The sequence below is a fragment of the Veillonella ratti genome, from assembly GCF_003992115.1.
GTDB lineage: Bacteria > Bacillota > Negativicutes > Veillonellales > Veillonellaceae > Veillonella_A > Veillonella_A ratti.
This window is the reverse complement of the sequence record NZ_RQUX01000011.1, coordinates 1-57,671: the sequence shown is the minus strand read 5'-3', so window position 1 is coordinate 57,671 and position 57,671 is coordinate 1. Positions and strand designations below refer to the sequence as shown.

53 protein-coding genes and 1 other RNA gene (1 of these 54 running past the window's edge) are annotated in these 57,671 nt (G+C 44.4%); 1 reads left to right on the top strand and 53 read right to left on the bottom strand.

Going from position 1 to position 57,671, the window contains the following annotated elements; genetic code table 11:
* From EO124_RS06165 to EO124_RS05995, 36 genes are all read right to left on the bottom strand, one after another.
* Positions 1 to 720: the 5' portion of a competence/damage-inducible protein A gene (locus EO124_RS06165; RefSeq protein WP_127058799.1), read on the bottom strand. The gene continues 525 nt to the left of window position 1, outside the view; only the first 720 of its 1,245 coding nucleotides appear in the window; the start codon lies at positions 718 to 720; its stop codon lies beyond the left edge, outside the window.
* Between the two features lie 96 nt (positions 721 to 816).
* On the bottom strand, positions 817 to 2,163 hold the full coding sequence (gene rimO / locus EO124_RS06160) for a 30S ribosomal protein S12 methylthiotransferase RimO (RefSeq protein ID WP_021841656.1): 1,347 nt from the start codon (positions 2,161 to 2,163) through the stop codon (positions 817 to 819).
* Positions 2,160 to 3,203, bottom strand: coding sequence for an extracellular solute-binding protein (locus EO124_RS06155; protein WP_164726565.1), 1,044 nt, complete (start codon positions 3,201 to 3,203; stop codon positions 2,160 to 2,162). Before EO124_RS06155 ends, rimO begins: the two co-directional genes overlap by 4 nt.
* Before the next feature lie 27 nt (positions 3,204 to 3,230).
* On the bottom strand, positions 3,231 to 5,204 hold the full coding sequence (locus tag EO124_RS06150; RefSeq protein WP_127058784.1) for a YgiQ family radical SAM protein: 1,974 nt from the start codon (positions 5,202 to 5,204) through the stop codon (positions 3,231 to 3,233).
* Positions 5,205 to 5,233: 29 nt separating this feature from the next.
* A complete protein-coding gene (locus EO124_RS06145) occupies positions 5,234 to 5,683 on the bottom strand; it encodes a helix-turn-helix domain-containing protein (protein ID WP_021841659.1) in 450 nt (149 codons plus the stop codon).
* Positions 5,684 to 5,761: 78 nt separating this feature from the next.
* Positions 5,762 to 8,581 carry an FtsK/SpoIIIE family DNA translocase gene (locus tag EO124_RS06140; protein ID WP_127058783.1) on the bottom strand — a complete coding sequence of 940 codons (2,820 nt, stop codon included), beginning with the start codon at positions 8,579 to 8,581 and terminating at the stop codon, positions 5,762 to 5,764.
* A 78-nt stretch (positions 8,582 to 8,659) separates the two neighbouring features.
* Positions 8,660 to 9,976 (bottom strand): replication-associated recombination protein A, encoded by a 1,317-nt coding sequence (locus EO124_RS06135; RefSeq protein ID WP_127058782.1) that lies wholly within the window; start codon positions 9,974 to 9,976, stop codon positions 8,660 to 8,662.
* A 272-nt stretch (positions 9,977 to 10,248) separates the two neighbouring features.
* Positions 10,249 to 10,422: non-coding RNA, 6S RNA (gene ssrS, locus EO124_RS06130), on the bottom strand.
* A 139-nt stretch (positions 10,423 to 10,561) separates the two neighbouring features.
* Positions 10,562 to 12,358 carry an aspartate--tRNA ligase gene (aspS, locus tag EO124_RS06125; RefSeq protein ID WP_127058781.1) on the bottom strand — a complete coding sequence of 599 codons (1,797 nt, stop codon included), beginning with the start codon at positions 12,356 to 12,358 and terminating at the stop codon, positions 10,562 to 10,564.
* Positions 12,359 to 12,363: 5 nt separating this feature from the next.
* A complete protein-coding gene (gene hisS, locus EO124_RS06120; protein WP_127058780.1) occupies positions 12,364 to 13,635 on the bottom strand; it encodes a histidine--tRNA ligase in 1,272 nt (423 codons plus the stop codon).
* Positions 13,636 to 13,638: 3 nt separating this feature from the next.
* On the bottom strand, positions 13,639 to 15,138 hold the full coding sequence (hemZ, locus tag EO124_RS06115) for a coproporphyrinogen dehydrogenase HemZ (RefSeq protein ID WP_127058779.1): 1,500 nt from the start codon (positions 15,136 to 15,138) through the stop codon (positions 13,639 to 13,641).
* Positions 15,131 to 15,613, bottom strand: a complete 483-nt coding sequence (locus EO124_RS06110) for a Fur family transcriptional regulator (RefSeq protein ID WP_021841666.1) — start codon at positions 15,611 to 15,613, stop codon at positions 15,131 to 15,133. The genes hemZ and EO124_RS06110 overlap by 8 nt, the downstream gene beginning before the upstream one ends.
* A complete protein-coding gene (locus tag EO124_RS06105) occupies positions 15,610 to 16,674 on the bottom strand; it encodes an AI-2E family transporter (RefSeq protein ID WP_127058778.1) in 1,065 nt (354 codons plus the stop codon). Before EO124_RS06105 ends, EO124_RS06110 begins: the two co-directional genes overlap by 4 nt.
* Before the next feature lie 13 nt (positions 16,675 to 16,687).
* Positions 16,688 to 17,308: an MBL fold metallo-hydrolase gene (locus tag EO124_RS06100; protein WP_127058777.1), complete on the bottom strand. Its 621-nt coding sequence runs from the start codon at positions 17,306 to 17,308 to the stop codon at positions 16,688 to 16,690.
* 57 nt (positions 17,309 to 17,365) lie between these two features.
* Positions 17,366 to 17,815, bottom strand: coding sequence for a D-aminoacyl-tRNA deacylase (gene dtd, locus EO124_RS06095; RefSeq protein WP_127058776.1), 450 nt, complete (start codon positions 17,813 to 17,815; stop codon positions 17,366 to 17,368).
* On the bottom strand, positions 17,815 to 20,049 hold the full coding sequence (locus tag EO124_RS06090; protein WP_127058775.1) for a RelA/SpoT family protein: 2,235 nt from the start codon (positions 20,047 to 20,049) through the stop codon (positions 17,815 to 17,817). The genes dtd and EO124_RS06090 overlap by 1 nt, the downstream gene beginning before the upstream one ends.
* A gap of 13 nt (positions 20,050 to 20,062) precedes the next feature.
* The gene (gene recJ / locus EO124_RS06085) at positions 20,063 to 22,054 is read right to left on the bottom strand and encodes a single-stranded-DNA-specific exonuclease RecJ (RefSeq protein WP_127058774.1); all 1,992 of its coding nucleotides are present in this window, start codon (positions 22,052 to 22,054) and stop codon (positions 20,063 to 20,065) included.
* A 392-nt stretch (positions 22,055 to 22,446) separates the two neighbouring features.
* Positions 22,447 to 23,862: a [FeFe] hydrogenase H-cluster radical SAM maturase HydG gene (hydG, locus tag EO124_RS06080; RefSeq protein ID WP_127058773.1), complete on the bottom strand. Its 1,416-nt coding sequence runs from the start codon at positions 23,860 to 23,862 to the stop codon at positions 22,447 to 22,449.
* 396 nt (positions 23,863 to 24,258) lie between these two features.
* Positions 24,259 to 24,543, bottom strand: coding sequence for a 50S ribosomal protein L27 (gene rpmA / locus EO124_RS06075; RefSeq protein WP_006555123.1), 285 nt, complete (start codon positions 24,541 to 24,543; stop codon positions 24,259 to 24,261).
* Between the two features lie 12 nt (positions 24,544 to 24,555).
* Positions 24,556 to 24,870 (bottom strand): ribosomal-processing cysteine protease Prp, encoded by a 315-nt coding sequence (locus EO124_RS06070; RefSeq protein ID WP_006555124.1) that lies wholly within the window; start codon positions 24,868 to 24,870, stop codon positions 24,556 to 24,558.
* Between the two features lie 3 nt (positions 24,871 to 24,873).
* Positions 24,874 to 25,185 (bottom strand): 50S ribosomal protein L21, encoded by a 312-nt coding sequence (gene rplU, locus EO124_RS06065; protein WP_006555125.1) that lies wholly within the window; start codon positions 25,183 to 25,185, stop codon positions 24,874 to 24,876.
* 254 nt (positions 25,186 to 25,439) lie between these two features.
* Positions 25,440 to 25,829 carry a manganese efflux pump gene (locus EO124_RS06060; RefSeq protein ID WP_338142096.1) on the bottom strand — a complete coding sequence of 130 codons (390 nt, stop codon included), beginning with the start codon at positions 25,827 to 25,829 and terminating at the stop codon, positions 25,440 to 25,442.
* Positions 25,830 to 26,009 carry an MntP/YtaF family protein gene (locus EO124_RS10410; RefSeq protein WP_338142095.1) on the bottom strand — a complete coding sequence of 60 codons (180 nt, stop codon included), beginning with the start codon at positions 26,007 to 26,009 and terminating at the stop codon, positions 25,830 to 25,832.
* Between the two features lie 151 nt (positions 26,010 to 26,160).
* Entirely contained in the window at positions 26,161 to 27,591 is a 1,431-nt protein-coding gene (locus EO124_RS06055) for an Rne/Rng family ribonuclease (protein WP_127058772.1), read from the bottom strand.
* A 21-nt stretch (positions 27,592 to 27,612) separates the two neighbouring features.
* Positions 27,613 to 28,308, bottom strand: coding sequence for a TIGR03936 family radical SAM-associated protein (locus EO124_RS06050; RefSeq protein ID WP_127058771.1), 696 nt, complete (start codon positions 28,306 to 28,308; stop codon positions 27,613 to 27,615).
* Positions 28,280 to 30,163, bottom strand: coding sequence for a TIGR03960 family B12-binding radical SAM protein (locus EO124_RS06045; protein WP_021841677.1), 1,884 nt, complete (start codon positions 30,161 to 30,163; stop codon positions 28,280 to 28,282). Before EO124_RS06045 ends, EO124_RS06050 begins: the two co-directional genes overlap by 29 nt.
* Positions 30,164 to 30,311: 148 nt before the next feature.
* Positions 30,312 to 31,415, bottom strand: coding sequence for a rod shape-determining protein RodA (gene rodA, locus EO124_RS06040; protein ID WP_127058770.1), 1,104 nt, complete (start codon positions 31,413 to 31,415; stop codon positions 30,312 to 30,314).
* Positions 31,416 to 31,437: 22 nt separating this feature from the next.
* Positions 31,438 to 32,925: an AAA family ATPase gene (locus tag EO124_RS06035; RefSeq protein WP_127058769.1), complete on the bottom strand. Its 1,488-nt coding sequence runs from the start codon at positions 32,923 to 32,925 to the stop codon at positions 31,438 to 31,440.
* Positions 32,926 to 33,098: 173 nt separating this feature from the next.
* A complete protein-coding gene (mrdA, locus tag EO124_RS06030) occupies positions 33,099 to 35,090 on the bottom strand; it encodes a penicillin-binding protein 2 (RefSeq protein WP_127058768.1) in 1,992 nt (663 codons plus the stop codon).
* A gap of 20 nt (positions 35,091 to 35,110) precedes the next feature.
* Positions 35,111 to 35,602 (bottom strand): rod shape-determining protein MreD, encoded by a 492-nt coding sequence (gene mreD / locus EO124_RS06025; protein ID WP_127058767.1) that lies wholly within the window; start codon positions 35,600 to 35,602, stop codon positions 35,111 to 35,113.
* Positions 35,599 to 36,516: a rod shape-determining protein MreC gene (gene mreC, locus EO124_RS06020; RefSeq protein WP_127058766.1), complete on the bottom strand. Its 918-nt coding sequence runs from the start codon at positions 36,514 to 36,516 to the stop codon at positions 35,599 to 35,601. Before mreC ends, mreD begins: the two co-directional genes overlap by 4 nt.
* Positions 36,516 to 37,553 carry a rod shape-determining protein gene (locus tag EO124_RS06015; protein WP_021841684.1) on the bottom strand — a complete coding sequence of 346 codons (1,038 nt, stop codon included), beginning with the start codon at positions 37,551 to 37,553 and terminating at the stop codon, positions 36,516 to 36,518. The genes mreC and EO124_RS06015 overlap by 1 nt, the downstream gene beginning before the upstream one ends.
* A gap of 275 nt (positions 37,554 to 37,828) precedes the next feature.
* Complete coding sequence (radC, locus tag EO124_RS06010; protein ID WP_127058765.1) at positions 37,829 to 38,527, bottom strand: RadC family protein; 699 nt, start codon at positions 38,525 to 38,527, stop codon at positions 37,829 to 37,831.
* Positions 38,528 to 38,587: 60 nt separating this feature from the next.
* The gene (locus EO124_RS06005) at positions 38,588 to 39,193 is read right to left on the bottom strand and encodes a Maf family protein (RefSeq protein WP_277600404.1); all 606 of its coding nucleotides are present in this window, start codon (positions 39,191 to 39,193) and stop codon (positions 38,588 to 38,590) included.
* A 110-nt stretch (positions 39,194 to 39,303) separates the two neighbouring features.
* A complete protein-coding gene (locus tag EO124_RS06000; RefSeq protein ID WP_127058763.1) occupies positions 39,304 to 40,518 on the bottom strand; it encodes an acetate/propionate family kinase in 1,215 nt (404 codons plus the stop codon).
* A gap of 3 nt (positions 40,519 to 40,521) precedes the next feature.
* Positions 40,522 to 41,055, bottom strand: a complete 534-nt coding sequence (locus EO124_RS05995; RefSeq protein ID WP_127058762.1) for a hypothetical protein — start codon at positions 41,053 to 41,055, stop codon at positions 40,522 to 40,524.
* 276 nt (positions 41,056 to 41,331) lie between these two features.
* On the opposite strand from EO124_RS05995, the gene EO124_RS05990 reads away from it, so the two are divergent.
* Positions 41,332 to 42,558, top strand: coding sequence for a tRNA(Met) cytidine acetate ligase (locus EO124_RS05990; RefSeq protein WP_127058761.1), 1,227 nt, complete (start codon positions 41,332 to 41,334; stop codon positions 42,556 to 42,558).
* Positions 42,559 to 42,716: 158 nt separating this feature from the next.
* Here the strand turns inward: EO124_RS05990 and pyrR are convergent, their stop codons facing one another.
* The 17 genes from pyrR to scpC form a co-directional block, all read right to left on the bottom strand.
* Positions 42,717 to 43,235 (bottom strand): bifunctional pyr operon transcriptional regulator/uracil phosphoribosyltransferase PyrR, encoded by a 519-nt coding sequence (gene pyrR / locus EO124_RS05985; protein WP_127058760.1) that lies wholly within the window; start codon positions 43,233 to 43,235, stop codon positions 42,717 to 42,719.
* 10 nt (positions 43,236 to 43,245) lie between these two features.
* Positions 43,246 to 44,193, bottom strand: coding sequence for an RluA family pseudouridine synthase (locus EO124_RS05980; RefSeq protein WP_127058798.1), 948 nt, complete (start codon positions 44,191 to 44,193; stop codon positions 43,246 to 43,248).
* A 65-nt stretch (positions 44,194 to 44,258) separates the two neighbouring features.
* Positions 44,259 to 44,702, bottom strand: a complete 444-nt coding sequence (lspA, locus tag EO124_RS05975; protein ID WP_127058759.1) for a signal peptidase II — start codon at positions 44,700 to 44,702, stop codon at positions 44,259 to 44,261.
* 179 nt (positions 44,703 to 44,881) lie between these two features.
* Entirely contained in the window at positions 44,882 to 45,049 is a 168-nt protein-coding gene (gene fdxA / locus EO124_RS05970; protein ID WP_021841692.1) for a 4Fe-4S ferredoxin, read from the bottom strand.
* Between the two features lie 305 nt (positions 45,050 to 45,354).
* Positions 45,355 to 45,756, bottom strand: coding sequence for a hypothetical protein (locus EO124_RS05965; RefSeq protein WP_127058758.1), 402 nt, complete (start codon positions 45,754 to 45,756; stop codon positions 45,355 to 45,357).
* 1 nt (position 45,757) lies between these two features.
* The gene (locus EO124_RS05960) at positions 45,758 to 46,402 is read right to left on the bottom strand and encodes a PH domain-containing protein (RefSeq protein WP_241230677.1); all 645 of its coding nucleotides are present in this window, start codon (positions 46,400 to 46,402) and stop codon (positions 45,758 to 45,760) included.
* A gap of 135 nt (positions 46,403 to 46,537) precedes the next feature.
* Positions 46,538 to 47,836 carry an SLC13 family permease gene (locus EO124_RS05955; protein ID WP_127058757.1) on the bottom strand — a complete coding sequence of 433 codons (1,299 nt, stop codon included), beginning with the start codon at positions 47,834 to 47,836 and terminating at the stop codon, positions 46,538 to 46,540.
* Positions 47,837 to 48,422: 586 nt separating this feature from the next.
* Positions 48,423 to 49,544, bottom strand: coding sequence for a methylmalonyl-CoA decarboxylase subunit beta (gene mmdB / locus EO124_RS05945; RefSeq protein ID WP_127058755.1), 1,122 nt, complete (start codon positions 49,542 to 49,544; stop codon positions 48,423 to 48,425).
* 65 nt (positions 49,545 to 49,609) lie between these two features.
* On the bottom strand, positions 49,610 to 50,005 hold the full coding sequence (gene mmdC, locus EO124_RS05940) for a methylmalonyl-CoA decarboxylase subunit gamma (RefSeq protein ID WP_127058754.1): 396 nt from the start codon (positions 50,003 to 50,005) through the stop codon (positions 49,610 to 49,612).
* 64 nt (positions 50,006 to 50,069) lie between these two features.
* Positions 50,070 to 50,243: a methylmalonyl-CoA decarboxylase subunit epsilon gene (gene mmdE / locus EO124_RS10180; RefSeq protein WP_164726564.1), complete on the bottom strand. Its 174-nt coding sequence runs from the start codon at positions 50,241 to 50,243 to the stop codon at positions 50,070 to 50,072.
* A 26-nt stretch (positions 50,244 to 50,269) separates the two neighbouring features.
* A complete protein-coding gene (gene mmdD, locus EO124_RS05935) occupies positions 50,270 to 50,608 on the bottom strand; it encodes a methylmalonyl-CoA decarboxylase subunit delta (RefSeq protein WP_127058753.1) in 339 nt (112 codons plus the stop codon).
* A gap of 81 nt (positions 50,609 to 50,689) precedes the next feature.
* A complete protein-coding gene (mmdA, locus tag EO124_RS05930) occupies positions 50,690 to 52,219 on the bottom strand; it encodes a methylmalonyl-CoA decarboxylase subunit alpha (RefSeq protein ID WP_021841701.1) in 1,530 nt (509 codons plus the stop codon).
* Between the two features lie 47 nt (positions 52,220 to 52,266).
* A complete protein-coding gene (gene mce / locus EO124_RS05925) occupies positions 52,267 to 52,689 on the bottom strand; it encodes a methylmalonyl-CoA epimerase (protein ID WP_021841702.1) in 423 nt (140 codons plus the stop codon).
* 47 nt (positions 52,690 to 52,736) lie between these two features.
* Positions 52,737 to 53,678: a methylmalonyl Co-A mutase-associated GTPase MeaB gene (gene meaB / locus EO124_RS05920; RefSeq protein ID WP_021841703.1), complete on the bottom strand. Its 942-nt coding sequence runs from the start codon at positions 53,676 to 53,678 to the stop codon at positions 52,737 to 52,739.
* 72 nt (positions 53,679 to 53,750) lie between these two features.
* On the bottom strand, positions 53,751 to 54,146 hold the full coding sequence (locus tag EO124_RS05915) for a cobalamin B12-binding domain-containing protein (RefSeq protein WP_021841704.1): 396 nt from the start codon (positions 54,144 to 54,146) through the stop codon (positions 53,751 to 53,753).
* Positions 54,147 to 54,192: 46 nt separating this feature from the next.
* The gene (locus EO124_RS05910) at positions 54,193 to 55,839 is read right to left on the bottom strand and encodes an acyl-CoA mutase large subunit family protein (RefSeq protein ID WP_127058752.1); all 1,647 of its coding nucleotides are present in this window, start codon (positions 55,837 to 55,839) and stop codon (positions 54,193 to 54,195) included.
* 28 nt (positions 55,840 to 55,867) lie between these two features.
* Positions 55,868 to 57,370, bottom strand: a complete 1,503-nt coding sequence (gene scpC, locus EO124_RS05905; RefSeq protein WP_021841706.1) for a succinyl-CoA:acetate CoA-transferase ScpC — start codon at positions 57,368 to 57,370, stop codon at positions 55,868 to 55,870.
* Positions 57,371 to 57,671 lie beyond the last annotated feature (301 nt).

Sequence of the window (57,671 nt, the reverse complement as noted above, 5' to 3'; positions counted from 1 at the left end):
ATCCCATGGGGCCAATAAAGCTTCCGCCTCTTCCGGCGTCATAGCTTTCGCCGTAATCCGTAATTCGATATAGCCGTTTTTAATTAAAAAAGCAATCGTCGGATTCTGCTGTGCTTTCACTAAATCCATGAGAGCTGATTCCAATTCCAGTTCGCGCATACCGTACACCGCATAGCGGTGAGATTGAACAACACCTTGACCACCAAAATGTTCCATCAAATAAGGGCGCACCGATTCATCAAACACGGCTTTCATTTCCGCCGGCGGTCCCGGCAAAAGTATATACGTCGTGCCTTCAGCTTGAACGGCTACGCCGGGCGCTACGCCGCAACTATTCATGAGTGCTTGGCTGCCAACGGGCAACATCATTTCCCGACGGCTCGGATCCGGCATTTCCCGCCCTTTATTGGCGAAAAAGGCTTTTACCATCCGTTCTGCATCAGCATTGAGTTCCAATTCAAGACCAATGGCTTTTGCCAAAGACGGACGGGTAATATCGCCCTGAGTCGGCCCCAAACCACCGGTACAAACCACTAAATCGGCACGGCTGCCGGCCAATTTAAAGCAGTCTTCCATTCGCGTCGGATTATCGCCAATTGTGCTTTGAAAGGCTACGGTATAACCGAGCTTATTAAGCTCACGCGCCAGCCACGCCACATTGGTATTAATGGTATCGCCTAATAACAATTCTGAACCTGTTGAAATCAATTCTACTATCATCATTTGCCTCAATTCTCCCATTCGGGATTACGGATACCGATTTCTTTTTAATTCAAATTCTGTCAGTTCGCCTGAAAATGCGTTACTTACTTAGAATTACTTAGTGCGTACTTCAGCTACCACGTCATAAGCAAAGCCCTGTGCCACTGTAACCGGCACGATTTGACCTACTTCAAGGCCTGCCACATCTTCAATGTACATATTGCCGTCTACATCAGGCGCCTGCGTTTCCAAGCGGCCTTTAGCCAATAAATGACCATGTTCGTCTTCGCTGATTTCTTCAATAATTGCTTCATGCTCCGTGCCTTCTAAGTCACGGTTATTTTCCTCTGAAATTGCTGCCTGAATGGCCATCAAGGCATGATAACGCTCTTCTTTGACCTCTTCCGGAACTTGGTCATTCATAGCGCCTGCCGGTGTACCGTCTTCCTGAGAATAAGTAAATACGCCCATATTATCGAAGCGAACGTCTTTGACAAATTCGCAAAGTTCTTCAAACTGTTCGTCCGTTTCACCGGGGAAGCCTACAATAAGGGATGTACGAAGCGTTACATGACTCGCCTTGCTGCGAACTTTTTGTAATAAATTCACAATATCCGCTTTGCGGTCTTTACGATTCATGCGACGCAAAATATCGTCATTAATATGTTGCAACGGCAAGTCGATATAATTACAAATCTTAGGTTCCGCTACAATAAGATCCAAAAGCTCATCGGTGAAATATTTAGGATATAAGTACAATAAACGGTACCACTCTATACCTTCCACTTTTACAAGGGCCTTTAAGAGTTCCGCCAACATCGGTTTACCATTGTTAAGATCGGACCCGTAACTTGTTGTATCCTGAGCAATGAGGTTAATTTCTTTAACGCCCATAGCGGCTAAACGCTCCACTTCTTCTACGATGGATTCAATTGTACGGCTGCGGTAAGCACCACGTACCTTTGGAATAATACAGAAAGTACAACCATTGTCGCAACCTTCGGCAATTTTTACATAGGCACTGTAAGTCGGGGTAGTCTGCATACGCGGCATGCGTTCATTATAGATATTAGTAATCGAGTCCATAATGCAAATACGTTTGCCATCATCAATCGCTTCGATAGCTTCCATAATACGGTTCCATGAACCGGTACCGATGAGGGCGTCGATTTCAGGAATTTCCGCAAATAGCTCTTCCTGATACTGCTGACTCAAACAACCGGCCACAATTAAGCCGCGACAAGCGCCAAATTGCTTATATTCACTCATTTCTAAAATCGTATTAATCGATTCTTGTTTAGCTTTTTCAATAAACGTACAGGTATTAACGATGATAATTTCTGCTTCATCCAAGGTTTCCGTGATTTCATAGCCGTTATCCTTGAGGGCCCCCAGCATAATCTCGGTATCCACCAGGTTTTTGGCACAGCCTAAACTCACATAGCCTAATTTCTTACTCATTGTATATCCTTTCTAAAGCGCACTTGGCTAATCCATTTATCCAACAATACTTTTTTGCCGTCTTCCGTGTAACCACCCTTGGTATCCCAAAGAACCAATTCACGGCCTAAAGAATCCACCGGATTTGGCAATTCCGGATTGGTGTACACATAATAAAATCCATTGTCTTGCAAAAATTGCGACACTTGTTTTGACAATAACCATTTAATAACTTGGGTCGCCTCTTCTTCATGGGTTGTGCCTTTTAACATACCCACACCGGTCAAGTAATACGGTGTACCGTCAGCGGGGAAAATAATTTTCACCGGATATTTGTGATTCACATATTGCTGACCGTCGGAATAGTTACCGATACCCAAATCAGTTTCACCCAAGGCGGCCAAGCGAATCGGCGTCGACAAAAATTTCGCGTATTGCACCACATGCGGTTTTAATTCCACAAAATAATGCAAGCCCTGTTCTTCCCCGTTCATTTCGACAAAGCTGTATAAAATATTCGCCGCACTGCGCGAGGCTACAAAGTCCGTCATAATGACGCGCCAATCGCCGGGAAGAATTAATGATTGCCAGGCCGTTACATAGCGGCCTATGCGATTATAAAAGGCATCGCTCTGGGCAAATACTACCGGGTCATACCAAATGCCCACCCAGAGGGCATCGTTATTTTTAAAACGGTCGGACACTTCGTCTACCCCTTCGGTAAGGACCGGTTTTAATTGATTATATTTAACACCGATGTCTAAATTATCTCGGGTCGTGATGACCAAATCGCCCTTTTGATCGGATGCGGGCAAGGTCATACGCGTTGCCATTTGTTCTTCCGTAATCGGCAACATGGTGAGGCGTACATGGTACTGCATTTCATACTGTTGCGCCAACAAAGTGGTCAAGTTGGAAGGCAGGTCCGTATAAATCGTTAACTCCGCTTTAACCGGAATGGCCGTACGCTCTTTTTCTTCATTTTTTTCAAAATATGTTCCCGCTGCAAACATGCCGAGAACAAAGGCTATTAATAATGCGATAGGCCAAAATCGTTTCATGCTCATGCCCGCCTCCATTATGACACACTAAGGTCGTCTATTGCCAGCCAAACCACCTCGTTTTGACTGTTTACTTATACTGATTTTGCCACGGTCGTTCGACTTTGGCCCCTGACTTCTGCCGGACCCGGACCGACCACCTTGAGTCCGTCGATTTGACGGTTGATTACCGGCCTGCTTTCTATGCTGATTACCGGCCTTATTACGTCCGATTGGACGAGGCGGAATTAAGCACAAAGGTCCGAAACCGATTAAATCGGTACGCCCGGCCTTTACCAAGGCTTCGCGTACTAAATCATAGTTATCGGGATTCTTATATTGCATAAGTGCCCGTTGCATCGCTTTGTCGCGCCCTTTTTTGGCCACATAGACCTCTTCGCCGGTGAGCGGATTAATCCCCGTATAATACATGGCTGTGGACAAACTGCCCGGCGTAGGAATAAAGTCCTGTACCTGTTCCGGCGTCATCTTCTGATCCCGTAAAAACTCCGCCAGTTCAACGGCGTCAGCCAAGGTACAGCCGGGATGAGAACTCATAAAGTAAGGAACTAAGAATTGTTTCTTACCTAATTGGCGATTAGCCGCTTCAAACCAATCTTTAAATTTAAGGAAAACGGTTTTGTCCGCTTTCCCCATGATTTCCGTAACCGCTTCCGACACATGTTCCGGTGCCACTTTCAGCTGGCCGCTTACATGATGCTCGCATAATTCTTTCACAAATTCGCGGTTATTATCTTCCAATACATAGTCATAGCGCAAACCGGAGCGCACAAAGACTTTCTTAACGCCTTTGAGCTTCCGCAATTTACGCAATATTGCTAAATAATCATCATGACTGGTGTCGAGATTTTCACAGGCATGAGGGGCCGCACAGTTCTTACCGGGGCACGCACCTTTAGTTCCCTGCTTCTGACAGGCCGTGTGGCGGAAATTCGCCGTCGGACCACCTACGTCATGAATATAGCCCTTAAAATCAGGCATGGCTATCATTCGTTCTGCTTCAGCGATGAGTGATTCATGACTACGGTTCTGGATAATGCGCCCCTGATGGCTCGTAATGGCACAGAAGGAGCAGCTGCCGAAACAGCCGCGATGACTTACCAGACTAAACTGTACTTCCCTAAGTGCCGGTACACCGCCCTTCGCATCATAACGAGGATGCCAGCGCCGCGTGAACGGCAAGCTGTAAACTTCGTCCATTTCAGCCTGGGTCAACGGCAAAGCGGGACTGTTTTGAATCACATAACGGTCCCCGTGAAGCTGGGCCACGGTTTTGCCGATAAACGGATCTTGTTCATAGTATTGAATGCGAAAAGCTTCGGCAAATTGCTTCTTATCTTCTTTCACTATTTCATAAAACGGACATTCCTTAATTTTTCCTTCCGGCAAGGTCTTTGACATGTAGCAAATACCTTTAATAGTTGGTAATTGTTCGGTCAGACGATTTTCATCCAAGGCTTTCGCCAACTCTAAAATCTGCTTTTCACCCATACCGTAGATGAGCACGTCCGCCTTACTATCCACCAATAAGGACCGGCGCACGGTATCAGACCAATAGTCATAATGGGCAAAACGGCGCAAACTCGCTTCAATCCCACCGATGATTACGGGCACATCACGGAATGCTTCACGCATGCGGTTCGCATATACCAGCGTCGCCCGATCCGGCCGATGACCGCTTTCACCGCCCGGTGAATAATCATCATTGTGACGGAATTTTTTAGCAGCCGTAAATTTATTAAGCATAGAATCAAGATTACCGGCTGTTACCAACGAAGCCAATCGAGGTTTGCCCAGCACTTTGAAGGCATTTACATCTTGCCAGTCGGGCTGTGCAATGAGCCCCACCCGATAACCGTGGTGCTCCAACAGTCGGCCAATCACACTACCGGCAAAAGAGGGGTGATCCACATAGGCATCACCGGTAATCAACACGAAATCGAGTTCAGCCCAACCGCGTGCTTCCATCTCCGCCCGTTCCGTAATTAAAAAGTCGCTCACTACACATATCTCCTTAATTTATACTGTATTTACACAAAAAATAACCAGCCTAAAAATACAACTATACAAATGACAATAACAGATACTGCTAATCGCTCCTGAGCCAACGTCTTCTGACGACGTTGCTGCCGTGACGTATAGCTCAAGCGCTTGGAATGAGGTACTACAATGTCCACTTCCCGTTCAACATCTTCATGATGAACAAGTTTACGCGGTTTAACTCGCCGCAAAGGTACACCCAAGGGCTCACCGATTAAACTTTTATAACGATCAATCATGCGATGCCGTTCAAGGCCCATTAAATCCGCATAATTGCCGATAAAGCCTTTTACATACACATCACCGGGGATAATCTTATAATTGTCCTCTTCAATCGCTTCCAAATACGCGGAGCGGATGTGTAAGGCCTGTTCAATATCTTTAATAGTCAGACCTCGCCGTGTACGTTCTCGACGTAATTCTTCGCCTATTGTTGACAAGTTCGGCCTCCTTTAAATTCTAACATCATTTTAACTTTCTAATTCTTCCAATGCTTCTAGCTTTTTAACTCATAAATCCTATGAGAAATAACGCGTTTTCACTTCTTCCGGTGTCATTAAAATATCGCGCGGTTTACTGCCGTTAGCAGGCCCGATGATTTTCATTTCTTCCATCGTATCCACTAAGCGGGCCGCCCTGGAATAACCGATTCGGAAGCGACGTTGCAACATGGACGTAGAAGCCTGACCTTCACTCATAACGCGCTCAATCGCCCGTTCTAAGAGTTCATCCCGCTCTTCCGCCGGTGCTGCCGCTTCTTCCGAAGTGCTTTGTTCCGCTTCTTCCGTTATGGATTCGTCATAATCAGGTCGACCCTGTTGTTTAACAAAGGCCACCAATTCTTCCACTTCTTCATCGGAAATGAAGGCCCCTTGAATACGAATCGGCTTGCTGGCGCCGATTGGATTAAAGAGCATATCCCCTTTACCGAGGAGTTTTTCAGCCCCTGCCATATCCAGAATAGTACGAGAGTCAATCTGCGTTGCCACGGCAAAGGAAATACGACTCGGTACATTGGCTTTAATGGTACCGGTAATAACGTTAACCGATGGACGTTGCGTTGCCAATACCATATGGATACCGGCGGCACGCGCTTTAGCGGCCAAACGGTTAATGGATTCTTCCACATCCGGCGCTACCAACATAAGGTCTGCCAATTCGTCGATAATAATCAAAATAAGCGGCATAGCCGATTCCGGATATTGTTCATTATAACCGCTGATATTACGCACCCCGGACGTAGCCATGGTGAGATAACGGGCTTCCATTTCACGAACAGCCCAGCGTAATACGGCAGCCGCTTTTTTCATATCCGTCACAACCGGCACTTTTAAATGTGGAATCCCGTTATAAACGGATAATTCTACCATCTTCGGATCCACTAAAATCAACTGTACTTCGCTCGGTTTTCGGCTGAATAAAATACTGGAAATCAGCGTATTTACACAGACGGATTTACCGGAACCGGTAGAACCGGCCACCAGTAAATGCGGCATCTTCGCAAGATCGGTAATAACCGCTTCGCCGGCAATATCTTTGCCGAGGCCTACCGGAATACCGCCCCGTGCTTTTTGGAATTTCTCAGATTCCAATACGTCACGCAAATGAACGGCCGAGGTGTTTTTATTCGGTACTTCGATACCCACTGCCGATTTCCCCGGAATTGGCGCTTCAATACGAATATCAATAGCCGCCAATGCCATCTTAAGGTCATCGGTAAGGTTCAAAATCTTGCTTACTTTAGTGCCCGGCGCCGGTTCCAATTCATAGCGGGTTACCGTCGGTCCCTGTGTAGCATTTACTACATGGGCTATTACGCCGAAGCTTTTTAATGTTTCTTCCAATACCGTTACATTATGAGTAACTTCTTGACTGGTCACCTGATTAGGCTGGCCTTTGGCAAGCATCGCCAATGGCGGGAAATGATACGGCAATTCAATGCGACGCGGTTTCGGTTTACCATCAACAGTAACGGCCACCGCCGCCGTATCTTCTTCCGTGCCTTTTAACGTCGGTACCGGTTGCATATTAGAGGTAGCCAAGGTGTCGGCAGCTACCGGAATTACATCCGTCTCAGCTTCTGTATTGTTAATTGTACTTGCATCAGCCGCTACGCCCACCGTTTCAGCTGAATCAGTTGCTACCATCCCGGAAGCTTCATCACCGCCAGTTTCAACACCAACGGTAGCCGAATTAGCTTCCATAGGCATAGCCGTATCGGTGGCAACCGCCGTACTTGTAGCCCCACTCGTTATTGTCGTAGTCGGCGTTGTGCCGGCGCCACGACCGCGTAAAAACGGCGGCACTTCCAATTCATCGTCTTCCTCATTTGAAGCAGGCTCATTATAATTAGTAGCTACGTTAGTATCGCTTGCCTCAGAGGCAACAGTGGCATAGAATTCAGCCGCTTCGGCTTGGGCCGCATCAATACGTTCAGCCTGAGCTTTAGTAAGATCTACTTGTTCTTCCATTACCACATGATTGGTATGCGCCTCAGCCTCCGCTGCCGCCCGCTGTTCTTCGGCCGCTATACGGGCCGCTTCTTCCTGCGCTTTAGCCTTAGCTTCAGCCGATACTTGTGCTGCATTGGTCAGTACTTCTACAGCCGCACTCGGTGAAAAACGCGTATCTTTTTCTTGATTATAAATGCGGCGTTTTTCAGCTTGTTCTTCTTTCCAATCCGCATAGCGTTCTTTCGCATGCTGCACGGTTTCTTCCGTAAGCACGCGTGCTTTTTCCAAACCTACATCGGTTTTAGCCTTTGCCTTATGAAGACCGGTCCGCAAAGAAATCTGATAAATCAATAGGATTAAACCTAATTCCACAACGATAGTCACCAGGATGGCCCCCACATTGCCAAGCAAACCGCGTAGCAGGCTGGCTATCATACCGCCTAAAACGCCGCCTTGAGCAGCAACTTTAGTGGTCATTAATTCTTCCCCATTGCCGGCCATAAGAAGAGTTACAAGCGTAATGGCAAACAAGTATACCAAACTCAACAAAAGCCCCCGACGGGTGATTGAAAAGCCTTTGTCGGCATACAAAATACGCCAGCCCACATAACCTACATAGAGGCAAGGGATCAAACCGCCAATACCGAAACCGTATTTAAAAATACCGGCGATTATATCAACTACCGTACCGGATGTAATGTTAAATATCCCCAGCAAGGCTACCACTGCAAAGAGCATGGTAAAAAGGCCTCGCACTTCTTTACGAATTTTAGGGGCCTTATCGCTTTTATTCGTTTTAACAGTCCGCGAGGAAGTGGTCGTCTTGCGCTTTGTTGTCGTTTTACGCGGCGCCGCCTTCGCTCGCTCCTTCTTTTGTTCCGCCATAATCTATCTACACACCTCTATACATATCAATCCGATTAAACTATAAACTCGTTAGCATTTTATTATACCACAGATTGACTACTTTTTAGAAGTTTTACCGCTTGTACGTTCGTTCCAAAGAGTCAGTAATTCTTTTTCTTTGCCGCGCTCAATGCCTTCATAATAAGTGCGTCCCACCAACGGGGTCGGCAAGTATTGTTGCTTCACATACCCGTTCGGGTAATTGTGGGCATATTTATAGCTCACGCCATGGCCTAATTTAGCTGCGCCGCTGTAATGAGCGTCCCGCAAATGCTCCGGCACTTCTCCATGTTCGTAATGACGTACATCTTGAATAGCCGCATCAACAGCCATATACGCACTATTGCTCTTAGGCGCTAAGGCTACATATAAAACAGCTTCGGACAAAATGATACGGGCTTCCGGAAAGCCCACTAAGTGCGCCGCCTGAGCCGCTGCATTCGCTATTACGAGGGCCTGCGGATCGGCGAGCCCCACATCTTCAGCCGCACAAATTACAATACGCCGGGCAATGAAATTAGGATCTTCCCCCGCTTCAATCATGCGCGCCAAATAATATACCGCTGCCTGCGGGTCGGAACCGCGCATACTTTTAATAAAAGCAGAAATCGTATCATAGTGGTTATCGCCCTTTTTATCATAACTGTAAATGCGGCGCCCCACTACGCGCTCTAAAATTTCCAAGGTCAATTCACCGCCGTTTTCAACCATGGCGGCAGCCTGTTCTAAAATATTAAGGGCCATACGAGCATCACCGTTTACAAACATGCCCACTTCACGCAGCACCGATTCTTCTGCTTTAAGTTGTTGCTTACCAAGCCCCTTATCTTCATCGGTAAGTGCCCGTTGCAATACTTTTACAATCGCATCCGGCGTCAATGTTTCCAAGGTAATCAAACGCAAACGCGATAAAAGTGGTCGGTTTACTTCAAAAAACGGATTTTCCGTAGTAGCGCCGATTAATATAATAGTCCCGTCTTCCACACATGGTAAAAGCACATCCTGCTGACTTTTGTTAAAACGATGAATTTCATCGAGGAATAAAATCGTACGCTGTTGCAAATTCTGAATCGTTTTGCGCGCTTTTTCAATAATAGCCCGCAGTTCACCAATGCCCGCATTGGTAGCGTTTAAAACCACAAATTGACTATGGGTCATAGCGGCTATAATACCGGCCAAGGTAGTCTTACCGGTGCCGGATGGCCCGTAAAACAACAACGACGGAATTGTATCGCGTTCTATCATAGCCCGTAAAAAGCTGCCCTTCCCCACTGCTTTTTCCTGTCCGTAAAAGTGATCCAATGAGGTAGGACGCAGTCTCACGGCCAACGGTTCAAACCGTTTCGGTTCATATTCAGCAAATAAACTGTCCATAAATTTCTCTCCTAAAATATATGCTAAAGGCTTAGCTTGTATAACTGCCTATTCAAATTTACCGTTAAAAGCTTCCGTTCAAAGTATAAAGACAATATGTAACGTCTTACTTTGCACTTATATTTATTATACCCTATATCCTCTTTTTATTTGGGATTATCTCGCCTTAATTTGAGGATTATTTGACCTTAAATTTATAATTGTCGGCCGCAAAAACAGTCCTCTATTACCTAATTCAAGATAAAAAAATAAGCCGCCCTAAGGCGGCTTATAAGAGCCCCACCATGCCGTATATGTACCGTGTTTTGATCCTGCGATAGCAGGTGGGTGCCCTCCTCGTAATATTACTGTCCTTCTTCAGGCGTAGTGCCAATACAAGAGTCCAGGCTCCCGATGTAATAGTGTTGGCTCAAAACTACGATACCACACGCACACAGCAGGGGGATTCTTTACTATTATATTAACAAAATCAGCCGTTTATTTCAAGGTCTTGAAACAAACGACTGATATAGATTTAGCATATATCAAGCAGAAGTAGAGCAAAAAGTACTAGCGGTCATACTTTTTTTAACCAAAAACTTGATTTTACACTAACTTTTCTTTTTCCGTATCGGTTTTAATGTGAAGTTCACGCAACTGTTTTGGCGCTACCGTAGACGGAGCCTGGCTCATGAGGTCGGCCGCACTCTGTGTCTTAGGGAACGCAATTACGTCGCGGATGGATTGACGTTTAGCCATGAGCATTACCAAACGGTCAAGACCGAAGGCACAGCCACCGTGTGGAGGTGCACCGAATTGGAAGGCATCCAACATGAAGCCGAATTTGCTGCGGCTTTCTTCTTCCGTAAGGCCGATAGCTTTGAATACTTTTTCCTGTACATCGGATTGATAAATACGGATACTGCCGCCGCCGATTTCAACGCCGTTCAATACCATGTCATAGGCGATGGCTTTAACGGATGCAGGATCAGATTCTAACTTGTCCATATCTTCGGCACGAGGTGAAGTGAACGGATGGTGCATAGCCACATAACGTTTTTCTTCTTCATCGTATTCGAACATTGGGAAGTCGGTTACCCAAGTGAAGGCCAATTTGTTTTCGTCAATAAGGTTCATACGACGACCCATTTCAAGACGAAGTTCACCTAAAGCTTTAGCTACGACAGCCGGTTTGTCGGCAATCATGAGCACCAAGTCACCAGGTTTAGCCTGCATTTTTTCACCGATAGCACGAATCGTATCTTCACCCAAGAATTTCATAATCTGGGATTTGATAGTGCCGTCTTCGTTGAAGCATGCCCAAGCAAGGCCTTTAGCACCGTATTGACCAACATAGTTTACGAGGTCATCAAGTTCACGACGTGGAATGCCGGCGTCGCCAGGTACTACGATACCTTTAACCATACCGCCGTTGTCGATCACGGAGCGGAACACTTTGAATTCAGTTGTACGAACCAAGTCGGTTACATCGGTGAATTCCATACCGAAACGAAGGTCCGGTTTGTCGGAACCGTATTTATCCATGGCTTCATCCCAAGTGATGCGCGCCATCGGAATCTGAACATCGATGTCCATCGTTGTTTTGAATACGTGGTGAATCAAACCTTCCAAGGTTTCCAAAATCTGTTCTTGGTCGATGAAGCTCATTTCCAAGTCGAGCTGAGTAAATTCAGGCTGACGGTCGGCACGCAAGTCTTCATCACGGAAACAACGAACGATTTGGAAGTATTTTTCATAACCGGCTACCATCAAGATTTGTTTAAAAATCTGAGGAGATTGTGGCAATGCATAGAAAGAACCCGGGTTCACACGGGACGGTACCAAGTAGTCACGAGCCCCTTCCGGTGTACTCTTTGTAAGCATTGGTGTTTCGATTTCGAGGAAATCGCGGGAGTCCAAGAAGTCACGCATAGCCTTAGTCACGCGGTGACGAAGGATTAAGTTGCGTTGCATTTCAGGACGGCGAAGATCCAAATAGCGATATTTTAAGCGGATGTTTTCATCAACGTCGATATTGTCTTGAATGTAGAACGGTGGTGTTTTGGACGCATTGAGTACGCGAAGTTCTTCGCAGTACATTTCATAACGACCGGTTGCCAAATTAGGGTTGATGGCATCTGCATCACGTTCCGTAATTTTACCGCGAACACAAAGTACGTATTCACTACGTACATCTTCCGCTTTGTGGAAAGATTCTAAATTATGATCAGGGGATGCTACGACCTGAACTACGCCGGAGCGGTCACGAAGGTCGATAAAAATCAATCCGCCATGGTCGCGACGGCGTTCTACCCAACCGCAAAGGACAACCTCCTTACCTACTTGTTCTTCGCTGATAGTACCGCAGCCATGTGTGCGGTGCAATCCTTGCATTGTTTCCATTCTTGTCATCCTTTCACTAGTGAAGTTACTCGTGCCAATACATCCGTAAAGGCTACGGTTTCCTGCTCGCTGCTTTCCATGTCGCGAATAATCGCTTCACCGCGAGCTAATTCATCATCACCCACTATAATAACATATTTTGCATTAATTTTGTTAGCATGTTTTAACTGGCTCTTCATACTTTTACCTTCGCCGTCCATAGCCGCCTTAATATAGGCTTTATGAAGGTCGTTAACCAATTTAAAACCGGCTACCTGCGCATCTTCGCCTAAAGCAACTACAAATACGGACGGATCAATCGTTTCTTCCGGTAATAAGCCTTGCTTTTCAAGGGCCAACAAGAGACGTTCGATACCCATGGCAAAACCCACAGCCGGCGTATGCGGACCATCCAATTCTTCTACGAGGCCGTCATAACGACCGCCACCGGCTACGGCACTTTGGGAACCAAGTGGTGCATACTGCACTTCGAAAGCTGTCTTTGTGTAGTAATCCAAACCGCGTACCAAACGAGGGTTTACAACATAATTAACATTCGCTGCGGTCAAGAATTTTTGGAGCTGATCGAAGTGGTCGGAACATTCCTGGCAAAGGTTTTCATGAATTTCCGGCGCCCCAACGGATAAAGCTTTACAAGTTTCTTCCTTGCAGTCCAAAATGCGAAGCGGATTCTTATATAAACGAGCTTGGCAATCCGGGCAAAGTTGATCTTTTTTAGGTTCGAAGAAGGCAATTAATTTTTCACGGTAAGCGGGACGGCAATTCGGACAACCTACGGAGTTAACCTGTACGCTTAAGTCCTTAAGGCCGAAATCGTTAAATAATTGCAATACCATCAAAATCACTTCGGCGTCAGTTGCCGGAGCCTGCGTACCCAATACTTCCACACCGAATTGGTGGAACTGGCGATAACGACCGGCCTGTGGTTTGTCATGACGGAACATCGGTCCGATGTAGAACCATTTCGTCAAGTTTTCCTGGCCGTATACTTTGTTTTCTAAATACGCCCGTACAGCGGACGCCGTATTTTCAGGACGCAAAGTATAAGTCTGTTCTTTTTTGTCGCCTGTCGGGAATGTGTACATTTCCTTCTGTACTACGTCGGTTGTTTCACCGATACCACGCAAAAACAAACCTGTTTCTTCAAACATAGGTGTACGAATCTCGTCAAATCCATACGCTGCGCAAATACGGCGAATTTTGTCTTCCACATAGCGCCAATTACCAATTACATTAGGTAATAAGTCTTGTGTACCTCTAGGCTTTTGAATTCCCATATTTTATCCCTCCCAAAACTTTTTGCATAATCGACTGCGCTTTTCAAGCAGTGCTGATAAGGTATCAATATAAACGGATACATCTTTAGGCATATGCTGTTGTAATTGCCGATATTCCGGAGCGCGCATCCATTTAGAGGAGCTACCCGGCCCAACGGATAATATGCTCTGCCGTTCTTCCATAATCCGAATATTATATTCACAAATATACCCCGGCAAAGTATAGCCGATATTTTCAGTCTGGCTCGTCATATATTGTTGACGATACACATAATAAGGCACATAACCGGCCGCCTCAAGGCGCTCTTTACTGCGCGCCACCATTTCTTCCACGGCAGCGGCTTCCGGCATGGCCTCGCGACCTACACCGTCATAAAGCGGACTGCCCCGCTTCAATGCCAATGTATGAATTGTAACATTTTCAGGCCGTGCCTGACAAACATAATCTAGATTTTCTTCCATGTGCGAAATAGTCTGATACGGTAAGCCCGCAATAAAGTCCATATTCACGGCAAAATTCGTATAAGAACGCACATAGGCATATAATTCTTTAATAGCCGCAGCCGTATGACCACGCCCGACGGCTTTTAAAATACCATCATGCATACTCTGCGGATTGATGCTAATTCGGTTAACCCCAAGTTTAGCCATAGTTGCAAGCTTATGAGGTGTCACCGAATCAGGCCGCCCCGCTTCCACCGTAAATTCACTGTTTTCACGATGAAGCTTGGCCAAGGCAGCCAAGGCTGTTGCAAAATCCTCATCGCCTAAGCTCGTCGGTGTACCGCCACCCATGTACACCGTGGCAACTTGTAAACCATATGCCTCAATAAGCCCCTTAAGCTGCGTTGCATCGTTTACGAAGGCGCCCAAAAACTCCGGAATGCGCCGGTAATCCTGAATCAGTCCGTACGGGAATGAACAATATGTGCAGTGCGTTTGGCAAAACGGAATGCCGCCGTAAACGCTCACTTCCCGATCCGCGGTTTCATGAGGCGCCACAAAAGGACGCTGTAGCGTAGCTACCGCTTTTAACAGCTCAATCTTCGGCTCGCTGACTTCAAAGCGGTCTCGCAAGACTTGTACCGCCGTGTCACAACCGGACATGACAGCACCAGGCTCATTAGGATTCGATGGTTCAGCAACTGTTAACGTATCACAGTTTTCGGCATTGTCCCATAATTTATGGAACATTTTTGTTGGCCGAACACCTACCAAAGTGCCCCACTCACCAAGAGCGGGACGTCCCTGGGTAGTGCGGATTAATTTAAGTAATTGCCCACCTATCTCGAGGCGTCCTTCATTGGAAAGAGCCCCTTTAAATACTGCCACCGGCACGTCATTATGATACACCGTCAAGGTATAGCCCTCTTCAGCCCCCAGGCCTTCCAGGCGCCAAATAGGGTTCCCTTTAGTCGTCGTAAGACCGGCGGCGCCGCAATAATGCGCCACCACACTGCCCAAAGGCAACGGTCCCGTATAACGATAGGTCAAATTACTCACCCTTTTGAGCAGCTGCTTCCGCTTCTTCCGCTTTCATTTTTTCCTGACAGTCGCCACAATAGCCATAGACTTTCAACTGATGGTCAATCGTTTTAAAGTTAAGTTTTTTCGCAATAATAGATTCCAAAGTTTCGAGCATATCGTCTTCAAATTCTTTGACACAACCGCATTTTACACAAATCAAATGATGATGGAAATGAGCAAATTCTTCATCATTTAACTCATAACGGTTACGACCGTCGCCGAAGTCGAGGCGTTTTAACAAATCAAGTTCGGTGAATAAATCGAGGGTACGGTAAATGGTAGCCAAACCGATATCAGGGGCTACGGCTTTAACCAATACATATACATCTTCAGCGCAAAGATGCTTTTCTTCCGCATCAATGAACGCTTGTAAAATTGTCTGGCGTTGCGTCGTCAACTTATACTTTTTGTCTTTAATACGTTCTTTCAATTTTTCTAATGTCGTGTTCATACAGTTCCATCCTTCTTGTAAAACGAGTTAAAATACCAAAGTTTTGTAAGCACGATTTGTAACATCGCTGTGATCGGCACTGCCGTCATCATACCGATGATGCCATAGAAATAACCGCCTACAAAAATTACGGTTAATATAACTAACGGATGCAGCTTGATAACGTGTCCTAAAATTTTAGGCATCACAATCTGCCCGTCAATTAACTGAATAATGGCATAGGTAATGATAATTTTCACTACCAATGCAGGCCCCACCAAGGAAGCCAATATAATAGCCGGTATGGCTGCTACAATAGGTCCGATAATAGGAACCCATTCCGCGATAGCCGCGAACAAAGCCAATACCAAAGGATACGGTAATTCAAAAAAATAGGCTATAACCAGGGTTATGCAGAACATATTCGTTGCTAAAAGAAGCTGTCCCCGCAAATAGCGCCCCATGGTGCGGTGAATCTGATTCACCACGTCCATTAAATACCGATTGTGCGGCGGCTGGAAAATCGAAATGACTTTGCCCTTAATTTGCCGTCCATCCTTCAATAAATAGAAGGTCATAATCGGTACGAGTAAACATTCCAAAACAGTCGTTGCCAACGAAAAAATAGCAAAAATGCCGCGCTGCGCCAATTCGACGCCGTACGAACTGATACGGGCCAAAGTAGTCATGACGATAGCATCAATCTGTGGCGGTAACTTCAACCATTCACCGGACGTGATATCTTGCCACAAAACAATGAGCTGTGACATCAAGACCGGTAAGTTATTGAGCAAACGAGTAAATTCAGCAATAAACGGTAAGATAATGAACTGAATTACCAATAGTAAAATGAGTGCTACCAACAGAAATGCCGGTATGATGGCCAGCCAACGGGGAAACCACGCAAAGCCCAGCCGATGTCGCATATAATCCTGGATGCCATTCACTACGGGTAGCAAAATGAGCGTACAGATTAATGATACGATAAGCGGCCAGAGCACCGGAATAATGGCCCACAGAAAAATCACGGCCAGCACAATCAACACGACTCTGAGCCAATACTGTGTTGATTTTTTTAACATATTCGGTCACCGCCTAACGAACAAACGGATTATAAGTCTTTTCATGACCGATGGTCGTCTCCGGCCCATGACCCGGATAAACGACAGTTTCTTCCGGTAAGGTAAAGAGTTTATGGCGAACCGAATCAATCAGATCTTCGTAGCTGCTGCCCGGGAAATCGGTACGGCCGATGGATTCCAAAAAGAGGCTGTCCCCGGCCAGAACCATGCCTTCACCGTAGAAGCAAACACCGCCCGGCGTATGCCCCGGTGTTTCAATAACCTTAAACGAGTACTCACCGAGACGAATCACATCATCTTCTTTGATAAAACGAATATCACCGGTCACCTTCACGGGCTGACCGATGGCACCACTCAAGTTAAGATTGCTGTTTGTCAAAAATTCTTCATCGCCCTTGTTGATGTAAATGGGTACTTTGAAAGCATCCACCACGGCCTGTACCCCACCGATATGGTCACCGTGACCATGAGTGAGAATAACGGCTTCCGGTTGCAGCCCTTTTTCTTTCAAAAGCGCAACAAGACGCTCGCCTTCGCCGCCCGGATCTACGACCAAACAATGTTGATTGCTTTCATCAACGACGATATAACAATTCGTCCCCAACGCCCCTAAGGGCATCCGATATAATTTCATACGCATCACTCTCCACATTATTATGCGAAATATATTAAACGATTAAAATATTAGCATTTAAAACAGCTTTTGACTGTCCAACAAGATGGTCACCGGTCCGTCATTGGTAAGGCTTACCATCATGTGCGTCCTAAATCGCCCCGTAGCCACCGTTACCCCCGCTTCGCGACAACGATTGATGAACACTTCATACAAACGCTCCGCTTCGTCCGGTGGTGCCGCTTGATCAAAACCGGGGCGACGGCCTTTACGCACATCACCATACAGTGTAAACTGCGACACAGCCAAAATCTCACCATTCACATCGGCTACGGACAGATTCATCTTTTCCTCGGCATCTTCAAAGATGCGTAAGTTAACAATCTTGTCTGCCAAATAAACGGCATCTGCATCTGTATCACCTTTACCGACACCCAAGAGCACTACAAGGCCCTTAGGAATGGCACCGGTTGTTTCTCCGGCTACGGTTACGGCTGCTTCGCTCACTCTTTGCACTACTGCCCGCATCAACTACCTCCATTGGCGCGTTGCACGGTATACACATCGCGAATACGCCGTAATTTAGTCATAACAAAATCAAGTTCCGATACGTCGCGAATTTCAATAACTAAGTTGATGTTCGCATTCTTCGTATCGTCTACTTTAGCATTAATATTAACAATGTTGATTTTCATCTCCGACAAAGTGGCCATGATTTCCATGAGTAAACCACCGCGATCGTAGGCGGTAATTTCAATGGCTACGTGGAAGTTTTCCGACGTGCCTGCATCCCACGATACTTCAATCATGCGGTCCACGTCTTCCGGCGTATGACCGATATTCGGACAATCCGCCCGATGGACGGATACACCGCGACCACGAGTAATATAGCCTACCACTTCATCACCCGGTACCGGATTACAGCAACGAGCCATACGAACCATTACGTCCGGTTCGCCGTTGACGAGAATCCCCGTACTGCTCTTACGATGCACCGGTTCATGGGTTTTGAGTTTTTCCAAGAGCGCCATCGTATCGCGACGATTGTCTTCTTTCGCCAAATCACGTTTGTATAAATCAACAAAACGTAACAATACGGAATTTACCGGAATACCGCCGTAACCGACAGCCGATAAGAGTTCGGTTTCACTGCCTGCATTCAAAGCTTTCGCAATTTGTTCCATGCGGCCCGGCTTATTGAGCTCTTTCCAATCATAATTAAGTCGTTTCGCTTCTTTTTCGAGAAGTTCACGGCCTTTAACGATGTTCTCTTCTTTATTTTCCTTTTTAAACCAGTTGCGAATCTTACTCCGGCTTTCCGTAGATCCTACGATATTAAGCCAATCAAGGCTCGGTTTGCCCGTTTTCGACGTAATAATATCGACGATATCGCCGTTTTGTAAGGTGTAATCAAGGGATACGATTTTACCGTTTACCTTAGCCCCTACACAACGATGGCCTACATCGGTATGAATACGATACGCAAAATCAAGCGGTACCGCTCCTTTAGGGAGCTTCAATACGTCACCGCGCGGCGTGAAAACGAACACTTCCCCGGAGAACACATCCAGTTTTAACGCATTAACCAGTTCCTTCGGATTGCTCGCATCCTGCCATTCAAGGACTTGACGAAGCCAACCAACCTTCTGGTCAAAGTCTTTATCGCCGCCCTTATTACCTTCTTTGTAGCGCCAATGAGCCGCTACGCCGTATTCGGAAACGCGGTGCATTTCCCAAGTTCGAATCTGAATTTCTACGGAATGCCCCATGGTCCCGATAATCGTAGTATGTAAGGACTGATACATATTCGACTTCGGCATGGCAATATAATCTTTAAAACGATACGGCAACGGTTTCCACAAATTATGAACGATACCCAGTACGGCATAACAATCCGGAATCGTATCCACGATAACGCGCACTGCATACAGGTCGTAAATCTGTGACAAATCACGATTGTCCTTTTTCATTTTTTTATAAATACTGTAAAAATGTTTTGGTCGACCTTTAACATCCGCCTTAATATGAGCATCATCCAACGCCTTTTTCAGCTGTTCCATGGTATCATCAACAATCTCTTCGCGTACATGACGCTTTTCACGCATTTGCTCTACCAAGTCGTAGTATTTGTCCGGTTCCAAATAACGGAAGGACAAGTCTTCCAATTCCCATTTAATGTTAAAAATCCCCAACCGATGAGCCAACGGTGCAAAGATTTCCAAGGTTTCCTGAGCAATGCGCTTCTGTTTATCGCTGCGCATATGCTTCAAGGTACGCATATTATGGAGACGGTCACCTAATTTAATAACCACCACGCGCACGTCCTTAGCCATAGCCAAAATCATCTTGCGATAGTTTTCCAGCTGCTGATCTTCTTTGGTATGATACTGAAATTGATTTAATTTCGTAACCCCATCGACTAAAAAAGCCACATCTTTCCCAAATAACTCTTCAATCTGCGGCAACGTATACTCCGTATCCTCCACAACATCATGGAGTAGTGCGGCAATAACGGTAGTCGCATCGATTTGTAAATTGGCCAAAATGGTGGCTACGGCTAAAGGATGTAAGATGTACGGTTCGCCGGACGCTCTTTTTTGCGGTGCGTGAGCTTTATCCGCTACTTTAAAAGCCCGCATAATGTCGTCACAATCTTTATCATCCAAATAGGAGTGAACAATCTCCATCAGATGTGCCAATTCCACTTCTTTATTAAAAGCCGGTTGATCGACGATAACCTTGCCTTCTTCATTTTCAGCCATATTTTCCACCTCCTTAGGCACTGTATTTTAAAAATGTCAGTGATGTAATTAACTCTAATTTTTCTTTTACATGGCACCAACGATAAAGCGCCATGCCGTCATCCGTGGCTTCTTCCTGTAAAATCCCAAGCTCTTTGAAAACATCCAAGGACAGCATAGCTTCCTTATTCGTCTGATTGTCCGGATGGCGGTGCAATACTTCCGATTCTACAATATAGCGCGGTGCCGTAGCACTTCTGAAAATACTGCGCACGATGACATACATTTCGCGTAAGCCCTCTGCCGTCAATTTGATGGGCTGTTCATCCAAAAGTGCCAAATCCTGCACCATCAATTGTGGTGAAATGCGCCCTTGCCACTCATTCTTTTGCAAGGAAAACGCGACTTTAACCCGTTCATCAGGAAATACTTCCCGATGATAGTCGGCGCCGTGCCAGATAATCGCATCCAACGGGCCTATTTGGGATTGCAAAATAATCTTACAATGATTCTTCTGCTGCCCCAATAAGTACACGTCTTGTACGGCAATCGGATTGATGGCAAATACAGGGGTGCTGTTTCCCATGCCGTACGGCTCTAAGGTTTCAATCTGGTCTACTAATTCTACCGTTACTTCACCCGGTTCCAACTCCGAGTCGATATCGATAATCGGCACATAATCTTCCGCCGTCAAATTTGCTTCGCAATAGGCGGCCAAGCGCTCCCGCAAAGCGGGAATTTTATCCGCTTCAATACTGAAACCGGCCGCCTGTTTGTGGCCACCGAATTGCAAGAGTAAATCTTCCGCCGATTTTAAAGCATCATAAATATTGCAATTATCTATACTGCGGCAGGATCCTTTGCCCACACCGTCATGAATACTGATAACCATGGATGGCCGATAAAATTCTTCCACCAAGCGCGACGCCACGATGCCGATAACGCCGGGATGCCAACCTTCACCGGCTACGACGATAACCTTATGAGCCGATTCACCCTGATTGATTACGTCCTGCCGGGCCGCTTCGTGGATGCCCCGCTCAATGGTTTGGCGCTCCAAATTAGTTTCTTGCAGTTCTTCCGCAATGGTATTGGCTGTTGCCATATCCGTAGCAGTCAATAATTCCACCGCCCGCGTCGCATGAGTTACACGGCCTGCCGCATTGAGGCGCGGTGCCAAGGTAAAACCAATGTGACCGGTTGTTAATTTACGACCTGAAAGGCCCGCCACCGCTACGAGAGCATCAATCCCCATATTTGGCGATGTCATCATCTTCTTAAGCCCTTCGCGAACAATAATGCGGTTTTCACCGACTAGCGGCACCACATCGGCCACTGTCCCCAAGGCCACAATATCCATATCATCCAAATATTCTTCACCGGTTCGTTCCTGCCAAACGGCTTGGCAAACTTTAAAAGCTACGCCTACGCCGGATAAGTTCTTGTCAGGATACGGGCAGTCGAGCTGCTTATGGTTGATAACGGCCGCCGCTCGCGGTATATCTGGCGGTGCCGTATGATGATCCGTAATAATCATGTTCAAACGGTCCCGCACACCTTCCACGATATCATAGGAGCTGATACCGCAGTCCACCGTAATCACCAGCTCTGTGCCCTGCTCAATGATATGCTCCAAAGCCTCCTCATTGAGGCCATAGCCTTCGCTTTGCCGCTCCGGAATGTAATAACTTACATTGGCGCCACACCGGTTTAAAAAACGACACATCAACGATGTAGCCGTAATGCCATCCACATCATAGTCGCCGTAAATAACAATCCGTTTCTGCGTTGCAATCGCATCTTGAATAAGCGGCACCGCTTCTTTCATACCTTTTAACAAGTAAGGATCCAATAAATCCCCTACATTGCCATATAAAAAATCACGGCCCGCCTCTGCCGTCGTAATACCGCGGTTCACCAATAATTTAGCTACAACCGGATATACTTTAAGGTCTCGCACTAATTCCTGTTCAATTGTTTCATCACCGGGCTCTATGCGCCATCGTTTTGCTTTACTCTGTCTCATATGTCGTCTCACTTATCATCTGCTTATCATCAATTTATCTGTTTAGCGCATGTATAAAATCACTTAATCGAATATCAATCTCAATTTGTGATTTCCTACTGTTAAATACTGTATTATCATTCTCAATTTATTTTATTATACACCATTACCCTATTAAATTAAACCTCTTTTTCATTTTTCTTGATTATATATTATAAAAAAAGAAAGAGCAATTATCATTATATAATCGCTCTTTCTTTATCATTTTCACTTAATAGCTCATGTTAAATAAACTTTTAAATGACAAAATTCTTATTCAAATATTTTAATTATTGATGACTCTGCCATACATGTTCAACAATTAATAGGAGAATCGGAATCTCCTATTTTTTATATCGCTTTGAAAGTAATTCTTAGAAGCGGAAGTCCCGTTCGCCGTGTTCCATCTGTTTGATGTAGTTGGCAGATGCTTCTTTTACCTTTTCATTGCGAATAAGGTCTAGCTGTTTTTCAATGACCGCTTCACCGGTTGCTTTTGTTTCATCCGTTGCATAGTCAAGCAAGTATTCGTTAAGGGTCATCAACGCGTTTGGCTGACAGCAGTTATGAATCTGGCCACTCTTTGCCAAGGCCATGAAACGGTCGCCCGTACGGCCCGCACGATAGCAAGCAGTACAGAAACTAGGCACATAGCCGAGTTCCAACAACCAGTCAACGATTTCGTCGAGGCTGCGACGGTCGCTGGTATCGAACTGTGCGGAGTTGTCTTCCGGTAATTCTTCTTTGTAGCCGCCTACGCTGGTACGAGAACCACCGCTAATCTGCGAGATACCGAGAGCCAAGCCGCGTTCACGCATGCGCTGACTTTCACGAGTGGACATAATCATACCGGTATATGGTGTGGATACACGAATAAGGGCTACGATTTTTTCAAACGTATCATCCGGCACAGCATTGCTGAAATCATCTACATCGATGTCATCAGCCGGGCAAATACGCGGTACGCTGATTGTATGAGGACCTACGCCGAATACAGCTTCCAAGTGTTCTGCATGCATCAACAAGCCCACGAAATCGTAACGGTAATGTTCAAGACCGTACAATACGCCGATACCTACGTCATCAACGCCGCCTTTCATGGCACGGTCCATGGCTTCCGTATGGTACGCGTAGTTACTCTTAGGACCATGTGGATGCAAGTTTTCGTAGTTTTCTTTGTTGTATGTTTCCTGGAACAAGGTGTAAGTACCGATACCGGCTTCGTGAAGTTTCTTGTAATCTTCCACTTCGCAAGCTGCAATATTTACGTTAACACGACGAATTTCGCCGTTTTTATTCTTAATGCTGTAAATCGTTTTAATACATTCCAAAATGTATTCCAACGGATTGTTTACGGGATCTTCACCGGATTCGATAACGATACGTTTATGGCCCATCGCTTCCAAAGCCAACACTTCTTCTCGAACCTGTTCCTGTGTCAATTTCTTACGGGTAATATGACGGTTCTTTGCATGATACGGACAATATACGCAGCCGTTTACACAGTAGTTGGACAAGTATAAAGGGGCGAACAATACAATGCGATCGCCGTAAATTTTGCGTTTAATCTCTTTAGCCAAAGCAAATAATTTATCTTTATATTCAGGCAACGGGCATTCCAATAAAACAGCCGCTTCACGGTGATTTAACCCATTCATGGTCGCCGCTTTTGCCAAAATTTGATCTAACAGCTCACGATTTTCTTTATTCGCTTCCGCATAGGCCAACGTATCAAGAATCTCTTCGTGGTTAATAAACTCTTCTGCTTTAGAAGATTTTACATCGTACATACTGGTCTCCTTTGCTCATACCATAGAGAAGTCCTGTGCCCTCGTCCTTTCCCAAGTACGAGCTCAATGACAACCCACACTTCGGTTGTCTATTCAGGTCAAGCATACTTACTATGCACTTTACTTCTTCTATATTGAATCTCTTGAATATGTCTTATATTATACACCTTTTCTCCACTTTTGAAAACATAAACACCACCTAATAGGCACGTATTTAGCATTATTTGATTGATGTTTGATGCTCATCGAATTTTCTCATTACTATGTCTATTTAGCGCGTATAAAGGGCTTTTTCAGGGCTTACCTTCCTATTATATAAAAAGGACTGTACCATCTTAAAATTGCGCGCAAAAAAGCCCCTGACAAAATCAGGGGCTTTTGTATATTCGATTCAGCTTACGCTTCTACTGGATATACGCTAACTTTACGGTTGTAGCGACCAGCACGTTCGAAAGCAACTTTACCAGGAACTAATGCGAATAAAGTATCGTCTTTACCAATACCTACATTAGTGCCAGGATGGAAATGAGTACCACGTTGACGAACGATGATGTTACCGCTTTTTACTACGGAACCATCATGACATTTAACGCCAAGACGTTTGGATTCGCTATCGCGACCGTTACGTGTACTGGATACACCTTTCTTATGTGCAAATAATTGCAAATCAAAAGTAAACATTCCGTTCACCTCCTATGTTTCACTAAGTGATACAAAATCATCATATTGGCGAGCAATTTCTTGGAAGCCAAGAACCATGGTTGCCAATATAGCCTGTCCCTTTTCTGTGATTGCACCTTGTAATTCAATAGTACATTCACCGGAACTGTTCTCGTAAATACCTTGCTGTTCAGCTACTGATTGTAACCCCAAAATGGCGGTACAAGACAGTACGGAAACGGCGGCACATACGATATCATAGCCATGCTCGTCATAGCCGGCATGTCCGTTAATGGAGCAAGCAACAATTTGTTGTGCCTCATTACGACGAATATGAATCTTAATCATGACTTACGCCTGAATGGATTCAATGCGAACTTTTGTGAACGGCTGACGATGACCTTGGCGACGACGATAGTTGGATTTTGCTTTGTATTTGAAAACTAAAATCTTCTTCGCTTTACCATGTTCAAGTACTTTACCTGTTACTTTTGCACCGTCCACAAGTGGAGCGCCTACTTTAACGTCACCGTCGTTAACTACAGTTAACACTTCGTCAAACGTTACGGATTCTTCAGCAGCTGCTTCCAATTTTTCGATAGTAATTACATCGCCTTCGGCAACGCGGTATTGTTTACCACCGGTTTTAATAATTGCGTACATTGTGACACCTCCTTGTTTTCGAACTCGCTGAATACGGTATTCTCTCATGCCGGAATCGGGATGAGTGAAATTTACACACCTCTCCACGCGGCTGCAATAGTTGGGCGTACCCAAACTATGACTAATTCATTTTACATGATTAGATAATAAAAGTCAATGACTTATATGCATACTTTGTCATTGACTTCTTAAAAATTAAAAGGGCTTCTTCAAATTCAATTAAAGCACTACAGCTAAACTATTACGCCCTCGCCCTAGATAATCTGTAAATGTTGCAACAAAATTTTTAAGCCGATTAAAATGAGCACGAGACCACCCAGTACTTCTTCGCGACCACCCAAAAATCGTTTTAATTGTTGCCCCAAAAAGACCCCCACCAAGGAGATAAGGAATGCAACCACGCCGATTAAACCGCTGGCACCCCAAACATTGATGTCCATAAAGGCAAATGTCAAACCGATGGCTAAGGCATCAAGACTGGTAGCAAAGGCCAATACTACAATTTCACGCCAGCTCACCAGTTGGCATATAATATGAGATTCTTCCTCAGCCGCCTTTTTACTGTTGCGTATCATATTAATCCCCAAATACGCCAGTAGGCCAAAAATAATCCAATGATCGTAGTCATTGATTTTATCCGCCAATTAAGCTCCTATAACCCAGCCAATAAGCGGCATAGCCATTTGGAATACACCAAACAAAAGGGGCATTCCTACTCTTTTTAAATCGTCCCGACTCGTGAGACAAGGGCCCTTAGCTACAGCCACTGCAAACGCATCCATGGCCAAACTTACGGCAACTAACACGAGCTCCCACATTGACATACAACATGCACCTCACTTAAAAGGTAAACCAATAACCTAACTATTATATCGAAAAAAATAAGACTTAGCAAGCTAAGTCTTAAAAATTTTACAATCCATTAGTCACGCGCCAAAGGTCGATTCAACGCACAAAGCTTAGCGCACGAATGGTTTACTCATCCCCCAAAGCGAGCAAGGAGTATGCTTCCCGGCTCATAGCCGGTTGCACTTCCACCTTAATAGTTCGTTTGCATTCAGCTTCCAAATCAGCCACAACGGATTTTGTGAAGTATTGTTTTACCTCCTCATTGACTTCAATAAGGACATTAGATTTCAAACGGCCGCCTCGATATAATTCCCGTAGGCGTCGAATAATCTGTAAATACACGGTTTCCGCCGAAAATAATTGACCGGTGCCGCCACATTGGGAACAAGTATCGAATAAAATACTCTGCAAGCCTTGGCGTTCCCGTTTACGGGTAATTTCTACGAGCCCTAAGGAGGTAATGCCGCACACCACGGTTTTCACCCGATCCTGACGAACCAGTTGTGTCAAATAGGCCACCAATTCATCCCGTTGTGCTTTCTTAGGCAAATCTATAAAGTCACACACGATGATGCCACCAATATCGCGTAAGCGCAACTGTCTGGCAATCATCTTAGCAGCCTCACGATTCACTTCCATCGCTACTTCCCCGGCGGTGCCGGAGCGGCCCGTAAAATGACCGGAATTAACATCTATTACCGTCAACGCTTCCGTCGTATCGATTTTCAAAAAACCGCCGGACGGTAAATCCACGGTAGAATTTAACAATGTATCAAGTTGTGACTCTACCTGCCACTCTTTAAAAATAGGTTCCGCCGAATTATGGAGCTGTAGCGAAACGGCATCCGTCATGTTAGTGATACTCAACAATTCCTGCAACCGTTCGTAAGCCCCGGCGTCATCTACAATAATTTCATTAACATCATGGCCTAAATATTCGCGGATAACGCGGAACCAAAAATCCGCATCACTGTAGAGCTCACTGCCCCCCTTGGCCACCTTATAGCGATTTTTCAATTGCTGCCACGTACGCCAAAGAAATTCCATATCCCCGCGCAGCTCATCCGCCGTAGCTTCCGCTGCCGCAGTGCGCAGAATGAAACCGCAACCATTTGCTAAATACGGCGCCGCCATATCAGCTAATTGAGCACGCAAATTATCATCGGTAATGCGCTTGGAAATATGAAGCCCTTCCGAATAAGGCAAAAGCACCATAAAACGACCGGCCAGGCTCACGTCGGCACTGACGCGCGCCCCTTTGCCGAGCATTTCTTCCTTCACAACCTGGACGAGTATATTTTGACCTACAAAGAGTTTGCCCATAGCCTTAGTCTGCTTACCTTGTTTTAAATTAAGGTACGCATTTTGCTTAAGACCAATATCAACGAACGCCGCCGACATCCCGGGCAGTACATTGCGCACTATGCCCTTGTAGATATGGTTGATGGTCTCGTCACGAGTGGGACGATAAAAGGCTGTATCTACCAGCTCATTCTGCTCATCCAACACAACCATACGAATTTCTTCCGCCATCACATTGGCTACGATTCGTTTCATGGCAAACTCCTTTCTTTATACTTATAGCGTTACATCTAACGGGGACAATAATTCCCCATCCCGTTCCACCATGATTTCATGGCGATGAATGGAGTAACCGTCGGTTACAGGCCAACCGTATTTTTCACGGCCAAGTTGCCATACATCCCCCGGTTTCATGGTACCCTCCGGATATATGCCGATGCCCATGGTTAAAGTCACACGGTCACCGTCAAGGCGCGCTGTAATCGGTTCTTTTACAAAATGCTTCACATCGATAGTACGGGTTTTCTTCGGTGTCACTTTTTCATAAGCGATTTCCGGCGCATCATTGAACTCTTTTAAAAGTTCATCCCAATTGACATCGGCCGTTACCGGACCGGATACTTCATAGACCGCATAGTTACAAATGGCCATGAGTTTTTTGACCTTATCCGGCATTTCACGGCCGGACATTACGGTGAGTCCCGGCGGTGCAACCCGGTTTAAGCGCTCCATAATGGATTCCACGGTGGCATCATCTTCCAGAATATCCATATCAAGATATTCCACTTCCGCCGTAATGCCCAAGGCTAAAGCGGAGGAAAAGCTAATTTTCATATGCGGGTTAAAACCTTCCGAATAGGCCATTTTGATAAAAGCACGACGAATCATACGTTCCACGGCCTGTGCATAATCCAGGTGCGATAAAAATCGCATTTCTTCGCCCTTACTTAAGGCCAAACGTAACTTTTTCAACGCGTCCACCCTCCTGATAATCTACAATTGCCGTATTAAGTTCCGGACACACATTACAGCCGTTACATGGTAAGCGACGGCAGTCACGGGTCAAGGTTGCCTCAACGGCTCGGTCCCATTCCTGTTTTAAGTATTTCTTAGAAACAGTATCATCTAGATGATCCCATGGCAACGGTTCATCAAAATCGCGGTCGCGACGGGCATAATAATCAGGATCGATGCCTGTATTTTTGAACGCCTGCATCCATTTATCGATGGAGAAGAATTCAGTCCATCCGTCAAACTTACAGCCTAATTTCCAGGCTTCAATCAATGTTTTCGCCAAACGACGATCGCCGCGGGCAAACACCGCTTCCATATAACCGGTAGCCCCATCATGGTAATGATAAGAAATATTGCGGTTATTGATGAGCGTTTTTAAATATTGCTGTTTACGATGAATTTCTTCCACCGACTGTTGGCCATACCACTGGTATGGGGAATGACTCTTCGGTACGAAGAAGGATACGCTGACCGTTACCTTACCATTTCGTTTGCCCGTGATTTCACGATGTAAATCAAGTACTTTATAGGCCAAATCAGCAATGCCCGCTACGTCTTCATCCGTTTCGGTCGGAAGCCCCATCATGAAGTACAGTTTAACCGTATTCCAGCCCGATTTAAAGGCATTCGTACAAGCGGCGATTAAGTCTTCTTCACTTACGCCTTTATTGATTACGTCACGCATACGCTGGGAGCCCGCTTCCGGCGCAAAAGTCAAACCACTCTTACGAACTTGCTGCACTTTTTTGGCAATATCAATGGAAAACGCATCAATACGCAAGGACGGTAAGCTTACGCTGACCTGTTTATCCTTAAATTCTTCCATGAGCATGTCAACCAGTTCCGGCAAGCGGGAGTAGTCGGCGGAGCTCAAAGACATAAGGGAAATTTCGTTATAGCCCGTATTGGCAATGATTTCTTTCGCCAATTGAACTAATTTTTCCGGCGAACGTTCACGCACCGGACGATACAACATACCGGCCTGGCAAAAACGACAACCACGGGTACAACCGCGGAACAATTCCAACACGGCCCGGTCATGAACGACATCAATATACGGTACCACTGGTTTAGTTGGATAGAAACAGTTGTCCATGTCTTCGATGATACGTTTCTGTACTACTGCCGGTGCCTCTTCAGCGAGCACTTTCATGCCTTTGAAGTCACCTTTTTCGGTATACTGCGGTTCGTATAAAGACGGCACATAGTTACCCGGGATCTGCGCCATCTTGCGCAAGAGCCCTTCTTTGCCGCCCGGGAAGCCGGCCGCTTTTTCTTGACGGTAGAGTTCCACCATTTCAACGATGTGCTCTTCTGACTCACCGAGATTTACGATATCTACGAAGTCGGCAATCGGTTCCACATTATACGCGCAAGGACCACCGGCCGTAATGAGTGGGAAGGACAAGTCACGGTCTTTACTGTAAAACGGAATACCGCCCATATCCAACATGTTTAAAATGTTGGTATAACTCATTTCATATTGTAAGGTAAACGCCAAGAAATCAAAATCCTTAACCGGGGTCTTCGTTTCCAAAGAATACAACGGAATGTTGCGTTTACGCATTTCTTCTTCCATATCATGCCACGGCGCGCATACGCGTTCTGCCGCCACATAGGGTAATTCATTGAGCAAGGAATATAAAATCTTAATACCTAAGTGACTCATGGCCACTTCGTATACGTCAGGAAAACCAAAACACATGGTAACATCCATATCTTTGTGATCTTTCACAACGCTATTCCATTCGCCGCCTGTATATCGCGCGGGCTTTTGTACATGCTGCAACCAGCTCGCATCTAATTGAACCATAGGACCTCCGATTCAAAATCTATCATAATGGCAACTTGCTGAAGTTGCCTTTCACTTTCATTAAAACATTTTAAAACTTCTTCTGAGGCTTTTTTTATAGCCTCTGCTATTAATTATTGGGCGTAATTTTAATCAATCTAAAAATAATTTAGAACATTAACTTCTTGCGATGCATTGCAATATTAAGCAATAAACCGACACTAATCATATTCGTGGTCAACGCGCTGACACCGTAACTGATAAACGGCAACGGAATCCCCGTAACCGGCATAATACCGGTCGTCATACCAACGTTAACGAGTACTTCGAATACCAACATGGAGCCGATGCCGGTAGCTAAGAGTGTACCGAAAGTATCATTGGCACTGCGGGCAATCATAATACTGCGATAAATTAAAAGGAACAATAACAATAATACGATTACACAGCCTACAAAGCCTAATTCTTCTCCGATAACGGAGAAAATAAAGTCTGTATGATTTTCCGGCAAGAAGTTTAACTGACTTTGCGTACCTTCAAAAAGGCCCTTACCGAGAATCATACCGGAACCGATGGCGATTTTCGACTGAATAATGTGATACCCGGCCCCAAAGGGGTCAATATTCGGGTTTAAAAATACTAAAATACGTTGTTTCTGGTATTCTTGCAAAACGAACCAACCTAACGGTGCCAAAACAACGGCAACACCTACGATGATTTGTACCAAGCGCATCCGAATACCTGCTACGAAGAGCATGCCGCACAAGATGGCTAAATATACCAAAGATGTACCAAGGTCAGGCTGTTTAAATACCAATAAGGTCGGTATCCCTACATATAATACTATCGGCACCAACGATCGAAAGGTGTTCAGCTTATTCACTCGATTTTCCATCATTTGTGCCATACTGATAATCATGAGTAATTTCGTGAATTCCGACGGCTGAATGGTGATTGGCCCGATTTGGATCCAACGCTGCGCACCTAAAGCGGATGTACCGATAAGCATAACCGCTACCAATAATAATATAGTAATAAAATACAGTGGCCGTCCCCACGAACGAAGGCGACGATAATCAAACCATTGCATCATAACAATCACTACTGTGTTAATTACAAAAAACATAAGTTGTTTACTCACTAAATCGTTTATGTCGAGACCATCACGATTTACATGAGTGGCACTGCCAATGATGACAACACCTACGCTAATGAGCAGGAGCGTACAAACTACGACGGTCCAGTCCCATTCGCGCCAGATTCTATGCCACATATATACCTCCTAGCGCATACGGCTACGACCATAGGCTTGAAATTTTCTTCTTAAAAACTTCAAACAAGCTCATTTTCTTAGGCTGTGCCGGTTCTTCTTTCTCTTCTGCTGATTCATCTGTTACTGCTTTAATTTCAGCAGCCGTTTCCTCAGCAACTTCTTTCGCTTTATCGACTACTGCTTCGGTTTTATCTTCTACAGTTGCTACTACTTCTTCAACTTTATCTGTTACAGTTTCTACTAAGTCCTCAGCTTTTTCTGCCACTGCTTCAGCTTTTTCTGATGCGGCATCTGCCACTGCTTCAGCTTTGTCGGTTACAGAGTCAACTATATCTTCCGCTTTAGCCGCTGCAGTTTCTGCCGTAGATTTAGCTGCGTCAACAGCGACTTTCGCCGAAGACGCCACCGGTGCGGTCATCTCGGTTTTAACCGCCTCAACCATGGTTTTTGCTTCAACCGCACTATCCTCGGCGGCTTCATCCGCCACATTGCTGACAGCCGGAACGGCACCGACTTTAGCGCCATTGCTAACCAATTCATTTTGCGTAGCCACATCACTATGGGCAGACACGGAATCCTGACTTACTTCACCGGTCTCAACTTCGACGCGTTCGCCTTCAACAATTCTATCTACCATAGGTTCAGCCATAGCTGCTTCGACTACTACCGAAGTTTCTGCCGCTTCGCCATCAGTGTTAGCAGTTGGCGTTGTTTCTTTTGCGGCTTCTTTCGAGTTTTCTGTTGCTGTTTCCTCAGCCGACTGTAATTGATACCAGCGGTCCAACAATTTTTCTTCCGGCCAAACTTCAGATGTTTCAATGTATTCAAGGAGCGGTACCATCATGGTGTCCACCGCTTCATCGCTAAATTCATGTAATGTGCCATCCTGTGCCCAGCCCATAAGTTTAGTGCTGTGTGGCAAGATTGTTGCTAATTGTTCTACCTGCAACGTCGCTAAGGCTTCTTCAACCGCTACGGCTACTTCACTGCGGCCTACGTTATTTAAGATTAACGCATAGTTGAACTGACGCTCTTCATGACAAAGCTGCATAACGCGCTGCACCGCACGAAGCGATACCCACATAGGTTCTGCTACAAGTAATAATTGATCGGCTGCTTTGAAAACAGCTTCATTGCCACGACCGATACCGGCCGGTGCATCAATAATGACAAAGTCATAACTTTCCGCCAATTTTTTTATGAGTTTTGCATAGCCTTTGCGACCTACATCTTCCCAGCGGCGAGTCTGAGTTGCCGGTAAAAAGTCAAAATCGTCCGTTAACGGTATGATGGCACTGTCTTGATTGCAGTTATCTTTCCAAATATCTACAGCATCAAAAAAGATATCATTTTCTTTGCCGATGACTAAATCCAAATCACGCATCCCAAAATCAGCATCGGTAATTAATACGCGATGACCTCGACGATTTAAAGCAGCACCAATATATGCTGTCATTGTAGTTTTACCAACGCCGCCCTTACCGGACATAATAGCAATAACCTTTCCCATGGCAACTCCTTTCCTTTCTCACTACCATAACCCACTACACAATCAATCTCAAACATACCTATAGCAGTAAAAAATTGCCAAAATAACACTTAACAAATACTAAAAACATAAACACTTAACAAGTAGTAAATTTATTAACATTTAACAGTTAAATTTGAATCCTAAACAATGCATTAACGTTGTTGAGGTCCTGTTACCGCTGTATTCGATGAATTATCACCGGATGCATCAGTTGAACCGCTGGCTGTATTGCCGGTATTAGTCGAAGTCGTTCCCAACGAATTATTATTCGTTACACTATTGGTATTGCCACCGGTTGTCGAACCATTCGCATTAGTACCGTTTTTATTGTCAGTACCGGCACCGTTAATATGGAAATATTCAGCTAATACATCTCTAACGATTGGACCGGCCGAACCGGCACCAAAACTACCTTGTTCTACCAAGGCTACTACAACAATACGCGGTTTATCATACGGTGCATAGGCTACAAACCAGCCATGGTCACGGCCGGTAGAGTTTTCCGCCGTACCGGTTTTACCGGCGATTTCAATAGGCCACCCTTTAAAGAGTGCCCCGGCTGTACCACCTTCGGCTGTTACGTCGCGCAATGCATTACGGATTAAATCCATAACTGTTTTTGAAACCTGTAATACGCCCATTTTTTTAGGTCCGAAAATTTCTGCCGGTGTACCGTCGCTATTATCGATACGACTGACTACATACGGTTGGTAACGAATACCGCCGTTAGCTACTTCCGACATCATCATGGCCATCTGAATCGGCGTTACCAAGGTAAAGGACTGACCGATAGCCGCATCGAAGGTTTCCCCTAAATACCAGTCTTGATCAAATACTTTACGCTTGTATTCCGGACTTGCCAAGTTACCGCTGGATTCACCGTACAACTTAATGCCCGTTTTTTCACCCAAACCGAACAACTTCGCAAAACGGTCCAGTTCTTCAATACCTACACGGTTACCCATTTCATAGAAATATACGTTATCCGATTTGGCCAGCGCTGTATTAAAATCAAGCCAGCCCAAAGCTTCGCCTTCGGCATTTCGCTTATCGATTAACCAGTGACGGCCACTATCGAATATCATCTCGTTAGGCGTTACTTTTTTAAGTTCCAACGCAGCTGCACCGGTTATGATTTTAAACGGTGACCCCGGCGGATATTCACCGGAAATAACCTTATTATCAAAGGGATGATTCGGATCATTATTGAGCTGATTCCATTGCGCCGATGTAATGCCGCGGGCAAACCAGTTCGGATTGAAGCCCGGTGCACTTACCATGGCGAGAATGGCTCCCGTATTCGGATCCATGGCCACAACCGCCGCACCTTGAGCCGGTATGCCCTGTGAACGAAGCGATGTCAATTGATCGGCCACCGCTTTTTCTGCCGCTTTTTGTAACGGCAAATCAATGGTCAAATGAATGTCCCGCCCCGGAATAGTGTCCTTACGGCCCACTTCCGCCACAGGACGACCGGTAGCATCTACTTCTACCTGCTTACCGCCGTCGATACCGCGCAATACATCATCATACATTTTTTCAAGACCGGAACGCCCCAAAATAGTGCCCGGCCCTACCGGTGTTTCCGGGTTTTCCGCTTTAAGTTCATTCAATTCATCTTCGCTCACTTCACCGACATAACCAAAGAGCTGAGATGCCAAAGAATCATAGGGATAGTATCTCAATGGCTCTACATCAATAGTTACGCCAGGCAATTCATGGCGATGTTCTTCAATCATGGTTACGCGGTCCATCGTAATATCCGTGGCCAAGCGAATCGGCTCATAGCCGCCCTTATGGGCTGCAATTTTACTTTGAATCACATCCGGCTTAATGTTAAGCATCGTAGCCAAACGATTAAGTTCGTCCGGATCGATATCTTGACCGGTCGGTACAATGGATACCGTATAAGCCGGCCTTGAACCGGCTACAATCTGACCGTTACGATCATACATGACCCCGCGCGCCGCTGTTACCGACACCATGCGCAGGCGATTGCCTTCTGCCTTGGTATGGTAATATTCACCATCCATAATCTGCAAATAAAATAAGCGAATAATAAGAATAATGAATATAGCGCTGACTATATACATTAAGGCATCAAAACGGCCTTTTTTATTCTTTTTATATAATGCTTCAAGCACGCCGATGCCTCCTTAATTGACTACCAAATATATTCGTCTTTCTCCTCCATATTCCATAAAATTTCATGGATCATGATGCCTAAGAGGCCGTTGAGCCACCAAACAGGCCAAATATGATGCCATAAATACGACCCCACAAGGATATCTTCACGTCCCAGCCAGAGCATGGCAATGCGGAAAATAATATCCGCCAATGTACCTACGGAAACCCAGGCAAAGGTAATATACCACTGCTCTTCATATACGCTGAATGACCAAATACTCACAATATATGCAACGGCAATATACGGGAATAAATGAAGTCCAAAAGAATTCGAAATCAAAATGTCATGGACTAAACCGCCTGTAATAGCGGCCATAAGGCCGATACGACGGCCTTTGAGTAAAGACAATACAATAACCCAAACCAGAATCAAATTCGGTATCCACCCTTGCCTAAAGAGCATGGGCAATACATCGGCTTGAATCAAAAAGGTAAATATACCCATGAGTATGTATATTAGAGTTCTCATTGCTGCGTCGCTCCTTTTACCCCTTCAACTTGGTCACGCTGTGTTTGCGGTACCAATTTTGGAGTTAAGCTTGGCTTATCCAATTCGCCTTCGCGGGAGCGCATAATAACGAATACTTCTTCTACATTACGCAAATCGGCCGATAATTGTACGACTGCATTTTTAACAAAACCTTCCGAGTCATTGTCAATACGAGTTACATGGCCAACCAAGAGGCCCTTCGGATAAATCCCACCGTAACCGGACGTAATCAAGGTGTCACCATTTAGAACGTCACCGTCACGAGCAACGTTTACCAATAGAGGTTCATCCGGATTGCTGCCGTTTCCTTTAACAATTGACGCTACCCGCGATTCCGGACGCTGTACAATAACGCCGATAGCCGTACGTGGGTCAAGTATAGTCTGTACGCGAGCTGAATGAGTGTATACGTCGCTGATAAAACCAACTACCCCACCGGGAATCACGACAGGCATATTCGGTTCCAAACCGTCTTCACTGCCGCGATCAATAGTAAAGGTATTAGTCCAAGTGCCCACATCGCGAGTGACCACAGTAGCTGCCATCATATCAAATTGAGGATGATTGTTTTGAAAAGACAATAACTGGCGTAAACGCATGTTTTCAGCCACTACTTCGTCGTAATTCGTTACGCGTTGCAGTAATTGTGCGTTTTCTTCACGAATGGCGTCCATTTCTTTAGTACCGTTAATAGCCGTATCAATTACGGCAATACCGGTATGAATGGAGCCCAAAAATCGTGAAGCGCCATAAGTAAACGGCGTTGTTACCCGCTCCAGCGGTACCGTTACATACGGAATAGCAGTTCGTTGTTTCCACGCATAGCCTAAGAGCGCTAAAAATACGCAGCATAACCCTACTACGACTATTAACCGTCGTTCTGATGAAAACATTACGCCCTTCCTTTCCGATTTTTCGATGCAATAATAAAACGATCCATCCGTGCAAATTCTTTGGACGCTTGGCCCAAACCGACCGCCACGGCATACCCCGGTTCCGGTGGTACCTGCACAGGAATACCCAACTCTTCACTGATACGCTGACCAAGACCTTCCATAAGTGCCGTCGCACCGGTCAAAGTCATACCGCGTTCCATAATATCCGCCGCCAATTCCGGTGGCGTCTGTTCCACAACAGATTTAATTTCATCGACAATCCGTTGTAATGTGTCCTGCATAACCTGGTAAACTTCCGATTTACGAATAATAATTCGTTTCATCAGACCATTGGCAATATCACGGCCCATGAAAGAAACTTCCAATTCTTCCTGCGGCGGCAACGCCGTTCCCAGTTCCATTTTAATACCTTCCACCGTTTCTACGGCGACCATTACGGAATAGGTATTTTTAATATATTGTAATATAGCTTCATTAAAATCATGACCGCCGATACGTGCGGAGTGAGCAATAACCTTGCCTCCTAAGGACATAACGCCAATATCGGTGGTACCACCGCCAATATCTACAGCCATGCTGCCGCATGCTTCAAATACCGGCAAATTACACCCTAAGGCAGCCGCCACCGGCGCTTCCACCAAGTACGCTTCGCGCGCTCCGGCCTGAATAATAGCGTCCGTCATGGCCCTTTTTTCCACATCCGTAATACCGCAAGGCACGGCCATAATAACACGGGTACGCCCTACCGTCCGAGACGCCTTACTCATAAAGTGGCGTAACATAGTGAGCATAACACGATAATCTACAATAAAACCGTCCCTCAAGGGGCGAAGTTCATCCAGCATGTCAGGGGTTCTAAGCAAAAGTCGTTCCGCATCGGCACCAACAGCTACGATACCTTCCTGTTTCGTATCAGTAGCCACCAGCGACGGTTCGGACAATACGACTCCGCGCCCCTGCACATGTACATGGGTATTCACGGTTCCAATATCTATGCCTAAATCTCGTCCTAAGGACGAAAAAATACGAATCATATGTTTAGTCTCCTTACTTTACTCATCCCTATATTATACTATCGGCAGTAAGGATAAATCAACCAAAACGGCGCTTGTTCTCTAATTATCACGCCCTATTCATACTGCTGTATTTTGTAAAAACAGGCCCTACAAACAAAAATTTCATGGTCAAAAATTCATTGCCGGATGTTCTCTTTTTATACGCAGCCTGCCCTTTTATTATAGCATTTACCGTGAATTCGTTTAGACAATTTTTTCTATAAAGGATTTTTTCACCAAAGGCCTTCGGCAATCTACAACAGCCCTTTTTCACAGAGACTGGTATAGCGGCCATCACCGATAACAACATGATCCAATACGGGAATCCCCATCAGCTTGCCTGCTTTAATAAACAGCTTGGTAATGCCGATATCTTCAGAACTGGGTTCCGGATCACCGGACGGATGGTTATGAATTAAAATGAGGCTTGCTGCATTCGCTTGCATGGCTTGACGAAATACAGTACGCTGTTCCGCCAAACTACCTGTTAAACCGCCGATTGAGATGGTTTCTACATCAATCAATTTATTTTTACAGGTTAAAAAGGCGGCACAGAAATGCTCTTCTTTTTCATAACGCAAGCGCTCCATAATATAGGATGCCACTGCTTTCGGACTACTGAAGTCTTCAAAATGTTCCTTCACTCGCAGCTGACCGAGACGACGCCCCAATTCAATGGCCGCGCAAACGGTAACCGCCTTATCGCGACCGATCCCCTTAATCTTTTGCAAAGCACCTACGGTCGTATCATTCAGACCATAGGCGCCATGACTTACTGTATCAAGGACTTCTTTGGCCAAATCCAATACGGATGACCCCTGTCGCCCCGTTCTGAGTAAAATTGCCAATAACTCAACCGTGCTTACGCCGGCGGCTCCCAAAGTCAAAAATTTTTCACGTGGTTTCTGCCATGGCTGCCATTCTCTGACAACGCCTGTATATGTCTTAATCATATGTCCCCCTAAATCACTAACCTAATTCACTGCCCTAATGCACTCACCTAAATCACTAAGCTAATTTACGCTGTTAGTCCGGCCCCCCATACGCCGTAAATATCGCGCTACCACTTCTACCGGTAGGCCTACCACATTCGTATAAGAACCTTCAATGCGCTCTACTAAGTAAGCCCCCTGCCCCTGTATACCATAAGCACCGGCTTTATCGAGTGGTTCACCGGTAGCCACATAAGCATTTATTTCCGCATCACTAAGCGAGTAAAAAAGAACCTTTGTTACGACGTGAAACACCTCTTGCTTAATTAATTGCTTGTCCCCATCGTAATAACAAAGCGCCACACCGGTCACTACTTCGTGTGTATCATCAGACAATTCTCGCAGCATCTGAGCAGCCTCTTTCTCATTAGCCGGTTTTCCCAACACATGGCCCTTATGAGACACAATCGTATCAGAGCCGATAACCACATAGTCTTGATGGCACCCGGTCTCCGGAACCAGTGCTCCCAAGGCCTTTTCCAAAGCCTGCGCTTCTACCAATTCATAGGGACTCTCAAACTCCTCATTATGTTCTTCATAAGTGCTCGTCACAACTTCAAATTTAATATGTAATTGTTCCAATAAGTCGCGGCGTCTCGGCGACGCCGATGCCAAATATATTTTCATCAGTTATGTTTACCCCCGAATATGCCGTAAACTACAACGCGCAGTACCTCGAAAGGTACTGCGCGAGCATATCATCATTAGATTTTACAATCGTAAATCAGACTATTCTATTACCAGTTTTTCATCACAAGACTTGCAGTAATACGTTTAGTATCACGAGCAATCATGATTTCTTCGTTAGTAGGAACTACGAAGATTTTAACTTTGGAACCTTCTACGCTGATTTCAGTTTCTTTACCGCGTACGTTGTTGCGTTCACGATCAAGACGAGTTCCGAGGTATTCAAGACCGTTACAGATAGCGTCACGGTTACCAATACCGTTTTCACCGATACCGGCTGTAAATACGATTACGTCTACGCCGCCCATAACAGCTGCATAAGCACCGATTGTGGAGCGAACTTTGTAGTGGAACATATCAAGTGCCAACTGAGCACGTTTATTGCCTTCTTCAGCCGCTTCTTCGATAACACGGAAGTCGTTGGACACACCGGAAATACCGAATACACCGGATTTTTTGTTCATGATGGCATCGATTTCATGGTATGTCATATCCCATTTATCCATCAAGAAAGGTACGATTGCAGGGTCGATATCGCCGCAACGAGTACCCATAATCAAACCGGATAATGGGGTGAAGCCCATGGAAGTATCGATGGAACGACCGGCTTTAATAGCAGCCACACTGGAACCGTTACCAAGGTGACAAGAAATGATGCGCAAATCACTCATGTGTTTGCCCATTAATTCAGCTACGCGCTGAGCCACGTATTTATGGCTGGTGCCGTGGAAGCCGTAACGACGAACACCGAGTTCAGTGTATGCTTCGTATGGCAAACCGTAAAGGAATGCTTCAGCAGGCATAGTCTGATGGAAAGCCGTATCGAATACAGCTACCTGAGGTACTTTTGGCATGATAGCTTCGCAAGCTTCGATACCTTGGATGTTTGGTGGGTTATGAAGCGGTGCAATTTTAGCACATTCTTCTAAAGCTTCCATAACGGCCGGTGTAATCAACACGGAGTCAGCAAACTTTTCAGCACCATGAACCACACGATGACCAACTGCATCAATTTCATCCATGGAAGAAATTACGCCGAATTCTGCATCAATCAAGATGTCGAGCAAAATTTTAAGCGCTTGTTTGTGGTCCAAAATTGGTTCTACGCGTTCCAACTTTTCAGCATCCGGACGTTTGTGAGTGAAGATAGCATCTTCCGCACCGATTTTTTCAAATTGTCCTTTAGCTAATACCGCTTCATTGTCCATGTCAATGAGTTGGTATTTTAAAGAAGAACTACCACAGTTTACTACTAAAACATTCATTACTTATCCCTCTTTCTTAGTAATTTGAATTTTTCCTACCACAAGGTCAGAAATCTGAGCTCCCATTGTGCTGTCAACAGGATACTGATAGGTTATATTCCACAATACACCTTTATCGGCAAATGTGTATTGAAAGAAACGAATTTGGATTTTGTTAGCTACCAGTGTAGCTGACGAGGTAAAGGCTTGAACACCGTCTACCGTTTTCATCTCATCCGACCATGTCAAATTGTTGCCGAAGCTTTTTTCATAAAAAGCTTTAGATTCAGCACCATAAGCCGCTGCTGTCGGCAAAGGTTGACCCGCTTTCGGGGAGATGGCTTCAATGGAAACCAGGAAGTTTTTATCGGCCCCTAAATACGTCGTTACAGGATACCCCAACGCATTTTTGGTCGTATTAGGCTGAACGCCTATATCGTAAGGCAAAGCAACGGTAATTTCCGAGTTGCCGCTCTTGATTACTTTATGACCGAAACTATAAGAATCCAATGCATTATCACTGCCACAGCCGCTAATTGCAAGCATCAGCAAAGCCATGCAAAAAACAGTGAACCATTTCTTCATAATATCCCTCGATTCAAAACGTCTGTACAAGTAAAGCGTACGATTAAATTATACCATTCTTTGCAATTACTTGCACGTCTCTTTTTAGACATATTCACTATTATTTTTATTCATATGTATATTTACTGTAATTTTATTGTAAAAATTAAGTTTTTTCAAAAAAATTGCCTCTCAACAACTGCAAATACGCCCTCTCATTCTATGCTATAATGAAATAAATAACACGTAAATTTTCAAAGGAGTAACATTATGAATTGTATCGGAATCATTGCCGAATATAACCCTTTTCACAAAGGGCACGAACATCAACTAAAAGAATTGGCAAAACGCTATCCCGATGCACTGCGCCTTGTTGTTATGAGCGGATCCTTCGTGCAGCGCGGCGAACCGGCTCTTTTTGACAAGTTCACCAGGGCTCGCTGGGCTCTATTAAACGGCGCTCACGCTGTCATCGAACTTCCTACGGTGTACGCTACGGCCAATGCCGAACGGTTTGCTGCCGGCGGAGTCAGATTATTACACCGATTAGGAGCCCGCGCCCTCGCTTTCGGCACCGAAACGGAAGATGCCTCTTTATTGCAAAAAATCGCCCGCCTTAGCCTGAGCAGTACCGTACAAACGGCCTGTCGTGAAGCACTGAAAAATGGTGAATTTTACGGCACCGCTTTACGCCAAGCTATTATTGACGAATGTCCGGATGCGGCGGCTATCGTCAATCAACCAAACGCCTTGCTTGGTCTCGAATACACCAAAGCCATTCAACAATATGGCTTAGCGATGAACATCATCCCCATTTTGCGGGAGGGCGAACATCATAGTGACAAACTCGCAAATAACTGGCCATCCGGCACAGCCTTGCGCCGCCAAATCAGAAATCTCGACTCGCCCACCGTTTTGCCTCCGACGGATATCTTATCCCCCTATATTTCAGCTAATTTACACAACGAATACAAAGAGGCTGTCGAATCGGGCGCTTATTCTGATTTAGCCAGATACTACGACCTCGTGCTCTATGAAAGCCGAAAACAAAGGGCTGCTCAATTAGAGGCATTAGCCGATTTCACAGAAGGTCTCCACCAAACTTGGGCTTCGGTCAGTCAAAAAGCATCTTGGTCGGAAGCGCGGGAGCAATTAAAATCGAAGCGTTATTCCTATGTCCGCCTTGATCGTATGGCTGCTTATACGGTGCTTGGTATTACCCGGGAATTGCAAAACGAAGCTCACGCAGAAGAGCCGCCATATGCACGTCTCCTTGGTTTTACCGATGAGGCCCGACCTTGGCTGCAACGTAAAGAATTTACGGTGCCCCTCATCCAGAAGTGGGCGCCTTTTATAAATATGGCCTCCGGCCTCACCGCTGAACTAGCTTCTCTGGACCAACGAGCTACAGACCTTCAAAAGCTGTGCATGACAAATCCAGCCAAACGGCAGGGTGGCGAAGATTTCTACTTTACCCCTTGGTATATAAAGAAATAAATGTTTTATAGTAATTTATTGCTGCTATGACGTTAAGAAATACAAATACCCAATACGACGTTAAGAAATATAAATACCAAAAGGACATTGCCCAAATAAGGCAATGTCCTTTTATTTGTTATAAACCGAAGTTTCCGGCTATTATCATATTTTCAGGCTTACGAAATGGTAACGCTATCTTCGCCGTCCTGCTCTTTTACATTTACGCGCACGGTTTCCATATGAGATGTAGGAATATTTTTCCCCACATAATCGGCGCGAATCGGCAATTCGCGATGCCCTCGATCAACGAGAACAGCTAATTGAATAGCCCGCGGTCTGCCCACTTCCATTAAGGCATTAAGGGCGGAACGAATGGTTCGCCCCGTATAAAGAACATCATCTACCAAAATAACCAATTTCCCCGTCGTATCTAACGTGAACGGTGGCCCTTCTTTGCCCTTGGTCGTTCTGTCATCACGGTACATAGCCACGTTAATAGTTGCCACATCAATATGCACGCCTTCGATAGCTTCAATCTGAGCTTGTAAGCGCTCCGCTAAATAAATACCGCGCCGTTCAATGCCTAAAATGAGTGCATTTTCCAGGCCTTTATTACGTTCTAAAATTTCATGGCTAATGCGGCGAATGGCTCGCATCATAGCCTGTTCATCCATTAGAATTCGTTTTTCCTGCATAGCTGACTCCTTATACATTATGAGTTTTAGCATAGTCTAAGCAAGCTAAAAAGTCCTCCGGTAATGGCGCTTCAAAATACATATCCTGTCCCGAAATTGGGTGTTTCAAGGCTAAACTAAAGGAATGTAAGGCTTGCCCTTCAATAGGAAAATCCATCTTACGATAGCCGTAGAACGGATCGTTGACCACCGGATGGCCGATATGAGCAAAATGAACGCGAATCTGATGTGTCCGGCCTGTTTCCAGTACACATTGAACCAAGGTGTGTTTGCCGAATCGTTCAACAACCGTGAAATGTGTAATCGCTTCCTTACTGTTTTCAAAGACAACGGCCATTTTCATTCTGTCTTTCGGATGACGTCCGATAGGCGCCTTAATCGTGCCTCGTTCTTCCACAATATTGCCGTGTACCAATGCATAATAGGTACGCGTTGCCGAATGGGCTTTTACCTGTTCAGCCAAACCGATGTGAGCCAAATCATTCTTCGCCGCCATCATGACGCCCGATGTATCTTTATCGAGTCGGTGTACGATGCCCGGGCGAATTTCACCATTAATTCCCGATAAATCCTTACAATGGAATAACAAAGCATTTACGAGTGTGCCCGTATAATTGCCTACCGCCGGATGCACTACCATACCACGCGGTTTATTGATGATAATAATATCGTGATCTTCATAGAGAATATCTAGGGGAATATCTTCCGGTTTTACTTCAACCGCTTGCGGCTTCGGCACTGCCACAAAAATCTTTGAACCGGCCGTAAGCTTTAGATTGCTTTTGGCGGCTTTTTGATTAACCGTAACAGCCCCGCTTTTAATCAATTGTTGTACATAACTGCGAGACCCTTCCATAATCGATGTTAAATATACATCTAGTCGTTCCCCTTCTTTATCGTCCGGAACAGTTAATGTAATCGTCTTATCAATCCCTGTATTACCATCCACTGCTTCCATTGTATCCAAAGTTTCGTCCATATCTTGCAAAGATTCATCCATAGTATGTAAAGTATCTGATTTCATTACTTACCTCCTTCATGCGGTGTTCGCCAAACATGAATCGCCAATAGCACCACACCGACACAAATCCCGATATCGGCTACATTAAAAATGGGCCATATGCGAAAATCAAAGAAATCCACTACGGCGCCCAAGTGATATCGGTCCCAGCCATTGCCCAGAGCACCGCTAACCAATAAGGCGGTCCCCAGTTTTGTAAAAACATCGCCATTCAAAATATATCGACGAAAATACCATAACACACCGAGTAAGACAACGACTATGGCCAAGAAAAAAAGCCGCTGATTTGCCAATATGCCAAAGGCCGCGCCTTTATTTAAAATATATGTCAAATGAAAGACATTAGGTATGACCGGTAGGGATTCCCCCAGCAAGAACGATGCCTGCACCCATTGCTTTGTCAATTGATCTAATACGAACCATGCAATACCAATTATAATATACACTCTATCCATCCTTTATCAGTTTATAGTCTAGTCAATTTATTCTTAAATGCCTGTACGCCATATCATCAGGACATTTCCTTTACTATGTATTATGACATAAAACGCTTGGTTTGGTCTACTCTATATAAAAAAGGGCAAGAAAAAAAGCCCTCTATCTAGAGGGCTTTGAGCATCCAAGATTATTCAGCTGGATGAATAGTGCCTACAGGGCATACGGATTCGCAAGAACCGCAGTCGATGCAAGTTTCATTGATTTCGTATTTGAGTTCGCCTTCGCTGATAGCGCCTACAGGGCATACAGAAGCACAAGAACCACATTTAATACATTCGTCACCGATCAATCTCATAGTTGGACACCTCCACATAATATACCGGATAATTTCTGAATTATCATTTCTTTAAGGAACTTACCTTAACTTTATATTCTCATTATGGCACGATTTTTCCTTCTTGTCAAACTTATGGAGAATGATTTCTTATTATTTTTACGCAAGTTCAATTGACTTATTTACATAGCAGGAATGCCACTTTACAGGTTATTGATAGATATTTTCAATATACATTTTTAAGTCTTTTGTCCAACTATAGGCCCACAGTACATTCTCATTTAAGATGTGAACCATGCTCAATTTCAAATGACTAGCATTATCAATTACTTTTTGCGTTTACTGTGATCTTTAGGGAATTTTATTTTAGGATTCGGTAACCCTAATTCTTGTGAAGCATCACGAATTTGTTCATTCAGCTCTTCCACAATGGTACGCAATCTTTGTTTACGTTTAAATCGACCATCTACTGTAATTTTACTATTATAAAAAACAGCCGCCCCTATAAGCATTAATACTAAGCCGCCTAAAAACATAGGTTCATAAATACTTGGATGTTCAACCAAATATACCATGACTGTACCGGCAGCGATTAAAATAAAACCAATAATGGAGATAGCCAACGGCGGCCGATCCTCCAATTGAATTAACTTACGCCACTCCTCTAAACGGGCGGCTCGTTCATCAATCAGTTCCTTACGTCTTTTGGTTAATTCTTCATGATTCATATTAGCGACTGCCCTCCTCTTCCGTATGTGCTGTATCATCCAACGCGTCAGACGCACCTGATAGTTTCTTAAAATATTCTTCTACCGATTCATCATGCATTACAGCATCACGTCTTGCATAGGAATATAACATGACATCGGCTTGCGGTGCACAGATTCTATCCGGCACAAAGCGATCGAATGCCTCAAAAAACGCCGGGTCGGCTTTTAACAATACACGACCGTTTTTAACCTTCTTACCGTTAACAATGGAATATATTAACGCCCAAATAGGACGATTATCTACGGTTGAGCATTTTCGATATTTATAGCGCAAACGGAACTTACTGATAAATTCGGTCTTATGAGCATACACCCCATCGATCATATTATAAGGAATTTCCATTTTTTTAGTATAAAACAGAATCTTCTCCACAATAATTAATTTATCTTCCGTCAAAAGATACGTATATTGTGCCACCGCGGACTTTAAAATCACAAATAAAGCCACCACTTCAACGAATAACTCGTCCAGTATGATAATTCCCTTCGCAATACTTCTGGAAATCGTCCAGCCCATTGCGGCCAATAATAAAATACAGAAGAAGGCTATAATAAATCCGGCCGTTCTACTCCGTTTCGATTCAGCCTTTCCAAAAATCTTCATAATCATAAACTCCCATAAAAATACCGCTCAATAAAATAAAAAATGTTGAAGCAGCACGTAAAGCGCACCGCCTCAACATTAATTATAAAGTATTTTTTAGTATTATCTCAACTAAAGTTACTTTCTGACCGGTAATTATTTACCAGGGAAGAAAGGCCATACCATTGGAATGATCAAGATACTTACGATGAAGCATACAACGATCAATGGAACACCGGCTTTAACATAGTCCATGAATTTGTATTGACCAGGGCCAAGTACCAATGTGTTTGGAGGCGTACCAACAGGTGTACCGAAAGCACAAGATGCAGCAACGCCGATAGCCATTAATACGGCATGAGGGTCAGCACCCATACCTTTTGCAATTGCGATGCCGATAGGAGCAAGCAATGCACAAGATGCGGTATTGGACATGAACTGAGTCATAACGCAAGATAATAAGAACAATACTGCTGTTGCGAAGTAAGGGCTAGGATCGGAACCCATAACGCCAAGTACTGCGTCAGCGATTAATTGACCGGCACCGGATTTATCCATAGCACCTGCTACAGGCATCATACCTGCGAACAAGAAGATGGTTACCCAGTCAATCGAAGTGTAAGCTTGTTTTTCTTCCAAGCAACCGGTAAGTACGCAAGCTAAAGCACCCATAACAGCTACCAAGCTCAATGGTAAGTTAATACCAATGGATTTCAATGGATCGCCTAAAATCATCAATACGATAACAGTTAAAAGAATTAAACCGGAGTATAATTGTTTCTTAGGATCGTTAGAAATATCTTCAGCAGCTACTTCTTGTTCAACATCACCAACATCGGTAATCTGATGTTTAGGTAAGAAATATTTACCGATGAACATCATGAAAGCGATAGTAGCAACAGTCAAAGGAATGCCAATCCATGCAAATTCAAAAAAACCGAATTGTTCGATACCGGCTTTGGATAAGGCACCGTTAACGATAATGTTTGGAGGTGTGCCAACCATTGTCATGATACCACCAATGCCGGCAGCAAATGCTAATGGCATTAATTGACGGCTGGCAGGAATTTTAGCAACCGCACAGATACCAACTACTACCGGTAATAAAGCAGCAGCTGTACCGGTGTTGGATAAGAATGCAGACATAACGGCTGTAACAGTCATGATTGCGAACATCAAACCGTTTTCACTGGTACCTGCTTTGGATACTACGGTTTCCCCAATTTTCTGGGCTAAACCGGTGTAGAATAGAGCACCGCCTACTACAAACATACCGGCAAATAATACTACGGTACTGTCGGATAAGCCGGAAAAAGCTTCTTTACTACTAATAATTCCCATCAATGCTAACGCAATGGCACCACCTAATGAGGTAATTGCGAGCGGGATAATTTCAGTTACAAAGAAAACCGCCATAACAGCGAGTACGATCAACGTTTGTACTGCAGCATCCATGTAAAGTCATCTCCTTTTAATATTCAATATTCACTAAATCTATTAGTAAACCCCTTAATTTTAGGAAATGAATCTAATTATTCAACTATATAATTTCAGTTATCTGACCGTATATAATCAGAACATAGTCTATCTTAAACTGGGGCTATACATAATACAGACCAAGGATAACTGCCCCAATGACAGCTGCCATGCCTGCCGTTATAAAAATACCCTCCTTAGTTTTAGGATAGCCGAAAAATAAGTGTTCACTAATAAAACCTCGTCGATTAAAGAAGGAATACTTAGTTCGACGTTGGAACCACTGAGACTTACGCTCAGGGCCAATAATTATGGCTACAACAAAAAAGACAATAAGTGCCCACACGAAAGAAATTAAAATTTTCAATTCTATGGAGAACAAGTCAAAATCACCTCTACATTAAATTATAAATGCAACACGATTTATCGATACTAATTGGTAATATCCCCAAAGAATACTTCGAGCAGAACTTATTGTCAAAGTATCTCTTCACATTACTGTAAATCGACAAGAAAAAGCTAACTTTGGGGGAAGAGGCCCCCAAGCCAGCATTTCAATATTTAATTAGTGTGCGCCCAACATGGCAAGCATAGTACCGGCTGCAACTGCAGTACCGATAACGCCGGCTACGTTAGGCCCCATAGCATGCATCAACAAGAAATTAGCAGGATTTGCTTTGGCTCCTACTACCTGAGATACACGAGCTGCCATTGGAACAGCGGATACACCGGCGGAACCAATAAGCGGATTTGTTTTTCCGCCATCCATCATATACATGAGTTTACCGAACAATACGCCACCGGCAGTACCGCAGATGAACGCAACTAAACCTAAGATGATAATCTTAATAGTGTCAATTGTTAAGAAGTGTTCAGCATTCATAGTAAGACCGGTACCTGTTGCTAAGAATATAGTAACTATATTAATCAAAGCGTTTTGAGATGTATCGGATAAACGTTCTGTTACACCGGATTCACGGAATAAGTTACCTAACATCAACATACCTAACAAAGAAGTGATGGATGGTAATAATAAGGAAATAAAGATTGTAGAAAGGATTGGAAATGCAATTTTTTCGAAGTGAGATACTTCACGAAGCTGTTCCATAACAACTGCACGTTCTTTCTGCGTTGTTAGCAATTTCATAACCGGTGGTTGGATTAATGGTACCAAGGACATGTAAGAATAGGCCGCTACAGCGATAGCACCGAGTAATTCAGGTGCCAATTTAGCCGCCAGATAAATAGATGTAGGACCGTCGGCACCACCAATAATACCAATAGCTGCTGCCTGTGGCGCAGTGAAACCAATCACCATAGCACCGGCTAAAGCAACGAATACACCGATTTGAGCTGCTGCCCCTAAGAACAATGTTTTAGGGTTAGCAATTAAAGGACCGAAGTCAGTCATCGCACCTACACCTAAGAAGATAAGCGGAGGGAAGATTTCATTAGCAACCCCGGCACTGATAAGGGCCATAACCCCTTCTTCAAAACCATTGCGAGGGATGTTGGCGAGAATACAACCAAAAGCGATTGGCGAGAGCAATAATGGTTCAAACTCTTTAGCAAAGGCCATGTACAATAATAGTAAACCTACTAAGATCATAACGCCATTGCCCCAGTTGAAGTTGATGAACCCGCTGTCTGTCCAAACGGAAGAGACCGCTACGATAAAGGCATCCATGTGTGATCTCCTTTCTCAGAGAACTTAATTACTGATATAATCAACAATTCACTACAAATATTTTATTAGCCTAAAACTACCATATCTTCGCCGGTAGCTACAGTCTGGTTAGCGGATACGCGAACTTCAGATACAGTAGCGTCCTGTGGAGCGTAGATTTCGTTCTGCATTTTCATAGCTTCAAGAACTAATAAAAGGTCGCCTTTTTTAACTGCTTGACCAGCGGAAACGGCAACAGATAAAATTTTACCAGGCATTGGAGCTTTAACTGTAGTTGCGCCAGCTGCTACAGGAGCTGCTGCTTTAGGAGCCGGAGCTGCTGGAGCTGCTGCAGGTGCTGGAGCCGGAGCTGCTTTAGGTGCAGGAGCTGCTGCTGGAGCTGGAGCTGCGCCGCCAGCTTTTACTTCATTAACTTCAACATCATATACAGTACCATTTACAGTTACGCTAAATTTTTTCATTTTGTTATCCTCCAAACATATAAACTTCAATGCTAATTGCTAATTCTTCATCACAATATTACAATTAACGACTCATGCGCAAACGTCCGTCCAATTTCCAGTTTTGGATGCTAATGCTTGGACGAATACTGGCAATCTGATTAACCGAATAACCCATAGCACTAATAGCGCTAGTGATTACTGCAACTACTTCATCATTGACTTTGTTGCTGCCGGTTTTAGATTCCGTCTTGCTCATGTTTACACCTCCTAGATTACGTTTGACTAGTATCTACCACTTAGTCTGCCATCTAGTGTCCAATTACGGCTGGTCGTAGCCGGACGAATTGATGCAATTTGATCTGACGAGTAACCCATAGCCACGATGGCTCCCGTAATAGCGGCTACTACAGGTTCATCATTAGCTACCACTGGCGCTGCTGCAGTCACAGGAGCAGCTGCTGGCGCTACGCTCTTGGCCGGTTCATTAGGCTTTTTTTTTGTAGGGTCAATTTTATGAGTAATGACCATGATTGCACCTAATACAGCCAACACGGCAAATACGACAGTCATATTGATTGCCATAAATAGCCACGGGTTCATAGCACTTTCGTTTCCTCCCATAATAAATTCCTCTTTCTTTCTAACAACTAAGAATAAGAATTATGATACTCCAAATCAAAACTAAGTTTTACATTCTAAAAATTACAATGGAATGTTACCATGTTTTTTAGCTGCACGAGATTCACTCTTACTTGCAAGCATAGCGAGTGCATTAATAATTGCAGGGCGAGTTACTTTTGGTTCGATTACAGCATCTACGAAACCGCGTTCAGCAGCTTTGTATGGTGTAGCAAATTCTTCAACATATTTGGCAGTTTTTTCATCTTTGTCTGCATCTTTACGGAAGATGATATTAGCTGCACCTGCAGGACCCATAACTGCGATTTCAGATGTAGGCCATGCATATACTTGATCGGCACCGAGGTCTTGAGAACACATAGCGAGATAAGAACCACCGTATGCTTTTCGAGTAATAACAGTAATCTTAGGTACTGTAGCTTCGGAATAAGCGTATAACATTTTCGCACCATGACGAATGATACCGCCCCATTCTTGGTTAGTACCAGGCAAGAAACCAGGAACGTCTACGAAGTTAACGATTGGAATATTGAATGCATCACAGAAGCGGATAAAACGAGAAGATTTATCGGATGCATTAATATCGAGACAACCTGCCATTACTTTTGGCTGGTTAGCAATAATACCTACGCTTTGGCCGTTGAAACGAGCGAAGCATGTAATAATATTAGTTGCATAGAAAGGTTGAACTTCATAGTATTCACCATTATCTACAACAGCAGAGATTACGTCTAACATATTATAAGGCATATTGCTGTTGTCTGGCAATAATGTGTTAAGTTCTTCAGAAATACGGTTTGGATCATCGCCGGTATCAACGAGCGGTACATCTTCCATATTGTTGCTTGGTAAGAAGCTTAACAAGTAACGAATCTGTTGGATGCAATCATCTTCGTCTTCAGCAGCAAAGTGAGCAACACCGGATACACTGTTGTGTGCCATAGCACCACCAAGTGCTTCTGCCGTTACATCTTCAGCCGTTACCGATTTAATTACAGCCGGACCGGTGATGAACATTTGGGAAGTGTTCTTAACCATGTAGATGAAGTCAGTCAATGCAGGAGAATAAACTGCACCGCCTGCGCATGGTCCCATGATTACGGAAATCTGAGGGATAACACCGGATGCGTTGGTATTTTCGAAGAAGATTTTACCATAGCCTGCCAATGCGTCAACAGCTTCCTGAATACGAGCCCCGCCGGAATCGTTGATACCGATAATAGGAGCACCCATTTTCATTGCTAAACGCTGTACTTTAACGATTTTAGCAGCATGCATTTCACCTAAAGAACCGCCTTCTACTGTGAAGTCTTGAGCGAAAGCATACACTAAACGACCATCGATAGTACCCCAACCGGTAACTACACCTTCACCAGGTAATTCTTTTTTGTCTTGACCGAAGTTTACACAACGATGTTTAACAAATTGATCCAATTCAACGAAGCTACCTTCGTCAAACAACTTAGCGATACGTTCACGGGCAGTCATTTTGCCTTTGTTGTGCTGGGATTCAATACGTTTTTCCCCGCCGCCAAGTTTCACAACTTCTAACTTTTTGTGTAATAACTCAATCTTTTCTTGAACTGTTGCCATCACTACACCTCCATAGAGTTTTATATAAATAAATTATATATCTTATATTACTTCATTCTCTGGCAAAGTTCAAGAAGAACGCCACCAGTTGCTTTTGGATGAATGAAAGCAATAGCAGATCCGCCTGCACCGTAGCGAGGTTTTTCATCGATCATGCGAACGCCTTTTTCCATTAAATCAGCGATTGCAGCTTCGATGTTGTCTACACGTAAAGCAACGTGTTGGATACCATTACGGCCACCATTTTTTTCGATAAATTTGCCAATAGGGCCATCAGGAGTAGTGGATTCCAAGAATTCCAATTCAGCGTCGCCACATGGGAAGAAGCTTACTTTTACTTTTTGTTCTTCTACTACTTCATCTTCAGGAAGATGTTCAATACCTAATGTGTTTTTGTAGAATTCTTTAGTTGCTGCTAAGTCACTAACACCAATACCGATGTGATCTACGTTTAATACTTTAAATGCCATGGTTAAAATCTCCTTTGCATTTGATAGGCCTTAGAAGGCTGGTATCATTAAATTTTTAAAACATCTGCCAAGACTTTGTTGACCACTGTATATGGGTCATTTTGACGCTGGTTAACAGCATCAACTTGGCTATTAAAGTCGTCACTCGCTACCACTACATCGGCAACACGACGTCCGATTTGTTCATTAATCATCGCGATAATTTCATTTCTTGTTCTATCCTGACGGCGAACAGTTAATTCGTCGCTGTCTTCCAAGAATTCAAAATGTTCATCCAACGCTTCGACTAATTCATCAACACCTTCGTCTTTGCTCGCAATGGTACGTTTAATAGGAGGACGCCATTTAACCTCACGGGAGTCTAAGTCGAGCATCATTTCAATTTCAACGTTCAGTTTATCACAGCCATCGCGGTCAGCTTTGTTAATGGCGAATACATCGCCGATTTCCAAAATACCGGCCTTAATAGCTTGGATATCATCACCGAGACCCGGTACAAGTACAACCAAAACGCTATCGGCATTTTTGACGATATCGACTTCTGATTGACCAACACCTACGGTTTCAATAATAACAAGATCCATACCGAACGCATCCATCAGCTTAACTGCATCAGATGTTTTCTTAGATAATCCGCCTAAGCTGCCACGAGTACCCATACTGCGAATGAATACATTTTCGTTTAACGTCAAATCATTCATTCGAATACGGTCACCCAAGATGGCACCACCGGAGAACGGACTGGTCGGGTCCACCGCAACGATACCGATTTTTTTACCTTGCTGTAAGTATTGTTTAACAATTTTATCAGTCAAGGTACTCTTACCGGCGCCGGGAGCCCCGGTAACACCTAAAATACGAGCATGACCCGTTTTAGGATAAATCGCTTTCATAATGTCGATTGCTTCATCATATTCACTTTCGACTGCAGTGATGGCTCTCGCCAAGGCCAGTCGGGAACCGTTTAATAGTTCTTTGACTAAATCCATTGGTTGCACCGCCTTCTTATATAGTGACAGGCCCAGACTTGTAAAAATCCGAGCCTGTTACTAAAAAACATCTTATTTTACGTTAGCTTTGATAAATTCGATTACGTCGCCTGTAGGAGTACCAGGAGTAAATACTGCTGCAACGCCTGCTTCTTTAAGACCAGGGATATCAGCATCAGGAATTACGCCGCCGCCTACTACAAGAACGTCGCCCATACCTTTTTCTTTTAACATTTCAACGATTTTAGGGAACAATGTGTTGTGAGCACCGGAAAGAAGGCTCAATGCAACAACATTAACGTCTTCCTGTTCAGCTGCTGCAACAATTTGTTCCGGCGTCTGACGAAGACCAGTATAAATTACTTCAAAACCAGCATCGCGAAGTGCGCGAGCTACAACTTTAGCACCACGGTCATGACCGTCAAGACCTGGTTTTGCTACTAATACACGAATACGTTTTTCTGCCATGATAGATTACCTCCGAACTAATCGTTACGCTAATTATACTTGAGAATTATAACGTGGAGTGAGCTTGGTATTCGCCGAATACTTCACGTAATACGTTACAAATTTCGCCTAATGTTGCATAAGTACGAACTGCATCAAGAATTAATGGCATAAGGTTAACATTTTCATCTTTTGCCCCTTCTTTAAGTGCTGCCAATGCTTTTTCAACTGCAGCGTTGTCGCGTTCTGCACGAACTTGCTGAGTTTTCTTAGCCTGGTTAACACCTACGGAAGCGTCTACGCGAAGAAGACCTTCAACAGGTTTTTCTTCAACCTGGAATTTGTTAACGCCTACGATAGTGCGGAGACCGGATTCAACTTCCATCTGCCATTTGTAAGCGGATTCCTGAATTTCTTTCTGGATGTAACCTTTTTCAATAGCAACTACAGCGCCGCCCATTTCGTCGATTTTCTTAATGTATTCAGCAGCTTCATCATAAATTGCATTAGTCATAGCTTCTACATAGTAGGAACCGCCCAATGGGTCAATTACGTCAGCTAAGCCGGATTCATAAGCAACGATCTGTTGAGTACGAAGAGCAACCTGTACGGAAGCTTCTGTAGGAAGAGCCAAAGCTTCGTCACGGGAGTTAGTATGTAAGGACTGAGTACCACCCATTACAGCAGCGGCAGTCTGTAAAGCTACACGAACGATGTTATTATCAACTTGTTGTGCAGTCAACATGGAACCGGCAGTCTGAGTATGTACACGAAGCATCATGGATTTAGCTTTTTTAGCGCCAAAACGTTCTTTCATGATGTGAGCCCATAAACGACGGGACGCACGGAATTTAGCAACTTCTTCAAGTACGTTGTTATGAGCATTCCAGAAGAAGGATAAACGACCAGCGAAAGCATCAACGTCTAAGCCGGCTTTCAAAGCAGCTTCTACGTAAGCAATACCGTCAGCGATTGTGAAAGCGATTTCCTGCGCAGCAGTGGAACCGGCTTCACGAATATGGTAACCGGAAATGGAGATTGTGTTCCATTTTGGTACATTCTGAGAGCAATATTCGAAAATATTGGTAATCAAGCGCATGGATGGTTTTGGTGGGAAAATGTAAGTACCACGAGCAGCATATTCTTTAAGAATATCGTTCTGGATAGTACCCATCAAAGCGGATGCAGGTACGCCCTGTTTTTCAGCTACTGCAATGTACATAGCAAGAAGAACGGATGCAGGAGCATTGATAGTCATGGAAGTGGAAACTTTACCGAGGTCAATACCGTCGAACAAGATTTCCATATCTTTCAAGGAGTCAATTGCTACCCCTACTTTACCAACTTCGCCTTCAGCCATAGCGTCATCGGAGTCATAACCGATCTGAGTTGGCAAGTCAAATGCACAGCTAAGGCCGGTAGCACCGGATTCGATAAGGTAACGATAACGTTTGTTGGATTCTTCAGCAGTTGCGAAACCGGCATACATACGCATTGTCCAGAAACGGCCACGGTACATTGTAGGTTGTACGCCACGAGTGTAAGGATATTCACCAGGGAATCCTAAATCTCTTTCGTAGTCGAAACCTTCGATGTCAAGTGGAGTGTATAAACGATTGTACTTCAAGTTTTTACGTTCTGGGAATTTAGCAATCTTTTCTGCAACTTCTGCCTCGTATTTGGCGAGATTAGCTTTTAGAGCTTCGTTAGCCATAATTTTCATCATCCTCCTAAATATACCTTTACTTCTTCATGCTTCCAGTTTCTTGGAAACGTTTATGCCAAGAAAGAGCTTCGTCGAGCAAAATCGGTGTATGGGCGTGTTTTGTCGCTACAATGGCTCTTTCGAGGTAATCTTCTAACATTGGTTTGTAATCCGGATGTGCACAGTTTTTAATGATTAAGCGAGCACGTTCTTCAGGTGACAAACCACGGCAGTCAGCCACACCTTGTTCAGTACAGAATACCATTACATCGTGTTCTGTATGGTCAATGTGCGAGCACATTGGAACAACGGAGCTGATAGCACCATCTTTCGCTACCGAATTAGTACAGAAGATGGAGATATATGCGTTACGAGCGAAGTCGCCGGAACCGCCGATACCGTTCATCATCTTGCTACCCATGATATGAGTGGAGTTTACATTACCAAAAATATCAAATTCAATAGCTGTATTCATAGCAATAACGCCAAGGCGTCGAGCTAATTCAGGACTATTGGAAAGTTCTTGCGGACGAAGAATAATTTTCTTCGAGTACAAATCAACGTTGTCATAGAAACGTTTTAAGCCGTCCGGAGATGGCGACAATGCCGTACCGGAACATACTTCAACTTTACCGGCATCAATAAGATCAAACATACCATCTTGAATTACTTCGGTAAAGATTGAAAGATTAGTGAACGGACCTTGTGCCAAACCACTGATAACAGCATTTGCTACCGAACCTACACCGGATTGTAACGGTAATAAATTCTTAGGTAAACGGCCATGTTTAATTTCATTCTGGAAGAATTCGATTAAATGTTGGCTCATTGCTTTAGCATCATCATCAATAGCTGCCAAAGGACGAGTTTTATCGGTAATATCGCAAGGTACGATAGCTACGATTTTTTCAGGATCACATGGGATATAAGGAGTACCCACACGGTTACCAGGGCCTGTAATAGGCAATGGTTGACGATATGGAGGATCCAATGGTTCGTAGATATCATGCATACCTACTAAACTCATAGGTTGCGATACATTGACTTCAACAATAACTTTCTTAGCTTTATGAATGTAGGTAGGTGTGTTACCAACCGATGTGGAAGGAATAATACCACCGTCTTCACGGATACATACAGCTTCTACGATGGCTACATCGCAGTCGCCAAAGAAACCATAGCGAACATTCTGAGCTACATGGCTGAGATGCATATCATTATAACGTACTTTCGCAGCGTTCAATGCTTTACGCATATCACCATTTGTCTGGTAAGGGAAACGACGGGCAATCCCATTAACTCGAACTAAAGCACCATCAGCTTCATCACCAACTGAAGCGCCTGTCCACAAGTCAATTTGAAATGGATCGCTTTCCATTCGTTTAGCTAAGGCCAAAGGAACTGCTTTCGGATAACCGGATGGGGTAAAACCACTAATACCCACATGGTCGCCCGGGTTGATCAACAAAGCTGCTTCTTCAGCTGTAACGATTTTAGCTTGAAGAGCACTGCCTTGTACGCGATCGAGGATGTTAATCATCACTACCATCTCCTTTAAAAAGTTTGAATGACATTAAATTGTACTTCCGCATTCCAACACTAATACATATTCGACAAAAGTTTAAAATATCCTCTTTTTTTGTGAATATTTTTTTATTTTTACTCACAGTTTACCGTATCGAAAATCTTCTCTTTCATCGACATAATTAGATGTTGTTTAAAGAATTATACTTCAAACTATGGCTAAGTTTAGAAGAATTATTTTTCTTTGTCAACCAATATGCATAAATGATATTTCATATACAAAAAAGTATAGGTATGATGAATTAATCTCATCATAC

Excerpts from the sequence above, each read along its gene's own strand:
- mmdE (WP_164726564.1), bottom strand. The coding sequence starts at position 50,243 with ATGAGCAAGACGGAATCTAAAACCGGCAGCAACAAAGTCAATGATGAA.
- EO124_RS06090 (WP_127058775.1), bottom strand. The coding sequence starts at position 20,049 with ATGGCTGAAAATGAAGAAGGCAAGGTTATCGTCGATCAACCGGCTTTT.
- EO124_RS05980 (WP_127058798.1), bottom strand. The coding sequence starts at position 44,193 with ATGGAAGCAGTGGATGGTAATACAGGGATTGATAAGACGATTACATTA.
- rimO (WP_021841656.1), bottom strand. The coding sequence starts at position 2,163 with ATGAGTAAGAAATTAGGCTATGTGAGTTTAGGCTGTGCCAAAAACCTG.
- hisS (WP_127058780.1), bottom strand. The coding sequence starts at position 13,635 with ATGGGAATTCAAAAGCCTAGAGGTACACAAGACTTATTACCTAATGTA.
- EO124_RS06045 (WP_021841677.1), bottom strand. The coding sequence starts at position 30,163 with ATGGTTCAATTAGATGCGAGCTGGTTGCAGCATGTACAAAAGCCCGCG.
- EO124_RS06135 (WP_127058782.1), bottom strand. The coding sequence starts at position 9,976 with ATGGACAGTTTATTTGCTGAATATGAACCGAAACGGTTTGAACCGTTG.
- fdxA (WP_021841692.1), bottom strand. The coding sequence starts at position 45,049 with ATGAGATTGATCGGTGACGAATGTATTAAATGTGGTTCTTGTGCTTCT.
- EO124_RS05965 (WP_127058758.1), bottom strand. The coding sequence starts at position 45,756 with ATGAATCATGAAGAATTAACCAAAAGACGTAAGGAACTGATTGATGAA.
- EO124_RS06110 (WP_021841666.1), bottom strand. The coding sequence starts at position 15,613 with ATGAACACGACATTAGAAAAATTGAAAGAACGTATTAAAGACAAAAAG.
- mreD (WP_127058767.1), bottom strand. The coding sequence starts at position 35,602 with ATGAGAACTCTAATATACATACTCATGGGTATATTTACCTTTTTGATT.
- pyrR (WP_127058760.1), bottom strand. The coding sequence starts at position 43,235 with ATGCAGGAAAAACGAATTCTAATGGATGAACAGGCTATGATGCGAGCC.
- mce (WP_021841702.1), bottom strand. The coding sequence starts at position 52,689 with ATGGCATTTAAAGTATTAAACGTAGATCACATCGGTATTGGTGTTAGT.
- mmdC (WP_127058754.1), bottom strand. The coding sequence starts at position 50,005 with ATGAAAAAATTTAGCGTAACTGTAAATGGTACTGTATATGATGTTGAA.
- recJ (WP_127058774.1), bottom strand. The coding sequence starts at position 22,054 with ATGAGACAGAGTAAAGCAAAACGATGGCGCATAGAGCCCGGTGATGAA.
- EO124_RS06000 (WP_127058763.1), bottom strand. The coding sequence starts at position 40,518 with ATGAATGTTTTAGTAGTAAACTGTGGTAGTTCTTCTTTAAAATACCAA.
- meaB (WP_021841703.1), bottom strand. The coding sequence starts at position 53,678 with ATGGATTTAGTCAAAGAACTATTAAACGGTTCCCGACTGGCCTTGGCG.
- EO124_RS06055 (WP_127058772.1), bottom strand. The coding sequence starts at position 27,591 with ATGAAACGAATCGTAGCCAATGTGATGGCGGAAGAAATTCGTATGGTT.
- hydG (WP_127058773.1), bottom strand. The coding sequence starts at position 23,862 with ATGTACGATGTAAAATCTTCTAAAGCAGAAGAGTTTATTAACCACGAA.
- EO124_RS06155 (WP_164726565.1), bottom strand. The coding sequence starts at position 3,203 with ATGAAACGATTTTGGCCTATCGCATTATTAATAGCCTTTGTTCTCGGC.
- rpmA (WP_006555123.1), bottom strand. The coding sequence starts at position 24,543 with ATGTTTACTTTTGATTTGCAATTATTTGCACATAAGAAAGGTGTATCC.
- scpC (WP_021841706.1), bottom strand. The coding sequence starts at position 57,370 with ATGATTAACATCCTCGATCGCGTACAAGGCAGTGCTCTTCAAGCTAAA.
- EO124_RS06100 (WP_127058777.1), bottom strand. The coding sequence starts at position 17,308 with ATGAAATTATATCGGATGCCCTTAGGGGCGTTGGGGACGAATTGTTAT.
- mmdB (WP_127058755.1), bottom strand. The coding sequence starts at position 49,544 with ATGGATGCCTTTATCGTAGCGGTCTCTTCCGTTTGGACAGACAGCGGG.
- mreC (WP_127058766.1), bottom strand. The coding sequence starts at position 36,516 with ATGTTTTCATCAGAACGACGGTTAATAGTCGTAGTAGGGTTATGCTGC.
- mmdD (WP_127058753.1), bottom strand. The coding sequence starts at position 50,608 with ATGGGAGGAAACGAAAGTGCTATGAACCCGTGGCTATTTATGGCAATC.
- aspS (WP_127058781.1), bottom strand. The coding sequence starts at position 12,358 with ATGGAAACAATGCAAGGATTGCACCGCACACATGGCTGCGGTACTATC.
- EO124_RS05955 (WP_127058757.1), bottom strand. The coding sequence starts at position 47,836 with ATGGATGCTGCAGTACAAACGTTGATCGTACTCGCTGTTATGGCGGTT.
- dtd (WP_127058776.1), bottom strand. The coding sequence starts at position 17,815 with ATGCGGGCAGTAGTGCAAAGAGTGAGCGAAGCAGCCGTAACCGTAGCC.
- EO124_RS06005 (WP_277600404.1), bottom strand. The coding sequence starts at position 39,193 with ATGAAAATATATTTGGCATCGGCGTCGCCGAGACGCCGCGACTTATTG.
- EO124_RS06105 (WP_127058778.1), bottom strand. The coding sequence starts at position 16,674 with ATGTTAAAAAAATCAACACAGTATTGGCTCAGAGTCGTGTTGATTGTG.
- radC (WP_127058765.1), bottom strand. The coding sequence starts at position 38,527 with ATGATTAAGACATATACAGGCGTTGTCAGAGAATGGCAGCCATGGCAG.
- EO124_RS05915 (WP_021841704.1), bottom strand. The coding sequence starts at position 54,146 with ATGGCAGAAAAACGTATTCGTGTATTAGTAGCAAAACCAGGTCTTGAC.
- rplU (WP_006555125.1), bottom strand. The coding sequence starts at position 25,185 with ATGTACGCAATTATTAAAACCGGTGGTAAACAATACCGCGTTGCCGAA.
- EO124_RS05960 (WP_241230677.1), bottom strand. The coding sequence starts at position 46,402 with ATGAAGATTTTTGGAAAGGCTGAATCGAAACGGAGTAGAACGGCCGGA.
- mmdA (WP_021841701.1), bottom strand. The coding sequence starts at position 52,219 with ATGGCAACAGTTCAAGAAAAGATTGAGTTATTACACAAAAAGTTAGAA.
- rodA (WP_127058770.1), bottom strand. The coding sequence starts at position 31,415 with ATGTGGCATAGAATCTGGCGCGAATGGGACTGGACCGTCGTAGTTTGT.
- EO124_RS10410 (WP_338142095.1), bottom strand. The coding sequence starts at position 26,009 with ATGTCAATGTGGGAGCTCGTGTTAGTTGCCGTAAGTTTGGCCATGGAT.
- EO124_RS06140 (WP_127058783.1), bottom strand. The coding sequence starts at position 8,581 with ATGGCGGAACAAAAGAAGGAGCGAGCGAAGGCGGCGCCGCGTAAAACG.
- EO124_RS06015 (WP_021841684.1), bottom strand. The coding sequence starts at position 37,553 with ATGATTCGTATTTTTTCGTCCTTAGGACGAGATTTAGGCATAGATATT.
- EO124_RS05995 (WP_127058762.1), bottom strand. The coding sequence starts at position 41,055 with ATGGCTTTGCTGATGCTTGCAATTAGCGGCTGTGGCAGTGATAATGCA.
- EO124_RS05910 (WP_127058752.1), bottom strand. The coding sequence starts at position 55,839 with ATGGCTAACGAAGCTCTAAAAGCTAATCTCGCCAAATACGAGGCAGAA.
- EO124_RS06070 (WP_006555124.1), bottom strand. The coding sequence starts at position 24,870 with ATGATTAAGATTCATATTCGTCGTAATGAGGCACAACAAATTGTTGCT.
- EO124_RS06035 (WP_127058769.1), bottom strand. The coding sequence starts at position 32,925 with ATGGGAAAGGTTATTGCTATTATGTCCGGTAAGGGCGGCGTTGGTAAA.
- EO124_RS05990 (WP_127058761.1), top strand. The coding sequence starts at position 41,332 with ATGAATTGTATCGGAATCATTGCCGAATATAACCCTTTTCACAAAGGG.